Consider the following 42,987-nt stretch of genomic DNA (forward strand, 5'->3'; position numbering starts at 1 on the left):
ATATTGAAGACTCGTGCCGCATCAACCCCGAGTTCTTCCACCCCAAAGCCGACTACTTGCTGCGTGTGCGCGGAATGAGCATGAAGGATATTGGCATTCTTGACGGCGACCTGCTGGCAGTACACACCACCCGCGAGGCGCAGAATGGTCAGGTGGTAGTAGCTCGAATAGATGACGAAGTAACGGTCAAGCGCTTCAAGCGCGAAGGCAACAGAGTCTGGCTAACTGCCGAAAATTCCGAGTTTGCCCCCATAGAAGTGAACCTGGAAAAGCAAGAGTTGATCATCGAAGGCTTGAGTGTCGGCGTTATCCGCCGCTAGCAGACAAGGCCCAAGGCAGTAGCAACCTGCGGCGGATGAGCAGGACCACGCCTGATCGCCGCTGGGCACCGCAGCAGGTCGAGCGCAACTGCCAAGACAGCTAAGCCCATTCAGGTTGCGCTTGAGCATTTTGCTCCAGGAGCTAAAGCCCAGACACTCACACCAAGAGGGCAAACGCAGATCGTTTTAGACGGCCTGCCAGAGGAGGTTTTATGCAGTCCCCGCAGTCACTTAAACGTATACAGCTACCGCTGTTCGAGGGGCTGATAGCCTCCGCAGTGACGCCGCTGCTGAACCCAGCGGTGGAGTCGCCCTGGCTGGAGAACCCCGCAGCCTTCAGTGAAATCTCACTGCGCGGCGCTGCAGGTCACTGCCTGAACCTGCTTGCACCAATCCTCCGCGAACTAAGCCAGAACAACGATGCGCGCTGGTTGAGCCTGATCGCCCCACCGGGCAGCCTGACGCAAACCTGGCTACGCGAAGCTGGCCTCAATCGCGAACGTATTCTGTTACTCCACCCAAGGGGCAAGAAAAGCGCTTTGTTGCTGGCTCAGGAAGCACTAAAGCTGGGGCGCAGCCATACTGTTGTCAGTTGGCTTCAGCCTCTTCAGCAGCATGCCCGAGAGCAACTGGAACTGGCCGCACGACAAGGCAAGGCGCAAAGCCTGAACATCAGTCTTGGGTAAAATTCGCAAGCAACCGCACAAGGACTGTGCTCAATAAAACGCCATCGACCAAGCCGGTCACAATCCCTGAACCCAGCTACCTGACAGTGACCTCAGCGTCGAGACAATCTCTCGTCAATCAATGCAGTACGCGCGGGCCCTGCCCGTGATCGAAGTCACCTTCAGCCAATTTCCCGGCCATTTGCACGCCGACGCTGAGCATAGCCTTGGCTACCTCGATATGCTGACCCTGCAGGAACTCCTTGGCATCAGCGGAAAAGTCCAGCACCACCAGGGTTTCTTCGTCTTCCGCGCGACGCAATGCAATGCGCCCATCAGGTAACTCGACGATCTCAAGGTAGGATGTAGGCATAGGGGTGGTTCTCCAGGAAAGACGGGCAGTGTAACAGTCGACCAAGCCTCACCCCAGCCCGCTTATCCAGACTCAGAGGTTGCAAGGATGCCAAGCGCGCGCAGCCGGACAAGCGAAACAAGATCAGCCACCTGGAAAACCAGGGAGGATGGGTCAGATAACCGAAGTTTTTACGCGCTTTGCTCGCCCTGAGGGGTTACTGCGCAACACGCCGCCTACCAAGATCAGCACAACTGCAAGCATCCGGCGACCGCTACAGCAGGCAAGCGGTTTCTCTCAGCCTCTCAGCTCACCACTCGCTCAGGGTCTCGCGAAAGCGTTTGGCCAGCCCCTTCAACTCCTGCCGCCAAGACTCAAGGGTTTCGCGCGCCAATGGCGGTACTTCCTGATCCAGGCTGATCGCTTCGATCAATGGGGTGCGCGGGTCAACTTTGACTTTTTTCGCCGCTAGCGGCGGCTGAAACAGTTCGCTATAAGCCTTAAGCAGTTGCGCCAGCCAGGTTTCCGACTGCTGCGCCAGCTCGATCAGCTCGGCCAGCTCAGGACTCGGCGCAGTATCCAGCAGCGCCTTGTCCAGCAACTGCTCGGCTCGCGCCGCATTACTTTCCGGCAAACGGTAGTAGCCGGCGATCTCGTGACACAGCCCCAACAACGCACCATATAAATGGAATAACGCCGCCTCACGCTCAGCCTGTATCAAGGCTAAAGAATTGACCGCCTGGCCCTCTTGCGCGGCGCGCCAAGACTCTAGCGACAGACCGGCATAGAACAGCTTCTGGTTGGTACGGGTGTAAAGTTCATGGGCCATCAAGGCACCCTCCACTGCAGACCGATCAGAGGCTGCGGAAATATCGAAGGCCTTCGCAACGGCGCCGTTGAGCCACCGAAACAAGAGGCATCGTACCTAACAAGGAACGTTAGCGAACCAGGTCACTTAAGTTATGGCGCAGCGCAACAAAATTGCAGCGCACCTGTGACAGTCGCAGCAGGCAATCGATTTCCCTTCAGACTCTCAAGTCACTATACGCGCGCCTACTCAGTGCAGACGCGCACCTTGTCCGATCAACCCTTGTCTTCGACCTTCCACTTGCCGCCGTCGTAGAAAGCACGCCAGCCGGTCGGTTTGCCATCAACCTCGGTCTGCACGTATTGCTCTTTGGTCTTGCGGCTAAAGCGAATCACCGCCGCACGACCTTCCGGGTCTTTCTTTGGCGCATCACAGAGGAAGTGATACTTAGGATCGATCTCGTCCTTATGCGGAATCAGCTCAAGCACCAGCGGCGCGCGAGTTTCACGGTTCTTGGGAAACTGACTGGCAGCCAGGAACAGACCCGCGGCGCCATCACGCAGGATATAGGTGTCATTGACCTTCTCGCACTTGAGTTCGGGCATCTTCACCGGATCCATCTTCGGTGGAGCTGCTTCGCCACTTTTCAGCAACTTGCGGGTGTTCTTGCACTCGCTGTTGGTGCAACCGAAGAACTTGCCGAAACGGCCGGTCTTCAGCTGCATCTGGCTACCGCACTTGTCGCACTCAAGGCTCGGGCCTTCGTAACCCTTGATCCGGTATTGCCCCTGCTCGATCTCATAACCCGTGCAGTCCGGGTTATTGCCGCAAATATGCAGCTTGCGCGTCTCATCGAGCAGGTAGGCATCCATGGCGGTACCGCATTTCTGGCAGCGATGTTTACCCAGCAGCACCAGCGATTCCGACTCACCCTCATCATCCGCGGCGATTTCATCGCCAGGCACCAGGTTGATGGTCGATTTGCAGCGTTCTTTCGGCGGCAGCGCATAACCGGAACAACCGAGGAAAACGCCGGTGGACGCGGTGCGAATCATCATCGGCCGCCCACACTCCCGGCATGGGATATCGGTCAGCGTAGGCAGGTTGGCACGCATGCCGCTGTCGCTGGCTTCGGCTACTTCGAGCTTCTTCTTGAAGTCACCATAGAACTCGTCGAGCACATTCTTCCACTCGCGCTGGCCCTGGGCCACATCATCCAGATTCTCTTCCATGCCTGCGGTAAAGCCGTAGTCCATCAGGTTGGAGAAACTTTCGCTCAGGCGCCCGGTGACGATGTCGCCCATCTTCTCCGAATAGAAACGCCGGTTATGCAGGGCGACATAGCCGCGATCCTGGATGGTCGAAATGATCGCCGCATAGGTCGAAGGACGGCCGATACCGCGCTTCTCCATCTCCTTGACCAAGCTGGCTTCCGAGTAGCGTGCCGGCGGCTTAGTGAAGTGCTGGCTCGGATCAAGTTTGATCAGCTTGAGCACTTCGCCCTGGGCCATGTCCGGCAACACATCGTCATCGCCCGGCTTGCTCATTTGCGGCAACGCCCGGGTGTAACCGTCGAACTTGAGAATCCGGCCCTTGGCGCGCAACTCGAACTGCGCAGCGGTAACGGTCACGGTGGTCGACAGGTACTCGGCAGGCGGCATCTGGCACGCCACGAACTGGCGCCAGATCAACTCATACAGCCGCTCGGCATCACGCTCCATGCCGGTTATCTGGGTCGGCTTGAGGTTGACGTCAGACGGACGAATCGCTTCGTGCGCCTCCTGGGCCCCTTCCTTGCTGCTGTAAGCAATCGGGTTGGCCGGCAGGTACTTCTTGCCGAACTCACCCTCGATGAAATCGCGCACCATGCTCACGGCATCAGCCGACAGGTTGGTCGAGTCGGTACGCATATAGGTGATGTAACCGGCCTCGTACAGACGCTGGGCCATCATCATGGTTTTCTTCACGCCGAAGCCGAGGCGGTTACTGGCCGCCTGCTGCAACGTCGAGGTAATGAACGGCGCCGATGGCTTACTGCTGGTCGGTTTGTCTTCACGCTTGGCAATGCTGTAGCTGGACTTCTCAAGCGTTACCAAGGCAGCCATCGCCTGGGCTTCGTTCAGCGGCTTGAAGGCAACGCCGCTTTCGCGAGCTACCTCAAAACGCACATTGGCGCCCTTGACTGTGCCCAGATCAGCGTGCACTTCCCAATATTCTTCAGGAACAAAGGCACGAATTTCTGTTTCGCGCTCAACCACCAACTTCACCGCCACCGACTGCACCCGGCCAGCCGACAGACCGCGGGCGATCTTGGCCCACAGCAATGGCGAGACCATGTAACCCACTACACGATCGAGGAAGCGCCGGGCTTGCTGGGCATTGACCCGATTGATGTCCAGTTCGCCGGGCTTGGAGAACGCTTCTTGAATGGCCTTCTTGGTGATCTCGTTGAACACCACGCGCTTGTAGCGGCTGTCGTCGCCACCGATGGATTCGCGCAGGTGCCAGGCAATGGCTTCCCCCTCGCGATCCAAGTCGGTTGCGAGATAGATGGTGTCGGCATCCTTGGCCAACCGCCGCAGCTCCTCGACAACTTTTTCCTTGCCCGGAAGGATCTCGTACTTGGCCTTCCAGCCATGCTCGGGATCGACCCCCATGCGCGCCACCAGCTGGCGCTTGGCCTTTTCCTTGGGCGACAGCGCCGGGACTTCGCCAGCAGCCGCCTTGCCCCGCTTTACGGGTTCCTTGGCAGCACTTGCCGAGCCGCTGGTAGGCAGGTCACGGATGTGGCCGATGCTCGACTTCACCACGTACTGGTCGCCCAGGTACTTGTTGATGGTCTTGGCCTTGGCCGGGGATTCCACGATGACCAGCGATTTGCCCATGGATTGGAAAATTCCTGAAATTCGATAAATGAAAGGCGAGAAGCGCCATACAGACTGTTGAAAATACTGCGTAGCCATAACTGGCGAGGTGATTTCGACCGAAGAAGCGGCGTTTACATGCGGTAAATAAGCCTTCTACGCCCGCGTTCAACGCTGCACGATACAGCGCGTGGGTTCAATAGCCAGCCCGCGCGGCACCGCTATATATAGTGGCGCTCAGGTTGAGGTCAAGCGTAGCAGTAGCGCGACCTGCGCTCAGGGTCGCTCGAAAAGGCTTGTTTCGGCTTGAATCAGAGCAAAGCGTGGAACCCTCTCGCCGTCAACCTCGACGCTTGAGCAAAACATCTCCAGCGGACGCACCCACAAGCCGTAATCGCCGTATAGCGCCTGATAGACCACTACTTGCTGCTCTTCCTCGGAATGCCGGGCTACGCCAAATACGCGGTACTCGGGGCCCTTGTAGTGGCGATAAAGGCCGGGCTGTAATTGCATGGCTAAATTCCTCGAATTTTTTCTACCGCACAAAAAATTTCGCGGGAAATTTCTACGTTGCGCAGCGACGCGCCCAAAGAGTGCTTGCCATAAATGGCAGGCCAAAAACAAAAACCGGGGCACTAGGCCCCGGTTTTATGCCTGCGAGCGCTTAAAGGCGTTCGAAGACAGTGGTAATGCCCTGACCGAGGCCGATGCACATGGTCGACACACCAAAAGTGCCGCCATTTTGCTTCATCACGTTGAGCAGGGTACCGGAGATACGCGCACCGGAACACCCGAACGGGTGACCCAAAGCGATCGCGCCACCGTGCAGATTGACCTTTTCTTCCATCTTGTCGAGCACTTTCAGGTCCTTCAGCACCGGCAGAGCCTGGGCGGCGAAGGCTTCGTTGAGCTCGAAGAAGTCGATGTCATTAATAGTCAGGCCAGCACGCTTGAGAGCCTTTTGGGTAGCCGGCACAGGGCCGTAACCCATAATCGCCGGATCAACACCCGCAACCGCCATGGCACGTACCACGGCCATCGGCTGAATGCCGAGGTCCTTGGCGCGCTGGGCGGACATGACGATCATGCACGAAGCGCCATCGGTGATCTGCGAAGAAGTACCCGCGGTCACGGTGCCGCCTTTCGGGTTGAACGCAGGCTTCAGCGCAGCCAGGCTTGCCAGCGTAGTTTCCGGACGAATGGTTTCGTCGTAGTCGAAAACCTTCAGGAAGCCGTTCTCGTCATAGCCTTGCATCGGGATGATTTCATCCTTGAACTTGCCTTCGACGGTAGCTTTCTGGGCCAGACGGTGCGAACGCTCACCGAAGGCGTCCTGCTGCTCGCGGCTGATGCCGTGCATCTTGCCAAGCATTTCCGCAGTCAGACCCATCATGCCCGACGCCTTGGCGGCATAAAGCGACAGGTGCGGATTAGGATCGACACCGTGCATCATGCCGACGTGGCCCATGTGCTCCACACCACCGATGACGAACACGTCGCCATTACCGGTCTGGATCGCCTGCACAGCAGTGTGCAGGGCGCTCATGGAGGAACCGCACAGGCGGCTGACCGTCTGCGCAGCACTGGTGTGCGGGATCTGGGTCATCAACGACGCCATACGCGCGACGTTCCAGCCCTGCTCCAGGGTCTGGTTGACACAACCCCAGATCACATCTTCCACTTCGGCCGGATCGACCTTGGTGTTGCGCGTCAGCAGGCCGCTGATCAAATTGGCCGACAGGGTCTCGGCACGGGTATTACGATGCATGCCACCCTTGGAACGACCCATCGGGGTGCGACCGAAGTCGACGATCACTGCATCTCTAGGATTAAGACTCATAAATTCACTCTCGCTCTAGTCTGTGCGCATTAACCGAAGAACTTCTGACCGCCGGCGGCCATTTCGCGAAGTTTTGCGGTCGGCTGATACAGCGCACCCAGGTCGGCGTACTTGTCGGCCAAGGCCACGAATTCAGCAACACCGACGCTGTCGATATAACGCAGCGCACCACCACGGAACGGCGGGAAGCCGATGCCATAGATCAGGCCCATATCAGCCTCGGCTGCCGTCTCGACGATGCCGTCTTCCAGGCAACGCACGGTTTCCAGGCACAGCGGGATCATCATGAAGTTGACGATGTCTTCATCGGTCACTTCACGCTGCTCAGTGATAATGGACTTGAGCAACTCGTAAGCCTGCGGGTCGATGACCTTCTTCGGCTTGCCGCGCTTATCCATTTCGTAGGAGTAGAAGCCCTTGCCGTTCTTCTGGCCCAGGCGATCTGCCTCATACATCACGTCGACTGCAGTACGACCCTCAACCGCCATGCGATCCGGGAAGCCTTCAGCCATCACGTCACGGCCGTGGTGGCCGGTATCGATACCGACCACGTCGGACAGGTACGCCGGGCCCATGGGCCAGCCGAACTTCTCCATGACCTTGTCGATACGCACGAAGTCGACACCGAAACCGAGCAGCTTGGAGAAACCGCCGAAATACGGGAACAGCACGCGGTTGACCAGGAAGCCAGGGCAGTCATTGACCACAACCGGCGTCTTGCCCATCTTCTTGGCGTACGCCACGGTAGTAGCGATCGCCACCTCACCGGACTTCTCACCACGGATCACTTCAACCAACGGCATCATGTGCACCGGGTTGAAAAAGTGCATACCGCAGAAGTTTTCCGGACGCTTAAGCGCCTTGGCCAACAGGCTGATGGAGATGGTCGAGGTGTTAGACGTCAGGATCGCGTCGTCCCTGACCAGACCTTCGACTTCGGCCAGTACAGCTTGCTTGACCTTGGGGTTCTCGACCACGGCCTCGACCACGATGTCGACGTTGCCAAAATCACCATAGGACAAGGTCGGACGAATGGCGTTGAGCGCTTCAGCCATCTTCGCGGGTGTCAGGCGACCTTTGGCGACACGGTTACCGAGCAGCTTGGAGGCTTCGGCTAGACCCATCTGGATGCCGTCTTCACGGATATCTTTCATCAGGATCGGCGTGCCCTTGACGGCCGACTGATAAGCGATGCCGCCACCCATGATGCCGGCACCGAGAACGGCGGCCAGCTTCACGTCTTTAGCGATTTCGTCGTAGTGCTTGGCTTTCTTCTTCAGCTCCTGATCATTCAGGAACAGACCAATCAAGCTGGCAGCGACCGGAGTCTTGGCCAGCTTGACGAAGCCGGCGGCCTCCACTTCCAGCGCCTTGTCGCGACCGAAGTTAGCGGCTTTCTGAATAGTCTTGATCGCCTCGACCGGGGCCGGATAGTTCGGGCCGGCCTGGCCTGCAACGAAACCCTTGGCGGTTTCGAAGCACATCATTTGTTCGATGGCGTTGAGCTTGAGCTTTTCCAGCTTGGGCTGACGCTTGGCCTTATAGTCCAATTCGCCTGAAATAGCGCGTTTGATCAGATCCAGAGCAGCGGCCTGCAGCTTGTCGGCAGTTACTACCGCATCGACAGCACCCATTTTCAGGGCGTCGTCAGCACGATTTTCCTTGCCAGAGGCAATCCACTCGACCGCATTGTCAGTACCAATCAAGCGCGGCAGGCGCACGGTGCCACCGAAGCCTGGGTAGATACCCAGTTTGACTTCTGGCAGACCCACCTTGGCGCCATCAGCCATAACACGGTAATCCGCCGCCAGGCACATCTCAAAACCACCGCCTAGGGCGATGCCGTTGATTGCGGCTACGGTCGGCATATCAAGGTCTTCAAAATCACTGAAGATTTTGTTGGCTTCGAGGTTGCCGGCTACCAGTTCTGCATCTGGCAACTTGAAGCTTTCGACGAACTCAGTGATATCAGCACCGACGATAAATACGTCTTTGCCACTGCTGACAATCACACCCTTGATCGAAGCATCGGCCTTGATTGCATCAACCGACTGACGCAGTTCGTTGAGGGTTTGACGATTGAATTTGTTGACGGACTCACCCTTGAGGTCGAATTTCAATTCGACGATGCCACTCTCAAGGGCCTTAACCGTGATGGCTTTACCTTCGTAAATCATCAACTGATCTCCACGGTATGGAAGCTGAACAGTACACATCGGAGCCAACCAGCTGGCTACCCTGCGGCGCAGCCGCTTGAGAGTAGCTCTTGAGAGCCTGGCACACCCGCCGACGCGATAATCGGACTGGATCGACGCTGCTTTTTTAAGCAAACGCTCAATTCATACGCCCGTTTGATTCGGGTGTGCCCACCTTCAAGGAAAAGTCACAAATTGTCAATTGATCGCTTGCCGCTTGATACGTCGGCAACAGCACGGGCGAGGATTGCTACGTGAAGCCAGCACCACTGCGCAGCAATCAGGTAGCCATATTCGCCAAAAAAACCAGAAAATTAGATAAAACGGTCGTTAACTCACCTCAGCACAGACTTGATGAATCATTTTTTGGTGGCTTGATTTGTCTCGACACGGCCTCGTGCCGCGACACCATCGAGAGGCCAGCCAGGGACAGTCAGGGGCTGCGTCGCAGCAAAGACGCAGCAGTGGGATGTTGTAAAAACGCTTGTCTCACGCAACCGCCTTGGCACCTACTTAGGGGGTTGTGCAAACACCAGCCGGCCCTCTCGCCCGGGCTGCCGATACCTGAGCACAATGCATCAACAGACAATGGCGGCGTATTGAGCGTATGGTTGTGCAAGACCGTTAAGCGCCCTGAGAACATATCCACAGGGCTTAAATACACGCAGCCGCCCTGCTGAGGCGCTTGGCGCCGTCCCAGAAATATCCGACACATGACTTATTCGATTTTCCGGCCTGCCTGGCCACACTTATAGCCTGATGCTTGCATCGGGCTTTTTTCTTGGCTGTGTGCCCGTCAGATGTTGCAGCAATGGGTAGGTTGGCGCGGGCCGCGCAGCGAAGCCCAACAGGCAGTGGGATACCCCAGACCTACCGCTTATCGCTTCATAACGCACAATGGCCAGGTAACTGGCTCTTGATTGGTTCACGCCCTGACGGCTTGTCGATCAGGCGCGTATCTGCAAGAAGCTGGCAATTTTCCCCAGAGCATCCTCCCCACCACGCTCCCCCCAGCAGAGCGAGATCATCTGCGTCGTTGCCTCAGCCTTATAGACATCCACTGGCAAGCTGGACAACTGCTCGACCAGCAGCGCATCAGTGCATGGCTCACGCCATTTATTCAGCCACTGACCCGGCTCAATCTGCCAGTAGCACCAGCAATCCTGCCGCCCACGGCTGCGCGCCCGGTAATATTGCGGGCACTGACCCGGCGGTTCCTCGATCAACCAATACGGCCATTGCTCGCTCGACAACTGCATCGCCACCCCCGTGCGCCGGGCTTGCAAACGCACATCCATCCGCCCACGCTGTCGCCGCGAAGGCATCAGCATGCTCAGCGGGCTGAGCACAAAAGCCACAATTAACAATATGAGCCATACAGACATATATTCATCTCGCAGGTAAAAGCCTGTCACAAGCGCTCAATACAGCCATACTTCGAATCATCGGCAACCCTTAGAAGGATCCACCCATGCCCTACCAGCATATTCTGGTCGCTGTCGACCTAACCGAAGAATGCGACCCCGTAATGAAACGCGCACAGGAACTGGCTTCGAGCAATCACGCAACACTATCGGTGGTGCATATAGTTGAACCGATGGCCATGGCGTTTGGCGGGGACGTTCCGATGGATTTGTCGATGCTGCAACAGCAGCAATTCGAACAAGCCCGCGAGCGCCTGGACAGCTTTGCCGGCAAATACCCGGACCTGAGCGCAGACCAACGTCACCTGGCTTACGGCCAGCCACGTCAGGAAATACACCGCTTGGCCGAAGAGCAAGGCTGTGACCTGATCATCGTCGGCAGCCATGGCCGCCACGGCCTGGCTCTACTCCTGGGCTCCACCGCCAATGACGTGCTGCATGGCGCCCCCTGCGACGTACTGGCCGTACGCCTGAAGAAACCCGAATAGCCCGTGCGGCGAATGAGGCAGCAAGCCTCATTCGCCGCAGGATCACTCGAAATTGTCACCCGCGCTCATGACCATCGGACGTATCTTCTGCAGCTGGGTTTCCAGCGAATAGGTCATGCTCGAAGACATGGAAAAGAAGGTCAGAAAGGCCTTCAGGTTCGAGTCACCCTCGCAGGTATCGTGTATCCGCTGCCAAAACGCCTGATTGACCAGCTGCAATTGCTGGAACATACGCACCAGGCCCTTCAGCTCCCAATCCGCAAGCCGCCCCTCTCGAAAATTGAAGTACTGCCGCGCCAGATACAGCGAAACCGCACGCAGGATGAATTCCTGATTATTGGCGAACGGCAGGTGATTCTGTGCCATCGGCTTGAGTTTGCCCAATACCGGACAAGCGCTGGTCGCCATTATTACCCCAAGCAGCGCACGCAGCCCTTCTTCCAGACCCACCTGCTTGGTGTACTCACGCTCAGGGGTGCGCACCCAGACAACAGCCTTTTTGAAGGCCGGCAGCCCCTGAAAATCCTCAACAACGCGGTGCAGATCTACCGCTGCCGGGCAGTGGCTGAAATCGTTCCGGCTTAGCGGGCAATTGCTGCACTGCTGGTGATCCAGGCGCGTCCAGCTAGGCGCCGCCTGTGCCTGAACAGGGTCATATACACGGTCCAGTTCGATCCTATAACTGAACTCGTGATTATCGTCGAGACTAATCCGGTACTCGATGGCCATGCGTGTCTCCGCCAGACGATATGAGGGTGTGTTTGAGGGCAATCAGATGCGCTGGCGACGACTCAGCAATCGTGAGCATATCAAGCGCCTTAGCGGGACTCTCGGTGTTTGCTGCACAGCGTTACGCTCGCAGCAAGCAACCTAAGGGCCAGCACAATTGGCAGCGCTTGTGTTCAAACGCTCTCAGCCTTCGAGTTCGGCCCAACGCTCGAGCAGTTTATCCAGTTCATGCTGCAAGCTTTGCAAACGGGCCAGCACCTCGGCACTTTTTTCTGCGGATTGCTGATAAAAAGCCGGGCCACTGATCTCCGTTTCCTGTGCAGCTATCTGCACCTCGAGCGCATCGATCTGCGCAGGCAGTGCCTCCAACTCGCGCTGCACCTTGTAACTGAGCTTCTTCTTGGCGAGCGGAGCTGCCTCAGGTGCAGGTGCAGGCGCGGTTTCGACGATGGCGGACGCCAATTCGGCCTTGCCGGTCTTGGTTTCACCGACCCCGAGCAAGCGTGGCGAACCGCCCTGGCGCAACCAGTCCTGATAGCCACCCACGTATTCACGAACCTTGCCTTCGCCTTCGAAGACCAGGGTGCTGGTGACCACGTTATCGAGGAATGCCCGGTCGTGGCTGACCATCAGCACGGTGCCCTTGAACGTCAGCAGCACCTCTTCGAGCAACTCGAGGGTTTCCACATCAAGGTCGTTAGTCGGTTCGTCGAGCACCAGCAAGTTAGCCGGCTTGCTGAACAGCTTGGCCAGCAGCAGGCGCGCACGCTCACCACCCGACAACGCCTTGACCGGTGTACGGGCACGCTGCGGGCTGAACAGGAAGTCGCCCAGGTAACTCAGCACATGCCGGCTTTGCCCATCGATATCGATAAAGTCGCGGCCTTCGGCGACGTTGTCGATGACGGTTTTTTCCAGGTCAAGCTGATGGCGCAGCTGATCGAAATAAGCCACGTCGATGCGCGTGCCTTCCTTGACGCTGCCGCTGCTCGGCTGCAAGCCACCTAGCATCAGTTTCAGCAAGGTGGTTTTGCCAGTACCGTTGGCGCCAAGCAGACCGATACGGTCCTCGCGCTGCAGGACCATGGAGAAGTCCTTGATCAGGAACGGCCCACCCGGATGGGCGAAACTGACGTTATCCAGCACCATCACCTGCTTGCCCGATTTGTCGGCGGTATCCAGCAGGATATTGGCTTTGCCAGTGCGCTCACGACGCTCACTGCGCTCGACCCGCAAAGCCTTCAACGCCCGCACACGCCCTTCGTTGCGCGTACGACGGGCCTTGATGCCTTGGCGAATCCACACTTCTTCCTGGGCCAGACGCTTGTCGAACAGGGCGTTGGCCACCTCTTCGGCGGCCAGCGTGGCTTCTTTGTGCACCAGGAAGCTGGCGTAGTCACCATCCCAGTCGATCAGGCCGCCGCGATCCAGTTCAAGAATGCGCGTGGCCAGGTTTTGCAGGAAGGAGCGGTCGTGGGTAATGAACAGCACGGCGCCGTTAAAGCCCAGCAGCGCTTCTTCCAGCCAGGCAATGGCGCCGATGTCGAGGTGGTTGGTCGGTTCGTCGAGCAACAGCAGGTCCGGCTCAGAGACCAGCGCTTGGGCCAACAGCACCCGCCGACGCCAACCGCCGGACAGCTCGGCCAGGGTCTTGTCGGCCGGCAACTGCAAGCGACTCAAGGTGCTGTCGACCAGTTGTTGCAGGCGCCAGCCGTCACGGGCCTCAAGGTCCTGCTGAACATGCATGAGCTTGTCCAGATCAGCATCGGTGACGATGTTCTGGCTCAGGTGGTGATACTGCGCAAGCAGTTCGCCAACGCCGTCCAGGCCTTGGGAAACCACATCGAAAACTGTCCGCCCGTCGGCAACTGGCAGTTCTTGCGGCAACTCGCCGATCTTCAGCCCCGGTGCACGCCAGACTGAGCCTTCGTCGGGCTTCTGATCACCCTTGACCAGTTTCAACATGCTCGACTTGCCGGTGCCATTGCGGCCGATAATGCACGCCCGCTCGCCACGCGCAATCTGCCAAGACACCTTGTCCAGCAGCGGCATGGCGCCGTAGGCCAGGGAAACATCGGTGAACTTGAGCAGGGTCATGGCACGCCTCGAAAATACAGCGCCGGGTAAACAAGCAGGCAACGACTGCGAATGCGCAAGAAATGAAGCACAAAATGCACACTACAGCCCTGCCCTGCGAATGTTTAGCAGCGCAAAAAACTTGTTTGCCGAGGCCCGCAGGCTCCGACAAAAAACTGGGCGCGCATTCTAACCGAGATGAGCATCGAGTTTGCGGGCATTTTTCATTAAGGCGCCAGTCGGCAGTGGCGCTTTTACCTACCCCCGGCAAAAGGCTAAGCTAGATGCATAAAGCGCTGGCTATGCCCGCAGCTCCTCTCATTTGCTTACCCGGAAGTGCCATGCACGGTCGCCTGCTTCGCTTGTTCTCCTGCTTGATCCTCTCTGTCGTGACGACTACAGCGGCTCAGGCCGCCAGCTTGGCACAGCAGCGTCAGTACTACGACGAGGCAAAAGCTGCCCTGGCCAAAGGCGACAAAGGCCCTTATCAGCGTTACGCCAACGCCTTGCGTGATTACCCGCTGGAGCCGCACCTGGCCTATGAGGAACTCACCGCCCGGCTCAAATGGGCGAGCAATGACGAGATCGAAAAATTCCTGGCCGAGCATGGCGATCTGCCGCAAGCAAGCTGGATGAAGCTGCGCTGGCTACGCTGGCTGGCCGAACGTGGCGAGTGGCAAACCTTCATCAACTACTATGATCCTGCACTGAACTTCACCGAACTGGACTGCCTCTACGGTCAATACCAACTCAGCCATGGCATGCTTGCCGAGGGCTTTGTCACCGCCGAGAAGCTTTGGCTGGTTGGTAAGTCGCAGCCCAATGCCTGCGACCGCCTGTTCGAGCAATGGGCCGCCAAGGGCAAACTAACCGAAGACATGCGCTGGAAGCGCGCCAAGCTGGCCGCTGAAACCCGTAACTATGGCCTGGCCAGCTACCTGATCAAGGGACTACCAACCCTTGGCAACCACGGCAAGCTGCTGCTGGACGTCGCGCAGAACCCACAACTTCTTAGCCAGACCGGGCGTTTCGGCGCCAACGATCAGGCCATGGCCGATGTAGTAGGCCTCGGCTTGCGCCGTTTGGCCCGCCAGGACCCGGAGAAGGCCCTGACGCTGCTCGATAGTTATGCCCAGCGCATGAAGTTTTCCAGTGACGAGCAAGTCGCCATTGCCCGTGAGATCGGCCTGACCCTGGCAAAACGCTTCGACGCCCGCGCACTCAAGGTAATGGCGCAGTACGACCCGCAACTGCGCGACAACACCGTCAGCGAATGGCGAGCACGCTTGCTACTGCGCCTCGGGCGCTGGGACGACGCACACCAGTTGACCCGGCAAATGCCCGCAGAGCTAGGCCAGACCAACCGCTGGCGCTACTGGCAGGCGCGCAGCCTGCAGTTGGCCCAGCCCAACAGCCAGGTACCGCAAACCCTTTACCAAGGCCTGGCCAAGGAACGTGACTTCTACGGTTTCATGGCCGCCGACCAGGTCAAGGCGCCTTACCAGCTGAACAACAAACCGCTGCAGCTTTCTCCCAAGACCCTGCAGAAAGTACGCAACGCCGCCGGCATTCGCCGGGCCATGGAATTCCACGACCGCGGCCAGATCGTCGATGGCCGCCGCGAGTGGTATCACGTCAGCCGCCTGTTCAGTCGTGATGAGCTGGTTGCCCAGGCGCGCCTGGCGTACGACATGGAGTGGTACTTCCCGGCGATTCGCACCATCAGCCAGGCGCAGTACTGGGACGACCTGGACATACGCTTCCCCATGGCCCACCGCGAACCGCTGACCATTGAGTCGAAGAAGCGCGGCCTGCACTCCAGCTGGGTATTCGCCATCACCCGCCAGGAAAGCGCGTTCATGGCCGACGCCAAGTCGCCGGTCGGAGCCATGGGCCTGATGCAGGTGATGCCGGCGACCGCCAAGGAGACCGCACGCAGATTCGGCATCCCGCTGAGCAATCCGAACAATACCCTGCTACCGAGCGTGAACATCCAGCTCGGCACAGCCTACCTGAGCCAGGTTTACGGCCAGTTCAACGGTAACCGGGTGCTCGCCTCTGCTGCTTACAACGCCGGGCCCGGCCGGGTACGCCAGTGGTTGCGCGGTGCTGATCACCTGGCCTATGACGTGTGGATCGAGAACATTCCGTTCGACGAAACCCGCCAGTACGTGCAAAACGTGCTGTCTTATTCGGTGATCTACGGACAGAAACTCAATGCTCCGCAGCCACTGATTGCCTGGCACGAGCGCTACTTCGACCAGTAACCGCGAACACTGCACGCTCAACAGCTGATGTTGAGCGTGCATAACACGCCCTACTCAAGCACCTGCACAGGCATATCCAGACGCACGAAACCCTCGCTGCAGGCAATCAGGTTCTGCCCGAAATACACCTCGCCATTAGATTCACGATAGGTTTTCAACGTCGTCAGCGGCTCACGATCACTGCAGCGCTCGCCCGTCTGCGGGTCGAGGGTTGTCATGATGCAGCGCGAGCAGCCCTTGACCACACGGAACTCCATCTCACCGATGCGAATACGCTTCCAGCTGTCCTCGGCATAGGCTTTGCTGCCCGCGACCACCAGGTTGGGACGAAAACGCAACATCGATAGCGGCCGACCAACCCGCGCCGACAAATCGTCCAGCGACGCCTGACCGATCAACAGCAAAGGGAAGCCATCGGCAAACGCCACCTTATCGCCTGCGTCGGCATAGGCCGTATCGACCTGCCGTGCGCGCGGCTCCGACACCTGCACCAGCCGGCAGGCGCGGCCGAGAAACTGGCTTAGCCACTGCGCGGCCTGATCACCGGCATCCGGCACGTGCAGACTGTCACGCCAGATGGTCACGCTACGCAGTAGCGCATGCTCATGTGGTACCGCCACCTGCAGATCAGCCATACCCGGCGCACTCAGCTGCAGGTGCATGCTACCCAGCCAGCGCGCCTGCAATTGAGTCATCTGCGCCAACAAACGCTGGGTAAGGAAGCGTCCCGTTTCTGCATCGACTACCATCCAGCGACGATCACCCTGCACGCCCAAGGCGTCCAGCACCGTTTCACACAAAACCTCGCCTGCCGCTGACTTCAGTGGATAACGATACAACCCGGAGAGATGCAGCATGAACCCAACTTCCCTTTGGCAAAAGGCACTTATACGAGTAACGCGCGGCACTCACAAGCCTGCATTAGCCGTGCCTCTGGTGATAGTGCTTAGCGCCTGCAGCGGCAGCCCACCGGATAATCTGGGCATCCATGACGGCCGCCTGGCAGCTTGCCCGGAGTCACCGAACTGCGTTAACAGCCAGGCCAGCGATGCACAACACACGATTGAACCTCTCGCGCTCAAAGGCTCCCCAGAACAAACTCAGGCACGCCTAAAAGAGCTACTCAGCGATGAACCACGCGTGCGTCTACTGGACGAAAAACCGGGTTATCTGCGCGCGGAGTTCAGCAGCAAGCTGATGCGCTTTGTCGACGATGTGGAATTTATGATCGGCACAACCCAAGTGGATGTGCGTTCGGCGTCACGTCTTGGCTACGCGGACTTTGACGTCAACCGCGAACGCATTGAGCAGCTGCGACAACACCTGGCCGAGTAGTGCCTGGGCAACACGACTCGGCTTACACCCTTGCAGCAGTTAACGAGCACATGGACATGTTAAATCTGGCCGCTACTCGTGGGGGTGCAACAGGGTCAAACGTTCGTGCACCACGTCAACGAGCTTGTCCGGCTGGAACTTGGAGAGAAAGTTGTTGCACCCAACTTTCTTCACCATCGCCTCATTGAAGCTGCCGGACAGCGAGGTGTGCAATACCACGTACAAATCCTTGAGGCGCGGGTCGTTACGAATTTCGGTGGTCAGGCGATAGCCGTCCATCTCAGGCATTTCCGCATCGGTAATCACCATCAACAGTTTTTCATGCACATCGACACCGTCGTCGGCCCAGCTTTTTAGCAAATTCAAGGCACGCAGACCGTCGCTGGCTGCATGGCAGCGTATATCCAGCTGCGCCATGGTGCCCTTGAGCTGAGCCATGGCCACGTTGGAGTCATCCACCAGCAACACCTCACGCCCCCGGGCGTATTCCAACAGCGGGGCAGCGAGTTTCTCCGGAGAAACCTTGGTGCTCATCGGCGTGATTTCCGCCAACACTTTTTCGACGTCGATCACTTCGACGATTTTGTCTTCGACCTTGGTAATCGCGGTCAAATAATGCTGACGCCCGGCCCCGTTGGGCGGTGGCAGGATGGATTCCCAGTTGAGATTGAGAATGCGCTCGACCCCACCAACCAGGAACGCCTGTACCGAGCGGTTGTACTCGGTAACGATGATGGTGCTGCGCTCATCCGGCACGATAGGGCGCATGCCAATGGCCTGAGACAGATCAATCACCGGCAAGGTCTGCCCGCGCAGGTTGACCACCCCACAGACAAACCGATGGCGCTGTGGCATCAGCGTAAGCTTGGGCATCTGCAGGACTTCCTGCACCTTGAAGACATTGATCGCGAACAGCTGTTGGCCAGCCAGACGAAACATCAGGATTTCCAGGCGATTCTCGCCCACCAGTTGGGTGCGTTGATCTACCGAGTCGAGAATGCCAGCCATTGTGCGCTCCAAATTGTTTTATCAAGTGCAGTTATAGCAAGGGTATCGGCAAGGAGCGACAACGCTGAAGCCGACTTACGCCATCTTGCACCAGCCAGCTTAACCGTACCAGCCAAGTGCTTTCAGCATCACTGGAGCAGCAGCGGTGAATCCACCGGCAAACGCATCCGCAGCGCATTGTGCGGCGCGCCAATAACGCCCACTCATCATATAGCCCATCCCGAGCAGCATACCCACTCGCCCGACTCCATAGCGGGCAAGAAAGTGCGCAACGGCAAGCCATGCATCGGCGATATCGCGCACAGCAGGCCTACGCCGGGTAACCGGTAATCTTGCGAATGCTCAGGTACAGCGGTTTGAGCTGCTGGTACATACGCAGGTAGACCTGGCGATATAGCTGCTCGTAGATCCGTTGCGCCGCCGGGTCAGGCTGGAATACCTGACCAACCCGGGTCATGGCCGCAAGGGCGCTGGGAAAATCCGGGTGCAGGCCAAGGCCTACCGCACAGTCGATGGCCGCCCCCAGGCCGGAGGTTTCGTAGACATGCGGGCGCTCGGCCGGCAGGCCAAAGATATCGGCAGTCAACTGCATGGCCGCATCGCTCTGCGAGCCGCCACCGGAGACACGGAGTCGGGTGATTTTTGTCCCCGAGCGCTGCTCGATGCGCTCCTTGCCCTGGCGCAGCGCATAGGCCAGGCCTTCGAGAATGGCCCGGTAAATATGCGCACGGGTGTGCACATCGCCGAAGCCGATGATCGAGCCCTTGGCCTCCAGGCCCGGTTCACGGACGCCCGGCGACCAGTAGGGTTGCAGCATCAGGCCCATGGAGCCAGCCGGCACGGCATTCACCAACTCGTCGAACAGCACTTCGGGCTCGACGCCCAGCTCCCGGGCCCGCTGCATTTCGCGCTGGCCGAACTGCTGCTTAAACCAGCTGACCATCCAGAAGCCGCGGTAGATCATCACCTCGGTGTTGAAGTGAGCGGGAAGCGCCGCTGGGTATGGCGGGACCAGCCTGATGGTTTCCAGGTAGCTGCGCCGCGTGGTGTTGATGGTCGCGGTGGTGCCGTAGGACAGGCAGGCAACATGCGGTTCGAGCACACCCGCACCGAGCACTTCACAGGCCTTGTCGGCACCGGCGGCGATCAACGGTAAACCCTCCGGAATACCGGTGTGGCGACTGGCCGCGGCGCTGATGCTGCCGAGCTGCTCACCCGGCTTGTAGAGCTCCGGCAACTGCTCGCGGCGCACCGCGATGGCCTGCCACTTCCAGTCGCGCGGCGCGGCCCACTTTAGGCGTTTGAAATCGAACGGCAGGTAGCCGACGCAGCAGGCCAGTGAATCGACGAAGCGCCCGCACAGGCGATGACTGAGAAACCCGGAGAGCAGCAGGACTTTGTCGGTTTGCGCGTAGATCTCTGGCTGGTTCTGCGCGACCCAGTTGACCTCGGCCTGAGCGCGGAAATGATCGACTGCCGCCTGCGCGCCGAGCAACTTAAACAGCCAGCCCCAGGGCCCCTTGATCCTGCCGCGCACCTCAGCCTGGCGCTGATCGAGCCAGAGAATCGCAGGGCGCAGCGGCTGGCCCAACGCATCGACATGGATCAGCGTGCCGCGCTGGGTGGTCAAGGCCACGCCCTTGATCAGTCGGCGGTCGATATCTACCGACGCCCACAGCCGCTGGCAGGCCTCACCCAGGCTGGCCCAGAAATACTCCGGGTCCTGCTCGGCCCAGCCGGGCTGAGTGGAGTAATAGGCCTCAAGCTCCACCTTGCCCTTGCCGAGCAGATTGCCCTGCAGGTCGAACAACAACGCACGCACGCTCTGGGTGCCGTTATCGATGGCCAGCACGTAGCTTTTTTCGCTCAAGGCAGAGTCCTTCTTGTTATTCGCTGCAGCTTATTTGCTCGATGGGTATCGCTGCGCTCCACCCATCCTACGGTCTAAGGTCGAGCGCGTGCTTTGTAGGATGAGTTGAGCAACGCGATACCCATCAAGTCTCTACCTGCAGGCTGTAACAGCGCCGCCAGAGTTCAAGGTAATCCCGCTCTTCGCTTGCCCAGCGCTGATCGCTCCAACCCAGCCGCGCCTGGCACAGCGCACGAATCTGCGGCAGCTCGGCCTTTGCGCCTTCAGCCAGCAACAGCCCAAGGCGGGTGCGGCGCAGCAGCAGGTCATCCAGGTGCAGCACCAGCTCGTTCTGCGCAGCCCAGGCCAGTTCCACCCAGAGCGTGTCGCTGCCAGCCACCCGCTTACTGCCTACCTCGTCGAGCAATGCCAGCAACCTCGGCAGCTCGCGGCCATACCGGCCGGCCAGACGTCGTTGCTGGGCAGGACTCAGGCTCGGCATGGCCGCTGGTGGGCAAGCCGGGAAAGTCGCCGCAGCCTGGTCGTCCAGCGCCCGGTCAAGCATCCCGGCGCAGGCCCGCAGCACCTCCAGGGCCAGCAGGCGAAAGGTGGTCAACTTGCCACCGGCCAGGGTCACGCAACCGGGTTCGAGCCACAGCGCATGCTCGCGCGTCTCGTCCGAGGGTTTACGCCCTACGCTGCCGTCGCTGACCACCGGCCGTACCCCGGCCCAGGTCGACAGCACGTCGCGGGCGGTGATCGCGGCAGCGGGAAACTGCTGGGCGCAGGCCGCGAGCAGGTAATCCGCCTCAGCGCTGCTGATCCGCGCCTCCTGATCCAGCGGCTCACTGTGATCGAGGTCGGTGGTACCGACCACAGTCGCGCCTTCCCAGGGAAAGACGAACACCGGACGCCGATCCGCTCCATGCATAAAACTGAAGGCATGAGCCACCGGCAGCCGCCAGGCCGGCAGCAGCAGATGGCTGCCACGCAACGGCCGCACATGCTCGCTGGCAGTCGCACGCAACTTATCCGCCCAAGCACCGGTGGCCTGGACCACAACCCGGCTGCGAAAACTGAAACGCCGGCCACTTTCACTATCTTCGCCGAGCAGGCCAACCACCCGACCGTTGTCGCGCAGCAGTTCGATCACCTTGACCCCATTGAGCGCCTCGCCGCCATCGCCACGCGCCTCGCCCAGCACGCGCATGACCAGGCGGGCGTCATCGGTTACCGCATCGAAGAAGCGCGTACCGCCGAGCAGGCCATCTTGCTTGAGACCCGGCGCCAGATAGCGCAGCGCCTGCAGCGGGTAGTACAGATGGTTGCGCTTGCCGGCCAGGGCGTCGTACAGCGCCAACAGGCCGCCAAATACTTTCGGCCCAGGAAACTGCCCCTGGTAATGCGCCATCACGAAGCTCAGCGGGTCGACCAGACCAGGGGCCTCCTGCAGCAGGCGCTGGCGTTCGCGCACCGAGTCGCGGGTCAGTTTGAACTGACCCTTGGCGATGTAGCGCAGGCCGCCATGCACCATCTTCGACGAGCGGCTAGAGGTGCCCCAGGCGAAATCACGCTGCTCCAGTAGCAGGCATGTCCAGCCACGCCGCGCCGCCTCGCGCAGGATGCCGGCACCACTGATGCCGCCACCGATGACGATCAGGTCCCAGTCGCGCGCAGCCAGTTCGGCCAGCGCACCCTCGCGCCAGGCGGCATTCCAGACCGGCATGCTCATTGTTCGAGCAACACGCCGGGAGCCAGGCGCTGCTGCGGGTCGAAATGCGCGGACAAAGCCTTGAGCGCCGCCATCCCCAGCTCGCCCTTTTCCACGCCCAGATAAGGCGCGTGGTCGCGGCCGACGCCATGCTGGTGACTGATGGTGCCGCCGTTGGCGACGATGGTCTGGCTGGCCGCATGCTTGAGTTTTTGCCAGCGCGCCGTGGCCTGCTCGTAGCTGTTACCGGGGCGGAATACGTAGGTGGTGTAGATGCTCGACCCTTCGCCATAAACGTGGGACAGATGGGTGAACACATGCACCCGTTCGCCCTCCTCACGCAGGCCGTCGCGCAGGCTGGCCTCGACCTTGGTCAGCAGGCTGTCGACATTGCTCCAGTCGGTGGCGGTTTCCAGGGTGTCCACCGCGTAGCCGGCGCTCCACAAGCCATGGCGCAGATAGGGGAAGCGGAAACGGTTTTCCGCCCACTTCTTGCCCAGCAGGGTGCCGCTGAACACCCCACCAAAGCCTTTCAGCAGAGGCTTGGCCTGTTTCAGCGAAGCGGCGTTTTGCGTGCGGTTGCCGGTAACGCCAAAGGTCAGCATGCACTTGCCATCGCGGGCGCCGCGCAGGGCCAGGTATTTTTCCAGCCAGGCGATTTGCTGCGGGTGGCCGGCGAGGGCCAGCTGGGTTTTAGTCTCGATGGCGTTGGACAGGCGCAGCATCGACAGTGGCACGCGTGCCTGGGCCAGGTTACGAATGGCGCTCAGCGCCTGCTGCCAGTTGGGCAGAAACACCGCATAGAAATTTTCCTGCTCGGCCAGGCGGGTGATGCGCACCTTGACCTCGGAAATGATGCCGAAGCGCCCTTCCGAACCCATTAGGATTTCGCGCAGATCAGGCCCCGCGGCAGAAGCCGGAAAGCTCGGAATTTCCAGGGTGCCGGCAAAAGTCTCGACCTTGCCGCCGGCAAACAACTGCTCAATGCGCCCGTAACGCAGCGACTGCTGGCCACTGGAACGGCTGGCGACCCAACCGCCGAGGGTCGACAGCTCCCAGGACTGCGGAAAATGGCCGAGGGTGTAACCACGGGCGCGCAACTGGCTTTCCACCTGCGGCCCATTGGCACCGGGACCGAAGGTGGCGATCAGGCTGTCGTCGTCGACTTCGATCAACTTGCCCATGCGCTCCAGCGACAGGGTCAGCACCGGTTTATCACTGGCTTGCGGGTTGATATGCCCGGCCACCGAGGTGCCGCCGCCATAAGGAATCACGATCAGATCCTGCTGGCTGGCCCAGGCCAGCAACTGGCGAATCTGCGCAGGACTCTCCGGGAAGGCGACGCCATCGGGAAACACACCAAACTCGCCGGAGCGCATCGCCAGCCAGTCCGCCAGGCTCTGGCCGCGGGCATGCCGCAGTCGCGCCTCGGCGTCCAGGCTGATCAGCGGGTGGGGCGATAGACGCGAAGCCGGCACCTTGGCCAGTACTTGCTCCAGGCTGGCGTCGGCCAGCACCTGACCGGGACCGATCAGCTCGGCAAGAAAGGCCTCGCCATGGCGCGGCAATTCCACCACTGTTGCTTCATCACCCCAGCCATTCCAACGTCGCATCAGCCTCTCCCCTGGATATTTCGGTCACCATCATTGACTGCCTATACTAGCCAGCCGCCGCCCGGCGTCACTGTCGCATCGGGCCAGGCGCTGTTGCCAATCGAGCCATTGCGAATAAGAAGTCTATGCACAATCTCGGCTACTCCTCGGTTCCCGCCCTGCTCAAATACCTGCGCCACGCCGAACAGCTGGGTCTGGATATCCCACAGGCGTTGGCGGCGGCTGGCGTGCAGGCCGACGATCTGGCGGACAACAGCAAGCGCATTGCCGGTGCGACCCACCAACGTCTGCTCCAGCACCTGATCGACGTCTCCGGCGACCCGCTGTTCGGCCTGCATTGCGCGCGCTTTGTGCAGCCAGGCTCCTGGAGCGTGCTCGGTTATATCGCCATGAATTGCGCCACCCTCGGCGAGGCCATGAGTCGTATCGTGCCCTATGAAAAACTGGTGGGCGATATGGGGGTGAGCCGGATCGAGGCGTCCGCCGATCAGGTCAAGCTGATCTGGAGCTGCCGCCATGAGACCGCGCTGGTCCGCCGGCATATGGTCGAGGAGGTACTCGCGTCCTGGCTGCTCTATGCGCGCTGGATCGCCGACATGCAGCGCTCGCCGCAGGAAGTCTGGTTCGAGCACGGCCTGCCTGCAGGCGTGGACAGCGCCGAGTACAGCGCCGTATTTGGCTGCCCGGTTAGCTTCGGGCAAACCTGCAACGCCCTGATCGTGCCGCTGGCATACCTCGGCATGCCGCTGCGCCAGGCCGACGCCAACCTGCTGCGCACCCTGGAAGAACACGCCCTGACCCTGATGGCCGGCCTGGATGACGGCGAAGCGTTGCCGCAGCGGGTCAAGAACGCCCTGCGCCTGCTGCTCAAGGACGGCCTGCCACGCAAGGAACGGGTGGCGGAACAATTCAACATGACGCTGCGCACCCTGCAGCGTCACCTGCAGTTGGCGGGCACCAGTTACCAGCAAATTCTCGATCAACTGCGCCAGGAGCTGGCCGAACACTATCTGCTGCGCAGCGACCTGACGATCCAGGACATCGCCAGCTACCTGGGCTTTACCGAACCGCGCTCCTTCCACCGCAGCTTCAAGGGCTGGACCGGGCAGACGCCGGGGCAGTTTCGCGAAAGCAGGCGCCAAGTGCAAAACCCGTAGGATGGGTTGAGCTTGCGATACCCATCATCGTTCTCAGCAGGGGGCGCGATTCTCAATCCGACAACATGGGTATCGCTGCGCTCAACCTAAGCGGTCCGACCTACGCGGCCCGGCCTACGCGGCCCGGCCCATCCTACATAGCCACCTACCCAAGGATTTCGCTCAGCGGGATAAACCGTAGGCTGTCGCCCTCGGCCAGAGTCGTGTTCTCCAGCACCTCGGCCAGCCCCTCGGCCCAGGCGGCGCTGCGCAATACCCCGGAACTCTGGTTGGGGTGCAGTACCACCCGGCCATGTTCCAGGCGCGCGCGCAGGTACTCGCGGCGCTTGCCCGGTTTGCTCCAGGTGAAGCCGGCCGGCATCGCCAAACCCAGCGGCTCGACTCGCTGCACACCCATGCGCCTTAGCAGATAAGGCCGCGCCAGCAGCCCGAAGGTCACCAGAGTCGAAGCCGGATTGCCCGGCAGACCGATCACCGGCACGCCGCGGAACTGCCCGCAGGTCAGCGGTTTACCCGGCTTGATCGCCAGCTTCCAGAAGGCCAGCTCGCCCTCCTCGCGCAGCGCCACACCGAGAAAATCCGCCTCGCCCACCGACACGCCGCCGGTGGACAAAATCAGGTCGACATCACTCAACGCCGCCAATGCCGCACGGGTCAGCTGCAGGTCGTCGGCGAGGATGCCGCCATCCACCACCTCGCAGCCGAGGCGCTGCAACCAGGCCATCAGCAGACGACGATTGCTGTTGTAGATCTGCCCCGGCCCCAGCGGCAAGCCCGGCTCGACCAGTTCATCGCCGGTGGACAGCACCGCGACCCGCAGACGCCGACGCACGCTCAGTTCGGCGATCCCCAGCGAGGCCGCCAGGCCCAGCTCGATCGGCCCGAGGCGCGTCCCAACCGGCAACAAATGCTCACCAACCCGGGTTTCCTGGCCCTGGGGCCGGACGTTCTGGCCAAGCCGCAGCGGCTCGCTGAAACGCACCCGGCCATCGGCCTCAACCACCGCGTTTTCCTGCATTTCCACCGTATCGGCACCGGCTGGCAGCGGTGCGCCGGTGAAGATCCGCGCGCAGCTGCCGGGCTGCAGTGGCTGCGGCGCGTTGCCGGCCTGGATACGCTGGCTGACCAGCAGCGGCTCGCCCGCCCAGTCGGCCAGGCACAGGGCGTAACCGTCCATCGCACTGTTGGCCCAGGGCGGCAAGTCCAGCCCGGCGATCAGCGGTTCGGCCAGCACCCGACCGTCGGCCTCGGCCAAAGCGACCTGCTCGTTATCACTCACCGGCATCGTCTCGGCCAACGCCAGCAATCGCTGCAGCGCAACTTCTACCGGCAGCAGACCGGGCTGCTCGCAGCCACTCATCCGCGGCTCTCGCAAGCAGCCGCCTGTTTCAGGTGCGGCACAAAATTGCACGGGCGATGACGGGCATCCAGCTGCTCGGAGAGAATCCCATCCCAGGCGGTGCGGCAGGCATTGGTCGAACCCGGCAGGCAGCACACCAGGGTGCCGTTGGCCATGCCGGCCAGCGCGCGAGACTGGACGGTGGAGGTGCCGATATCGGCCACGGAAATCTGCCGGAACAGCTCGCCGAAACCGTCCACTTGCTTGTCCAGCAGGCAGGCCACGGCTTCCGGAGTGCTATCGCGGCCAGTGAAGCCAGTGCCACCGGTGATCAGCACCACCTGCATGCTGTCATCGGCGATCCAGGTCGCCACCTGGGCGCGGATCTTGTACAAATCATCCTTGAGCAACACCCGCGCCGCCAGGTTATGCCCGGCCGCCTGCAGTCGGTCGACAAACAGCTGGCCGGAGGTGTCGGTGTCCTGGGTACGGGTGTCGCTGACGGTCAGTACGGCAATATTCAACGGCACGAATTGCGCCTCGGCCTTGTGGTTCATGGCAGGCTTCCAGTTGTCTGAGAAAGTGCGCGATGTTATATCACAGGCCCACCTTTGGAGGCTCTGCCATGCCCACCACGCCCGTTCTGCCGAGTTGTTCCGTGCTGCTGCTGTGCGGTGGCCGCGGGCAACGCATGGGCGGCCGCGACAAGGGCCTGATCGAATGGCAGGGCCGCCCGCTGATCGCCTGGCTGCATGACCTGGTGCGACCGCTCAGCGACGACCTGATCATCTCCTGCAACCGCAATAGCGAACGCTACAAGGCCTTTGCCGACCGCCTGATCAGCGACGACGACCAACACTTCCCCGGCCCGCTGGCCGGTATCCGTGCCGGCTTGCAAGCGGCCCGCCACGAGTATCTGCTGGTACTGCCCTGCGACACGCCCCTGCTCGACCGCAGCCTGCTCGACGCGTTACTGGCCGAGGCCGGCAGCCGGCCGGTGATGGTGCGTCAAGGCGATTTTTGGGAACCCTTGTTCAGTCTGATCCCCAAAACCCTGGGCAGCGCACTCGAAGCAGCATGGCAGGCCGGCGAGCGCAGCCCGCAACGCTGGCTCTGCCAACACGAGCCCATCGCCGTTGTTTGCCCGCCCGACGACCCACGACTGGCCAACCTCAACACCCCGGAACTGCTCACGCAGAACAGCGAATGACTACCTGCTACTGAACTTGATCACCAATTAACCATCAGAGGCTGGGTACACAGCCCCTACAAAATCCAAGGAACTCATCATGACTCAGCGGACTCTTCCCGCATTTATGCTCGCCCTGAGCCTTGCCGCACTGGCAGGCTGCGCATCGCCATCGGTAATCACCCTCAACGATGGCCGCGAAATCCAGGCCATCGACACCCCGGCGTTCGATGACGACTCGGGCTTCTACGAATTCGAACAACTCGACGGCAACCGCGCCAAGGTCAACAAAGACCAAGTGCGCACCATCCGCGAGCTGTAAGCACACTCTGCACGTAGGCGGCCAAGTGGCCCCTGGTACAGAGCGCGCACAAAAACGATGCAGGTAACGCCCTGCCACGTGGAAAAATCAGCCTAACCCCTTGTGCCACAAAAGTTTTTGAGTAGAATGCGGCTCATTCGGAGTGTAGCGCAGCTCGGTAGCGCGTCTCGTTCGGGACGAGAAGGTCGCAGGTTCGAATCCTGCCTCTCCGACCAAATCCCGGTTTCAACCTGCTTTACGCAGGGGCTGAAACAATCAAAACCAAGCCCGCCTCGTGCGGGCTTTGTTTTGTCTGTGTACCCAAAGCCCAAGCCTACGGCATGTCGCGCTGGGCTACTTCGCTGGTAGCGAATCTGCACGGCGCCAGTCCTGCCCTATAGGTTAAGCGTCGCGGCCAAGGCCCTCCCGCAATGCCTGGCGATGGCCGTCGAGTCGCAGCGGCGCCCTTCAGATCTTATGGCTGTGCTTTAGGTCATCTGCCTGCAATTGCACAGCCGACGATAACCGCCCCATCGGGAGGGCGAGCGCCTCAACACCTAAAGGACGTCTCCTCGCCGCCATCCGTCCCCGTGCAAGTCACGGTGGCGGTGCGAAAAATCAGATCGACGAACAAGTGGCAGCAATGCTCACCGGCGCGCCAGCCCATCGACACGCTGTACATGTTCGACTGGTGCAGTTCGAACGTGCCGGCGAAAGCCGGGTGGGTCGAGCGCAGTTCCATCAGACTGAGCAGGCGCTGCACCACCGGGGCCTGCAATGCATGCTCGGCCTCGTCCAGCGAGTAGTGGTGGCGGTTGATTTCCCGCGCCTCGCCGGTTTCGTGCATCAGCTCGGCGTCATTGTGGCCGGCCAGCAGGCCGACGTAGTAGACCTGCGGAATGCCGGGGGTGAAGAACTGGATCGCCCGCGCGGTGATGTAGGCGTCCTCGTTGCCCTGCAGGGCATCGAAGAAGGTGCAGGTGAGCTGGTAGATCGCGCCGACGCTGTGCACGTTGGCGGCCGAACGGCGCAGGATGGGGTCGGCGCTGCGCTCCGAGACGTTCTGGATCAACGCTTCGATGTGCTCACGCGGGAGGATCTCCTCCACATCAGGAATGCAGATGCCGTCGTGGGTGTCGAGCACGGTGATCTGGTTGTGCGGGCACATGCGCAGCCAGGACTTGAGGTACTGGCTGTTGGCGTCAAGCAGGCTGTACAGCAGCAGTGGTGGCAGCGCGAAGGCATAGGACCACATGCCGCGCGCCGAAATGGCGTACTGCCAACTCGGGTGGTCGTGTACCTCGGGCAGCAGTTCTATGCCGCTGGCCGCCGCGGTGGTCTTGAACCAGTCGAGAATCTGCCACACCTGCGGCTCGACCAGAAAGCAGCTGGTGCCGACCTTCTTGGTGGTGTAGCCGAAGGCATCCAGGCGCAGCAACTTGACCCCGCGCTCGGCGAGATAGGCGATGGTGTCGGCCATCATCTGGTAGGTCAGCGGCGAGTCGAAATTGAGGTCGATCTGCCGTTCGCTGAAAGTGCACCAGACCCGCCCACGGCTGCCGTCGGCGAAGGTGATTTCGCGGAACGGTTCCTTTTCCTTGCGGATGTGGATCTTGGCCAGATCGTCAGGGCTGATCTCGCCCAGGCTGTCGACGTCGATGAACAGCTCGGCCCACTGCGAGGCCTTGCCCTTTTGCAGGTAGTCCTGGAACTCCGGCGATTCGTCGGCCAGGTGATTGAGTACCAAGTCCAGACAGACGTCGTGGTTGGCGCTCAGGCGCTCGATGTCTGCCCAGGTGCCGAATTTCGGGTCGATACGCTTGTGCGTCAGCGGCGAGAAACCACCGTCGGCATTGGACACAAAGGGCGGCAGCACATGCACCCCGCCCACCGCGCGCCCGAGTTTATGTTCGACGAAATCGGCCAGGTCAGCCAGGCCAGAGCCGATACGGTTCGGGTAGGCGATCAAGTGGACGGTATTTTTCAGCGGCATGCGCAGTCTCCCTGAATTCATGGAATTTCAGCTGCCTGCTACAACCAACAGCCCAGGACAGCCGGCGCAGAAATCAGGCCGGCAGCACACTGGATCAACGCGCAAAAGGGCCTGCCAGCCAGCAACTGTCAGCCACAACCCTAACAGCTCAAGTTCGCAAGATGGGCCGACAGCAACAGCCGGTATCGGTTCTATGGCACGCGAATACGCGAGCAAAAGGCCAAACCGCCGTTATATGTTGTGCCCTGGCACAGCGTTCGAGCGCGACGCGGCCTCTCCCGTAGGGTGCGCCGCGCGCACCAATAATCCATGTTCTGGGCGAGGGCGCACAGGATGTGCTTCTAGCCATTGCCGAGCGCGTAGGCAGACAAGCCGTGGCGTAATCCGGGAGACATTCGGCACGCTGATTCCCGAGCGGCATTGGCATGCTCCAGGGCTAAAGGCGAGAAGCCAGAAGCTTCGCGGCCAAGGCCCCTCCTACAAGGTCGGGTGGTGGCCGTAGATTCGCTGGATGGGTTGGGGGCATGGTTGAGCGCAGCGATGGTCATCAAGCGCCTAATGGCCGCTGCACGCGTATCGGTTTCACCCGCGGTACCTGAAAAGCTTCGCGGCCATAGGCCGCGCCTACGGAAGCAGGGTAAAACCAGGCCCGCATAAAAAAGCCAGACCCTGAGGTCTGGCTTTTATCAGCATCAACTGTCTGCTCAGTCCGGCTGATGCGCCTCTTCCTTGACCCGAAACCAGGCCGCATACAGCGCCGGCAGGAACAGCAGGGTCAACGCCGTAGCGACGATCAGGCCGCCCATGATCGCTACCGCCATCGGCCCGAAGAACACGCTGCGCGACAGCGGAATCATCGCCAGCACCGCCGCCAGGGCAGTCAGTACGATGGGGCGGAAACGCCGGACCGTGGCTTCGACAATAGCGTTCCAGCTGTCCAGGCCGGCGCTCCTGTCCTGTTCGATCTGGTCGACCAGGATTACCGAGTTGCGCATGATCATGCCGGACAGGGCGATGGTGCCGAGCATGGCGACGAAGCCGAACGGCTGGCGAAAGATCAGCAGGAACAGGGTCACGCCAATCAGCCCTAGGGGCGCGGTGAGGAACACCATGGCCGAACGCGAGAAACTTTTCAGCTGCAGCATCAGCAGGGTCAGCACCACCACGATAAACAGCGGCACCCCGGCGTTGACCGAGGCTTGCCCGCGCGACGAGTCTTCCACAGTGCCGCCGACATCCAGCAGATAGCCATCAGGCAACGCCGCGCGGATTGGCTCCAGGGTTGGCAGGATCTGCTTGACCAGGCTGACCGGTTGCTCCTTGCCATAGATGTCGGCGCGCACGGTGACAGTCGGCAGGCGGTTGCGGTGCCAGATCACCCCTTCTTCGAAGCCGTATTCGAGGATGGCAATCTGCGACAGCGGCACACTGCTGCCGCTGGCAGTCGGTATCGCCAGGCTCGGCAACAGGCCGAGTTGCTGGCGCTCGCTCACGGTGCCACGCAGGAGGATTTCAACCAGTTCGTTGCCTTCGCGGTACTGGCTGACCGGCGCACCGGTCAGCGAACTTTGCAGGAAACGCGACAGATCAGCGGTGGTGACGCCCATCACACGGGCGCGCTCCTGGTCGATGTTCAGGCGCACCACCTTGCTTGGCTCTTCCCAGTCGAGGTGGACGTTGGCCACATGCGGGTTGTCGCGTACCTTGCTGGCCACTTCGCGGGCCAGCGCGCGCACCTCGTCGATATGCTCGCCGGAGACGCGAAACTGCACCGGATAGCCTACCGGCGGGCCGTTCTCCAGGCGCGAGATACGCGTGCGCAACGTCGGAAACTCCTCGCGCAGGGTGTCGATCAGCCAACCGCGGATCTGCTCGCGCTCCTCGATACTTTTCGCCAACACCACAATCTGGGCGAAGCTGGCGGCGGGTAACTGTTGGTCGAGCGGCAGGTAGAAACGCGGCGAGCCAGTGCCGACATAGGCGACGTAGTTGTCGATGCCCGCGTGGCCATCGAGCAGTTTTTCGAGATGTTTGACCTGTTCTGCGGTGGCGTTCAGGGAGGCACCTTCGCCGAGCTTGAGGTCAACCATCAGCTCCAGTCGGCCGGAAGCCGGGAAGAACTGCTGGGGCACGAAACGGAACAGCATGATCGAGGCAACGAACAGCGCGAGGGTCAGCACGATCACTGTCTTACGCCGACGCACGCACCAGTGCACGGTGCGCCTTACGCGCTGGTAGAACGGCGTGGCGTAGGGGTCATGACCACCGGCGCTGCCGCCATGCTTGGCCGCGTGCAGCTTGGCCAGGTCCGGCAGCAGCTTGGCGCCGAGGTAGGGCACGAAGACCACCGCAGCGATCCACGACACCAGCAAGGCGATGGTCACTACCTGGAAAATCGAGCGGGTGTACTCGCCCGTGCCGGACTGCGCGGTGGCAATCGGCAGGAAGCCGGCAGCAGTGATCAGGGTACCGGTTAGCATCGGAAAGGCGGTACTGGTCCAGGCATAGCTGGCCGCCTTGATGCGGTCGTAGCCCTGCTCCATCTTGATCGCCATCATCTCCACGGCAATGATCGCGTCGTCGACCATCAGGCCCAGCGCCAGCACCAGCGCGCCGAGGGAAATCTTGTGCAGGCCGATCCCCAGGTAGTACATGGCGGCGAAGGTCATCGCCAGTACCAGCGGAATCGACAGCGCCACCACCAGCCCCGTGCGCAGGCCGAGGGAGAAAAAGCTCACCAGCAAGACGATGATCACCGCCTCGGTAAGCACGCGGACGAACTCACCGACGCCGGTCTTAACTGCAGCGGGTTGATCCGAGACTTTGCGTAATTGCATGCCGGCCGGCAAGGTTTCCTGCAGGCGGGCGAAGTCGACTTCCAGGGCATCCCCCAGCACCAGGATATCGCCACCGGCTTTCATCGAGACCGCCAGGCCAATGGCGTCTTCGCCCATGAAGCGCATGCGCGGTGCAGGTGGGTCGTTGAAGCCACGCTTGACCTCGGCCACGTCGCCGATGCGGAAGGTCCGTTCGGCCACCCGGATCGGGAAATTGCGGATCTCCTCGACCGACTCGAAACGCCCGGTAACCCGCAGTTGCACGCGCTCCGAAGGGGTTTCGAAGAAACCGGCGGCGGCCACCGCGTTCTGCTCTTCCAGCGCCTGCTGCACCACAGCCAGCGGCAAGCCGAGGGTGGCTAGCTTGGTGTTGGACAACTCGATCCAGATCTTCTCGTCCTGCAGACCGATCAGGTCGACCTTGCCCACGTCCTTGACCCGCTGCAATTGCAGCTGTACGCGGTCGGCGTAGTCCTTGAGCACCGCGTAGTCGAAGCCTGCGCCGGTCAATGCATAGATATTGCCAAAGGTAGTGCCGAATTCATCGTTGTAGAACGGCCCCTGGATACCCTGGGGCAAGGTGTGGCGAATATCGCCGACCTTCTTGCGCACCTGGTAAAACAGGTCGGGAATGTCCTCCGAGTGCATTGAGTCACGGGCAACGAAGGTCACCTGGGACTCGCCGGGGCGGGAGAAGGACACGATCTTGTCGTATTCGCCGGTCTCCATCAGCTTCTTTTCGATGCGTTCAGTGACCTGACGGGCGACTTCCTCGGCACTCGCACCCGGCCAGATAGTGCGCACCACCATGGCCTTGAAGGTGAACGGCGGGTCTTCGCTCTGACCCAGCTTGGAGTAGGAAATACCGCCGACCACGGCCAGTAGCAACATGATGTAGAGCACGATCTGACGATTGCGCAGCGCCCAGGCGGACAGGTTGAAATCCATCAGGGCTACTCCTTCGCTGCCAGCGTGACCGTGCGGTTAGCCCGGTCAACCGGGCGCACCTGCTGGCCTTCGCGCAGTACCTGCACCCCAGCCGCAACCACCCAATCTTGCGCCTGCAGGCCTTCGAGCACCGGCACGCTGCTCTCGGCATAAGCACCAACACGCACAAGCGTGCGCTTGAGCGTGGAGTCTTTGGGATCAACTACCCAGACGTAAGGCTGGCCTTGCTCCGCGGTCAGCGCCGACAACGGCACTGACAGCGGAACTTCACCATTGTGGGCAATGAACACCCGCGCGCTCTGGCCCAGCTCGGCCGGCACAGCGCCTTGGCTGAAGGCTACGCGTGCGGCAAAGGTGCGCGACTGCGAATCGGCCGCCGGGGAAATTTCACGAATCCGCCCAGGGAAACGCTGGTTTGGCTGCGACCAGAGTTCGACCGCCACGGGCTGGCCAACCTTGAAACGCTCGAAGGCTTGCTCCGGCAAGCTGATCGAGACTTCACGCTCGCCATCGGCGGCCAGGGTGAACACGGTCTGCCCCGCCGCCACCACCTGACCGACTTCAGCCATGCGCCGGGCGATCACGCCGTCCTGCGAGGCTCGCAGCACCGCGTAACCAGCCTGATTGCTGGCCACATCGAACTCGGCCCTGACCTGTTTGAGGCGCGCTTCACCCGAGCGGTAGAGATTCTCGGCGTTGTCGTATTGTGAACGGCTGACCAGTTGCCGTGCCAGCAGGGTCTGGTAGCGATCACGCTCGGCGCGCACCAACTGCAGATTGGCGTCGGCCGCAGCCACTTGCGCGCGGATAGCCTCGAGCTGCAAGCGCACATCCTGCGGGTCCAGCTCGGCCAGCGGCTGATCCTTCTTCACCTGGTCGCCTACCTCGACCAGGCGCTTGGCGACCTTGCCGCTGATGCGGAAAGCCAGCTCTGGCTCCAGGCGCGCACGTACCTCGCCGGCATAGGCGTCCATCATTTCGGTAGCAGGTTGCGGCTGCACCACCATGGCGGGGCGGATAGACTGTGCGGCCGGTTCACTATTGCCACAGGCTGCGAGCAGAACGATGAGACTGGCGGGCACAACAACGGACAAGGCGTGGCGAAACATGATGTATGACCTTTCGAGAAGGTTTGGAATATTTGTACTGCCGGGTATAGTAAAAATAGCAAACTCACCAGTCCAGTATTAAAAGCAGCCAATGCCAAACAAGTTGTTACCGCCCAGCGGCCCAGGCCGCCCAAAAGATCTCGTCAAGCGCCAGGCCATCCTGGAAGCAGCGAAAACCCTGTTCCTGCGCCACGGTTACGACGGCAGCAGCATGGACGCCATCGCCGCCGAAGCCGGGGTGTCGAAGCTGACGGTATACAGCCACTTCACCGACAAGGAGACACTGTTCTCCGCCGCGGTGAAGGCCAAGTGCCAGGAGCAACTGCCCGAGCTGTTCTTCGAACTGGCGCCAGGCGTACCGGTTGAAACCGTGCTGCTGACTATCGGGCGCAGCTTTCACACGCTGATCAACAGCCGCGAATCGGTAGAAATGCACCGGGTGATGGTGGCCCTGGCCAGCCAGAGCCCGAAGCTGTCGCAGATGTTCTACGAAGCCGGCCCGCAACGCCTGCTCAACGAGATGGAAGGCCTGCTGAGCAAGGCCAACCAGGCAGGGCAACTGCGTATCGCCGATGTGCACAATGCCGCCGACCAGTTCTTCAGCCTGCTCAAGGGTGGCGCCAATTTCCGCCTGCTGATCGGCTGCGGCGGCCCGCAACAAGGCACAGACGCCGAGCGGCATGTACAGAACGCTGTGGGTATGTTCGTGCGCGCCTATCGGCCTGACTGAGGGTGCCCGGCGGATTTTGCAGGATGAGCGTAGCGCGGTTGAGCGCAGCGATACCCATCGGCAATCAGCCAACCGCCACGCAGACCAGACCAGGCGATTGCCCCCTGCCCTGGAACCGGGGCCGGCTTTGGTTGCGATGGGTATCGCTACGCTCAAGCCTACGCGGCCCGACGGGTCGCCGCCCGCGCCATCCTACGGACAGTTGGCAGCCGGCAGCTTCTTCAACGGATAGATGTCGTAGCGGCTGGATTTGCCTTCCAGCGCATAGCCAGGTTTGCTGCCGTCGATGACCGGCGCCTTGCGCGGGCGCTTGACCACAACCCGGTGGCTGGCCAGGGCCAATGCAGCGGCCAGCAGCGCCGGCGCATCGAGGTCGTCACCGACAAAGGGCCGGAACAGGCGCATTTCCTTTTTCACCAACGCGCTCTTGTCACGATGGGGGAACATCGGGTCGAGGTAGATCACTTGTGGCGGCTCACCCTGCCAATTACTCATCAACTCGATGGCGTTGCCGGTCAGCAGGCGCATTCGCGAAACGATCGGCCCGACATCCCGGTCACAGGCGGCACGGGCCAGGCCATCCTCCAACAGGGCGGCAATCAGCGGTTGACGCTCGATCAGGGTCACATTGCAGCCCAGGCTGGCCAGAACGAAGCCGTCACGGCCGAGTCCGGCAGTGGCATCCAGCACCCGCGGGCGCACGCCTGGCTGCACGCCCACGGCCTTGGCGATCATCTGCCCGGTACCGCCGCCGAATAAGCGCCGATGCGCCACCGCGCCCTCGACAAAATCCACCCGCACCGGCCCCGGCGCCTGCGGACCCAGCTCGACCAGTTGCAGCCCCTGCTCGCCCAGCTGCATGGCAAATTGCGCGTCTCCCTCTTGCGCCAATGTCAGGCGCGCGGCCCATACAGCTGCGCTCTCGGCCAGATGCGGAGCCAGAGCGTCCATGCGAATTGTGGCGCCAGGCCGTTGGTCATTCATCGGGAAATGTGCTCAAAAAATAGGCAATTCGACCTGTAGGCGGTCGATCATCGTTGACGGCGCATTCTGCCAGAGCCAGCCCTTTGCAGTCGCACCAAGTTCGCCATGTTTACTGTGATTGGCCTACTAGCGGCACATGCGGAACAACCCCATATCGACATGAAAATGATCGCGGTGGGCGGCGTTGTACTCCGGCCCGAGGGTGACATTGAAGCTGGCGCAAGCGCCTTTATGCACCAGACGCAGAAAGCGCGCGGCCTCGCCCTCTCCCGGCCAGTCGCGCAGCACGCTGATGCGCCGGCCGTCTTGCAGGCGAAACCCGACGATATCCAGGGCATTGGCCGAGGCATGCTGGCTACGACGCTGACTGCCCGCGATGCTGCGGCAGGCGAAGCTGCCGACATGCTCGACCTGCACCACCGGCTGGCCGAACACCTCCTGCGCCGCAGTCTGCAAGGCATGTCGCTCGAACAGGGCAAAGGCCGCCGCCAGCGGGCAGGTGCTGATAAAGCTACTGCTGAAACGCACCCCCAAGGCCTGTATCCGCAGGGTATTTTCCAGCGGACAATCCGCCGCCGGGCTGCTATCGGCCAACGCCGTGTAACGCAGTGGCGACGTGGCCAAGGCCTGCTGACAAAGCCCTGGGTCATCCTCCAGGCGCCAGAGCTTGAAGGGGGTCAGCAGGCTCGGCGTGGCCCTGATGTCCAGTGGCGCCCAGGGATTCCAGCGCGGCGGCACATCGAGCCACTGCTGGTAGACAGCCAGCGGCACACCAAACACAACCAGCAATACCAGCAACAGCAGAACACGACGCAAACCCTACCTCTCTCGAGTCTTGAACAGATTTCAGGCCTTGAACAGATTGTTAATGCGCTCGAACGGCATGGCCTGGCCGGTCGCCACCAGGCTGCCGCGAGCGGTCAATTCCTGCGCCGCCTGGAAGAAGGCGCCATAGGCGACTCGCGCCAAACTGGAACCGAGACTCACGCGTTTCACCCCCAGTTCGGCCAGCTCATCCAGCGTCAAGCGCAGGCTGGGCGAACCCACCAATACATTGACCGGGCGCGGTGCCACGGCCGTGACCAGCGCGAGGATTTCCTCGCGACTCGTCAGGCCCGGCGCATAGAGCACATCGGCACCCGCCTCGGCGTAAGCCACCAAACGGCGGATGGTGTCGTCCAGATCGAGGCGGCCATGCAGGTAATTTTCTGCCCGCGCCGCCAGGGTGAAGGTGAAAGGCAAGCGGCGGGCTGCCGCGACCGCAGCCTGAACCCGCTCGAGCGCCCGCTCGAAGGGATAGATCGGCGACTGCGCATCACCCGTGGCATCCTCGATGGAACCGCCAACCAGGCCGATCTGCGCCGCCAGGGCGATTGTTTCGGCGCAGTGCTGCGGCTCATCGCCATAGCCATTCTCCAGATCGGCGGCCACCGGCAGCGGCGTCGCCTCGACGATGGCGCGGGCGTTAGCCAGGGTTTCCTCACGACTGACCGCGCCTTCTGCATCGCAGCGCCCAAGGGAAAAGGCCAATCCCGCACTGGTCGTCGCCAGCGCCTCGAACCCCAGGGCCGCGAGCATCTTCGCCGAGCCGGCATCCCAGGGATTGGGCAGCACGAACAACCCTTCGCGCTGGTGCAAGGCGCGAAACGCCTCGCCACGCTCGATCTGAGTAGACATCTGGTTGCTCCTTTTTCGATTTAGATCTGCGTGCACCTTAGCAGGCCGTTGAAAAATGTAGCGAGCAAGCTACTCAGCCGCAGCCTCGACAAAATCCCCGCAGCCATAGCCTGGGTCAGTTGCATGGCCGGGGTTTGCATACGATTGGTGACACCAGGCCGTGGGTTACGCTGCGGAAAATCTGCTGGAAAAATGCTCAACCCGGCCGCCAAGCGGCCGATAACCAAGTGCGCGGCATTCTGCCAGACTTGGCCCGTAGCAGCCGCACCGAGTGACTTATGGTTAATGGCGTTTCCGCTTCCAACACCGCACAGCCGGCCTATAACAACAACCCCAGCCGCAACAGCCCGGCAGATATTCGCGCCTACCTGGATTTCCAGATCCTCTTAAGCCGGGTGATCATGGGCCCGCAACCAGTGGATGGCGAAGACACTGCAGCCGAACCGCCGACAGAAATCCAGGACACGGAGCCCGCGCTGATCAGGTCCGACAGCGGGTTTAAACAATTCATCACCCAACACCAGCTCGACCTGGGCACCAGGCTTCATGCCAAGCCACATAACGTCGATCGACTGACCCTGATGCTGCTTGCCGATGCGTTCAGCGCGGGCAGCCAGATTGCTCCAGAAGAGGCCGCGCTGCCCTACCCACTGACCCTTGCGTGAGCCCGGCTAAGAGGGTGTGGAAAATCCGCCCGCCCCAAACACTCAACGTCGATTGTGTGAAGTCGTGCGAAAACGTCCTGGTGAAATCTCGAAAAATTCACGAAAGCAGCGCCGGAAATGCGAAATACTGACAAAACCGCTGGCGACCGCTATGTCGGCCAACGGCTTGTTGGTCTGTTGCAGCAGCTGCCGGGCGCGGGTCAGGCGTAACTCCAGGTTATAACGCGAGGGAGTCGCATTGACGTGACGGCAGAACAAACGTTCGAGCTGCCGCCTGGAAATGCCTACGCAATTAGCCAGTTCATCCACCGTCAGCGGCTCGTCGATATTGTTGTGCATCAACTCCAGCGCCGTTTTCAACGCTTGCGGCAGGGTTGGGTCGTAATCGACAGCAACCACCGATACATCAGGGACTTCCTGCATTTTGTCGCAGCTCAGCACTTCCTCGATGGCACTTACCAGGTTGATGCCACTGCCGCGCCGCACCACTTCCAGCATCATGCCCAACGAACTGTTGGCACCGGCACAACTGATCCGCTCGCGGTCCAGGACATAGGCGTGACTCGACACCTTCACCTTTGGAAACAGCTCGGCAATCATCGCCCGACCATCCGGATGGAAAGCACAATCGTAGCCATCCAGCAGCCCCGCCTCAGCGAGAAAGTAAGCGCCGTTCCACAGGCCACCGAGCATGGCGCCGGCGGCATCGGCCGACTTGAGCTTGGCCCGCAGCAGCGAATCTGCTTGCAGGCGCACCCGATAACCACCGCAGACAACAAGGATATCCTGCTGTTTCTCTGCCATATCAGCCAAGCAGCAACCCGCTGAAATAGCGATGCCCAGATCGCTGACCACCACCTCGCTGGCCCCACCAACCACCAGTACTTCATAGAGCGGCGTCGGACTCATCAGGTTGGCGGTGACCAGAGCATCTACCGCACCGGTGAAGGCCATCATCGAAAAATTATCCAGCAGCACGAAGGCGACCCGCCGCATTGGCAGTGCTGGTAAGCCGCCCAATCCCTTGGCGAGGTGGGCCATATTCTTGTTCTTCAGCAAGCTCTCGAAGGAGGATCGCATGTCGTGACTCTCGGGCAGTGACGCGTCTAAACAGTAGTTAACCATAGGCAACCGGCTCGGCATCAGCCCGCGCGGTGTGGTGCGCTCAGAGCAAACCCAGTTGTTCGATCGCCGGCTCGACGATTAGCTCAGGCAAGCCTGCAAGCCCCGGCAGACGCACCATCAATTGGCTGTGGAAGCGCCTGGCCAACTGCGGCGCCAGGCGATTGTCAGAGGTATGCAAAAAGACGTGCGGCGTAAGCCCGCCCTCAATCCAGCCAGCGACTTTGTCCAGCCAGGGCGCAATGAAGCGATCATTGGCTTGAAGTTCGGGGTGGCCGATAAAGCGCAGTTGCGGCGCCTGGCTGAACGCGGTCGGGCGGATTGGCAGGCGCGGTTTTTTCGCCTGGGCATGCAGCACTGCCGGCTCCTGCGACAGACAACTGAACAGGGCCCGTGCATCCAGGCAGATGCGCTCGATGCCCCGCTCCAGCAGCAGACGATTGAGTGCCCGCTCCTCTTGCCCCTTGGCGAAAAATAGCGGGTGACGCACCTCAACGGCCAGTCCGCCGCTGCCGGCCCAATGTTCGATAAAGGTGCTTAATTCAGCCAGGCGTGACGGGCCGAAGCTGGCAGGTAACTGCAACCAGAACGGCGTAATTCGCGTGCCCAAGGGCGCCAGCAAGCGGCGAAAATCGTCGCTGGCAGCCAGTTGCTCACGCAAATCATCGGCGTGGCTAATATCGCGCGGCAGCTTGGCGCAGAAGCGAAAGTACGCGGGCATCAGCGCAGCCCAGCGGGCAACCGTATCGACCGAGGGCCGCGCATAAAAGGTGGTGTTGCCCTCGACCGCATTGAAGACCTCGGCGTAGCGCGGCAAGAATTCGGCGGGACGAACGCTTTGCGCATACAACGAACCACGCCAAGCCGGTTCGCTCCAGGACGGGCAGCCGAGAAAGTAGGGCAGCATCAAGGTTGATTGTCAGGCGTAGAGATCAAGGCCAAGTATTTCCAGAGCGCCAGGCTCGTTGGCATAGGTGGCGGTAGCGCTGTAACTGGCAATCGCCTGGGCCGCACGATTACTCAGACCTGGCTGGTAGGCAAGGTCCTGGGCCCGAACAGGCAGGCTGTCGGAGCTGGCACTGGAGGCCTGAACTCGACGGGTTTGCGCTGTTTGCTCGAAACCCTGACTGCTCGCTGGGGCTGCCGGCTGCTCACGGCGTTGCTCTATCTCGCGTTGGGCTTCGCGAAACGGCGTAACCGCAGTGCCCGAACGAGGCCCGCGGTCTGGCGAGTAGGAGGGTATGGAGCCGTCGATACGCATCAGTTACAGCTCGGCAGTGGTAAATCAAATGGGCGGAACTGCATGCAATTTAGCCCCGCCCAGGCGGATTGGCAATCGATCGTGGAACAGGGCGACGTCCGGCTCTTGCGCCAAGCCTGACGCCCCGGCGATCCGGCGCAGCTCGGGGCAAATGGCCTGGTCGCAATACCTGGCCAAGCTGGGGGTTACAGGCAGCTGACGGCGTGTTTATAACGGCGCTTTGGGCGTAGCGACCTTGTCGCGCAGGTACACCGGCAACGCGTCGTCGGCGACCACCGCCTCGCCCCGCGCCCAGGCAAACCGCGCCAGACTGAGCACGTCCTCGGCATGCGGCAACATGGCACCGTCTTGCTCATAAGGGATCAACGGGATACGCGCAGCAAACGTGCCCCAGCCCGTGCCTGCGCCAAACCAGTCACCCGTCGCGTCAGGCGGTAAAACGACCTGTTCGGGCGGCGAAACCACTTCGCCACCGGCAAGGCGCATTTCGCCGTTTTCGCTGCGATAACAGCCCCAGTAGACCTCATCCATGCGTGCATCGATGGCTGCAGCCACCTGAACAGCGCCGTACTCGCGCAGCGCGCGCTGCGCCAGCACAGCAAGATTTGACACTGGCAATACCGGACGATCCAAAGCAAATGCCAAGCCTTGAACCACACCGACGGCAATCCGTACACCGGTGAAGGCCCCTGGGCCACGGCCGAAGGCAATCGCATCCAGCGCCGACAGCGGCACACCGGCCTGGGCCAGCAAATCCCTGATCATCGGTAGCAAGCGCTGGGCGTGCAGCCGCGGGATCACCTCATAGTGACTGATCACCTGGCCGTCATGCAGCAGCGCGACGGAGCAGGCTTCGGTAGCAGTATCCAGGGCCAGCAGAGTGGTCATCGTGATTCAGACAGGTGACGAAATGGACCGACATTAGAACGGCTTGAAGTTTATTTTTCCAGCGCAATCACTGCCGCTCGCGCCTGCCACGCGAACGGACTCGAAGGACTACAGGGCACGCAGCAGGCATGAATAGCCATGCTGCAGCCTGAGTAAAGCGTGCTTACCAGGGTTCGATAACGCTCTTGGCGTCCCAACCTTGCAAAGGCGCTTTGGACCAGGTGCCGTAACCGGCGTTAGGGAAGACGATCCACTCGGCGCCCCATTTGCCCGCCTCAGCAGCCACGGTAGCGCGTTGATCGGCCAGTGGCGTCTTGCGGAAACGCCCATCGAAGTCATGCAGCGTGTCACCCAGCAACAACACGATCTGATGGTCGGCACTGACGATCGCGCGGCGCTCGACCTTGGGTGGGCCCAACAGCAGCACGCTTTCTTCGGATATCTGCGGCAGCCCCAGCTTGCTCAGAGTGGCCAGGGTGTACTTCTTCTGCTCATCGGCGCGGTCAGAAATGTAGCGGATGGTCACCCCGAGTTTGTCGGCGTGCTCAAGGAATTGCTTCGCCCCTGGAATCAGCGCGGGGGTGCCGTCACGCTCCCAAGGCAGCCATGTGTCCCAGGCGTCATAGGTGTGACAGTTGGCCAGATCGCGCGCCAACAACGCACTGTTATCAATGACGGTTTCATCCAGGTCGGTGACGATGGCCAGCTTGGACGGATCTTTCGCCGCCGCCACGGCCGCATCCAGTTTCAGGGTGGCGATGTTGTAGGCCTGCAACTGCAGGGCCTGAACTTCCGCCGATTGCTGCTGAAAACGCAGGCCCATGCTGAACTCGGCAACAGTGCAGTCCGTTTTGGGCTGCACCGGGGTTTCGGCAAAAGCCGCGGGGACGGCCAGCAGCGATACTGCCAGGCCCAGCCAGGTAAGACGGTGTGTGGATTTCTCGGTCATTGAATGTCTTCTCTCTGTGATGGTGACACGCGCGCGTGTCGACATGCCAGGGCGCTATACACCAATGGCTATTGCCCTCCCATGGTACATAAACTGCCGCACGCCACCATGCTTGAGAGCGAACAGCGCGTATCCGTAACCACACAAACAAAAGGCTATGTACCAGTTGCATGTTGCACGACTTGCGCTGACAGCACCTCAGGAGAGATGACCAGTAAAAAGGCAGACGCGTCTGTAGGAGCCAGCTTGCTGGCGATCCGGGCCAGCAAGCCCATGCAACAGCATCGCCAGCAA

At 60.9% G+C, this 42,987-nt stretch carries 37 protein-coding genes, 1 tRNA gene and 1 pseudogene (1 of these 39 cut by a window edge); 11 read left to right on the plus strand and 28 right to left on the minus strand.

Annotated features, from left to right (window positions below; all coding sequences use genetic code 11):
- Positions 1-320 carry the 3' portion of a transcriptional repressor LexA gene (lexA, locus tag Q8K09_RS06660; RefSeq protein WP_305254178.1) on the plus strand. 289 nt of this gene lie to the left of the window's left edge, so the window shows 320 of its 609 coding nt (coding positions 290-609); its start codon lies beyond the left edge, outside the window; the stop codon is at positions 318-320.
- Positions 321-532: 212 nt separating this feature from the next.
- Positions 533-1,006: an SOS-induced cell division inhibitor SulA gene (gene sulA / locus Q8K09_RS06665; RefSeq protein ID WP_305254179.1), complete on the plus strand. Its 474-nt coding sequence runs from the start codon at positions 533-535 to the stop codon at positions 1,004-1,006.
- A gap of 118 nt (positions 1,007-1,124) precedes the next feature.
- Here the strand turns inward: sulA and Q8K09_RS06670 are convergent, their stop codons facing one another.
- From Q8K09_RS06670 to Q8K09_RS06700, 7 genes are all read right to left on the minus strand, one after another.
- Positions 1,125-1,358, minus strand: coding sequence for a hypothetical protein (locus Q8K09_RS06670; protein WP_305254180.1), 234 nt, complete (start codon positions 1,356-1,358; stop codon positions 1,125-1,127).
- Positions 1,359-1,647: 289 nt separating this feature from the next.
- Entirely contained in the window at positions 1,648-2,166 is a 519-nt protein-coding gene (locus Q8K09_RS06675; RefSeq protein WP_305254181.1) for a DUF6586 family protein, read from the minus strand.
- A 254-nt stretch (positions 2,167-2,420) separates the two neighbouring features.
- A complete protein-coding gene (gene topA, locus Q8K09_RS06680; RefSeq protein ID WP_305254182.1) occupies positions 2,421-5,030 on the minus strand; it encodes a type I DNA topoisomerase in 2,610 nt (869 codons plus the stop codon).
- Positions 5,031-5,285: 255 nt separating this feature from the next.
- Positions 5,286-5,522 (minus strand): DUF1653 domain-containing protein, encoded by a 237-nt coding sequence (locus Q8K09_RS06685; RefSeq protein WP_305254183.1) that lies wholly within the window; start codon positions 5,520-5,522, stop codon positions 5,286-5,288.
- Positions 5,523-5,673: 151 nt separating this feature from the next.
- Positions 5,674-6,849 carry an acetyl-CoA C-acyltransferase FadA gene (gene fadA / locus Q8K09_RS06690; protein ID WP_305254184.1) on the minus strand — a complete coding sequence of 392 codons (1,176 nt, stop codon included), beginning with the start codon at positions 6,847-6,849 and terminating at the stop codon, positions 5,674-5,676.
- 29 nt (positions 6,850-6,878) lie between these two features.
- Complete coding sequence (gene fadB / locus Q8K09_RS06695) at positions 6,879-9,026, minus strand: fatty acid oxidation complex subunit alpha FadB (RefSeq protein ID WP_305254185.1); 2,148 nt, start codon at positions 9,024-9,026, stop codon at positions 6,879-6,881.
- Between the two features lie 965 nt (positions 9,027-9,991).
- Positions 9,992-10,429, minus strand: coding sequence for a hypothetical protein (locus tag Q8K09_RS06700; protein WP_305254186.1), 438 nt, complete (start codon positions 10,427-10,429; stop codon positions 9,992-9,994).
- A gap of 86 nt (positions 10,430-10,515) precedes the next feature.
- Between Q8K09_RS06700 and Q8K09_RS06705 the strand changes: the two genes are divergently transcribed.
- The gene (locus Q8K09_RS06705) at positions 10,516-10,956 is read left to right on the plus strand and encodes a universal stress protein (protein WP_305254187.1); all 441 of its coding nucleotides are present in this window, start codon (positions 10,516-10,518) and stop codon (positions 10,954-10,956) included.
- A gap of 42 nt (positions 10,957-10,998) precedes the next feature.
- Here the strand turns inward: Q8K09_RS06705 and Q8K09_RS06710 are convergent, their stop codons facing one another.
- A complete protein-coding gene (locus Q8K09_RS06710; RefSeq protein WP_305254188.1) occupies positions 10,999-11,685 on the minus strand; it encodes a hypothetical protein in 687 nt (228 codons plus the stop codon).
- A gap of 183 nt (positions 11,686-11,868) precedes the next feature.
- Complete coding sequence (locus tag Q8K09_RS06715) at positions 11,869-13,782, minus strand: ATP-binding cassette domain-containing protein (protein ID WP_305254189.1); 1,914 nt, start codon at positions 13,780-13,782, stop codon at positions 11,869-11,871.
- Positions 13,783-14,102: 320 nt separating this feature from the next.
- Here Q8K09_RS06715 and Q8K09_RS06720 point away from each other — a divergent pair, with 320 nt between their 5' ends.
- Positions 14,103-16,028, plus strand: coding sequence for a transglycosylase SLT domain-containing protein (locus Q8K09_RS06720; protein WP_305254190.1), 1,926 nt, complete (start codon positions 14,103-14,105; stop codon positions 16,026-16,028).
- A 50-nt stretch (positions 16,029-16,078) separates the two neighbouring features.
- Here the strand turns inward: Q8K09_RS06720 and Q8K09_RS06725 are convergent, their stop codons facing one another.
- A complete protein-coding gene (locus Q8K09_RS06725; protein WP_305254191.1) occupies positions 16,079-16,885 on the minus strand; it encodes an MOSC domain-containing protein in 807 nt (268 codons plus the stop codon).
- On the opposite strand from Q8K09_RS06725, the gene Q8K09_RS06730 reads away from it, so the two are divergent.
- A complete protein-coding gene (locus tag Q8K09_RS06730; RefSeq protein WP_305254192.1) occupies positions 16,884-17,363 on the plus strand; it encodes a DUF1499 domain-containing protein in 480 nt (159 codons plus the stop codon). The two genes, Q8K09_RS06725 and Q8K09_RS06730, sit on opposite strands and share 2 nt — an antisense overlap.
- Before the next feature lie 72 nt (positions 17,364-17,435).
- Here Q8K09_RS06730 and Q8K09_RS06735 read toward each other — a convergent pair whose 3' ends face one another.
- The 5 genes from Q8K09_RS06735 to Q8K09_RS06755 form a co-directional block, all read right to left on the minus strand.
- Complete coding sequence (locus Q8K09_RS06735) at positions 17,436-18,371, minus strand: chemotaxis protein CheV (RefSeq protein ID WP_305254193.1); 936 nt, start codon at positions 18,369-18,371, stop codon at positions 17,436-17,438.
- 99 nt (positions 18,372-18,470) lie between these two features.
- Positions 18,471-18,674 carry a hypothetical protein gene (locus Q8K09_RS06740; RefSeq protein WP_305254194.1) on the minus strand — a complete coding sequence of 68 codons (204 nt, stop codon included), beginning with the start codon at positions 18,672-18,674 and terminating at the stop codon, positions 18,471-18,473.
- 7 nt (positions 18,675-18,681) lie between these two features.
- Positions 18,682-20,241 carry an FGGY-family carbohydrate kinase gene (locus Q8K09_RS06745; protein ID WP_305254195.1) on the minus strand — a complete coding sequence of 520 codons (1,560 nt, stop codon included), beginning with the start codon at positions 20,239-20,241 and terminating at the stop codon, positions 18,682-18,684.
- A gap of 124 nt (positions 20,242-20,365) precedes the next feature.
- Positions 20,366-21,946 (minus strand): glycerol-3-phosphate dehydrogenase/oxidase, encoded by a 1,581-nt coding sequence (locus tag Q8K09_RS06750; RefSeq protein ID WP_305254196.1) that lies wholly within the window; start codon positions 21,944-21,946, stop codon positions 20,366-20,368.
- Between the two features lie 2 nt (positions 21,947-21,948).
- Entirely contained in the window at positions 21,949-23,544 is a 1,596-nt protein-coding gene (locus tag Q8K09_RS06755) for an FAD-binding oxidoreductase (protein ID WP_305254197.1), read from the minus strand.
- Positions 23,545-23,669: 125 nt separating this feature from the next.
- On the opposite strand from Q8K09_RS06755, the gene Q8K09_RS06760 reads away from it, so the two are divergent.
- Positions 23,670-24,701 (plus strand): AraC family transcriptional regulator, encoded by a 1,032-nt coding sequence (locus Q8K09_RS06760; protein WP_305254198.1) that lies wholly within the window; start codon positions 23,670-23,672, stop codon positions 24,699-24,701.
- A gap of 145 nt (positions 24,702-24,846) precedes the next feature.
- On the opposite strand, the gene glp is transcribed toward Q8K09_RS06760, so the two are convergent.
- Positions 24,847-26,061, minus strand: coding sequence for a gephyrin-like molybdotransferase Glp (glp, locus tag Q8K09_RS06765; protein ID WP_305254199.1), 1,215 nt, complete (start codon positions 26,059-26,061; stop codon positions 24,847-24,849).
- Complete coding sequence (moaB, locus tag Q8K09_RS06770) at positions 26,058-26,597, minus strand: molybdenum cofactor biosynthesis protein B (RefSeq protein WP_305254200.1); 540 nt, start codon at positions 26,595-26,597, stop codon at positions 26,058-26,060. The genes glp and moaB overlap by 4 nt, the downstream gene beginning before the upstream one ends.
- Positions 26,598-26,665: 68 nt before the next feature.
- Between moaB and mobA the strand changes: the two genes are divergently transcribed.
- From mobA to Q8K09_RS06785, 3 genes are all read left to right on the plus strand, one after another.
- Complete coding sequence (gene mobA, locus Q8K09_RS06775; protein ID WP_305254201.1) at positions 26,666-27,250, plus strand: molybdenum cofactor guanylyltransferase MobA; 585 nt, start codon at positions 26,666-26,668, stop codon at positions 27,248-27,250.
- Positions 27,251-27,329: 79 nt separating this feature from the next.
- Entirely contained in the window at positions 27,330-27,551 is a 222-nt protein-coding gene (locus tag Q8K09_RS06780; protein WP_305254202.1) for a YgdI/YgdR family lipoprotein, read from the plus strand.
- A gap of 138 nt (positions 27,552-27,689) precedes the next feature.
- A tRNA-Pro gene (locus Q8K09_RS06785) sits at positions 27,690-27,766 on the plus strand.
- A gap of 314 nt (positions 27,767-28,080) precedes the next feature.
- On the opposite strand, the gene gtfA is transcribed toward Q8K09_RS06785, so the two are convergent.
- The 3 genes from gtfA to Q8K09_RS06800 all read right to left on the minus strand — a co-directional run bounded on the left by gtfA (position 28,081) and on the right by Q8K09_RS06800 (position 34,417).
- Positions 28,081-29,523 carry a sucrose phosphorylase gene (gtfA, locus tag Q8K09_RS06790; RefSeq protein WP_305254203.1) on the minus strand — a complete coding sequence of 481 codons (1,443 nt, stop codon included), beginning with the start codon at positions 29,521-29,523 and terminating at the stop codon, positions 28,081-28,083.
- A 704-nt stretch (positions 29,524-30,227) separates the two neighbouring features.
- Complete coding sequence (locus tag Q8K09_RS06795) at positions 30,228-33,308, minus strand: efflux RND transporter permease subunit (protein WP_305254204.1); 3,081 nt, start codon at positions 33,306-33,308, stop codon at positions 30,228-30,230.
- Between the two features lie 5 nt (positions 33,309-33,313).
- Complete coding sequence (locus tag Q8K09_RS06800; RefSeq protein ID WP_305254205.1) at positions 33,314-34,417, minus strand: efflux RND transporter periplasmic adaptor subunit; 1,104 nt, start codon at positions 34,415-34,417, stop codon at positions 33,314-33,316.
- Between the two features lie 91 nt (positions 34,418-34,508).
- On the opposite strand from Q8K09_RS06800, the gene Q8K09_RS06805 reads away from it, so the two are divergent.
- Entirely contained in the window at positions 34,509-35,147 is a 639-nt protein-coding gene (locus Q8K09_RS06805) for a TetR/AcrR family transcriptional regulator (protein WP_305254206.1), read from the plus strand.
- Between the two features lie 192 nt (positions 35,148-35,339).
- Here the strand turns inward: Q8K09_RS06805 and Q8K09_RS06810 are convergent.
- From Q8K09_RS06810 to Q8K09_RS06820, 3 genes and pseudogenes are all read right to left on the minus strand, one after another.
- Positions 35,340-36,127: pseudogene (locus tag Q8K09_RS06810) on the minus strand (class I SAM-dependent methyltransferase).
- A gap of 130 nt (positions 36,128-36,257) precedes the next feature.
- A complete protein-coding gene (locus Q8K09_RS06815; RefSeq protein WP_305254208.1) occupies positions 36,258-36,947 on the minus strand; it encodes an extensin family protein in 690 nt (229 codons plus the stop codon).
- 30 nt (positions 36,948-36,977) lie between these two features.
- Complete coding sequence (locus Q8K09_RS06820; protein ID WP_305254209.1) at positions 36,978-37,808, minus strand: isocitrate lyase/phosphoenolpyruvate mutase family protein; 831 nt, start codon at positions 37,806-37,808, stop codon at positions 36,978-36,980.
- Between the two features lie 278 nt (positions 37,809-38,086).
- On the opposite strand from Q8K09_RS06820, the gene Q8K09_RS06825 reads away from it, so the two are divergent.
- Positions 38,087-38,473, plus strand: a complete 387-nt coding sequence (locus Q8K09_RS06825) for a hypothetical protein (protein ID WP_305254210.1) — start codon at positions 38,087-38,089, stop codon at positions 38,471-38,473.
- A 42-nt stretch (positions 38,474-38,515) separates the two neighbouring features.
- On the opposite strand, the gene Q8K09_RS06830 is transcribed toward Q8K09_RS06825, so the two are convergent.
- The 5 genes from Q8K09_RS06830 to Q8K09_RS06850 form a co-directional block, all read right to left on the minus strand.
- Complete coding sequence (locus Q8K09_RS06830; protein WP_305254211.1) at positions 38,516-39,553, minus strand: GlxA family transcriptional regulator; 1,038 nt, start codon at positions 39,551-39,553, stop codon at positions 38,516-38,518.
- Positions 39,554-39,638: 85 nt separating this feature from the next.
- On the minus strand, positions 39,639-40,502 hold the full coding sequence (locus Q8K09_RS06835; RefSeq protein WP_305254212.1) for a DUF72 domain-containing protein: 864 nt from the start codon (positions 40,500-40,502) through the stop codon (positions 39,639-39,641).
- Between the two features lie 12 nt (positions 40,503-40,514).
- Positions 40,515-40,856 carry a hypothetical protein gene (locus Q8K09_RS06840; RefSeq protein ID WP_305254213.1) on the minus strand — a complete coding sequence of 114 codons (342 nt, stop codon included), beginning with the start codon at positions 40,854-40,856 and terminating at the stop codon, positions 40,515-40,517.
- A 207-nt stretch (positions 40,857-41,063) separates the two neighbouring features.
- Positions 41,064-41,744, minus strand: coding sequence for a tRNA (adenosine(37)-N6)-threonylcarbamoyltransferase complex dimerization subunit type 1 TsaB (tsaB, locus tag Q8K09_RS06845; RefSeq protein ID WP_305254214.1), 681 nt, complete (start codon positions 41,742-41,744; stop codon positions 41,064-41,066).
- Between the two features lie 163 nt (positions 41,745-41,907).
- Positions 41,908-42,693: a 5'-nucleotidase, lipoprotein e(P4) family gene (locus tag Q8K09_RS06850; RefSeq protein WP_305254215.1), complete on the minus strand. Its 786-nt coding sequence runs from the start codon at positions 42,691-42,693 to the stop codon at positions 41,908-41,910.
- Between the last annotated feature and the right edge of the window lie 294 nt (positions 42,694-42,987).

It is taken from the genome of Pseudomonas sp. (assembly GCF_030683065.1).
GTDB lineage: Bacteria > Pseudomonadota > Gammaproteobacteria > Pseudomonadales > Pseudomonadaceae > Aquipseudomonas.

Bases quoted from the DNA above. Each gene is read 5' to 3' on its own strand.
- Q8K09_RS06840 (WP_305254213.1), bottom strand. From the start codon at position 40,856: ATGCGTATCGACGGCTCCATACCCTCCTACTCGCCAGACCGCGGGCCT.
- Q8K09_RS06720 (WP_305254190.1), top strand. From the start codon at position 14,103: ATGCACGGTCGCCTGCTTCGCTTGTTCTCCTGCTTGATCCTCTCTGTC.
- Q8K09_RS06715 (WP_305254189.1), bottom strand. From the start codon at position 13,782: ATGACCCTGCTCAAGTTCACCGATGTTTCCCTGGCCTACGGCGCCATG.
- Q8K09_RS06725 (WP_305254191.1), bottom strand. From the start codon at position 16,885: ATGCTGCATCTCTCCGGGTTGTATCGTTATCCACTGAAGTCAGCGGCA.
- moaB (WP_305254200.1), bottom strand. From the start codon at position 26,597: ATGAACCACAAGGCCGAGGCGCAATTCGTGCCGTTGAATATTGCCGTA.
- Q8K09_RS06750 (WP_305254196.1), bottom strand. From the start codon at position 21,946: ATGCCGGTCTGGAATGCCGCCTGGCGCGAGGGTGCGCTGGCCGAACTG.
- Q8K09_RS06675 (WP_305254181.1), bottom strand. From the start codon at position 2,166: ATGGCCCATGAACTTTACACCCGTACCAACCAGAAGCTGTTCTATGCC.
- mobA (WP_305254201.1), top strand. From the start codon at position 26,666: ATGCCCACCACGCCCGTTCTGCCGAGTTGTTCCGTGCTGCTGCTGTGC.
- Q8K09_RS06805 (WP_305254206.1), top strand. From the start codon at position 34,509: ATGCCAAACAAGTTGTTACCGCCCAGCGGCCCAGGCCGCCCAAAAGAT.
- Q8K09_RS06710 (WP_305254188.1), bottom strand. From the start codon at position 11,685: ATGGCCATCGAGTACCGGATTAGTCTCGACGATAATCACGAGTTCAGT.
- Q8K09_RS06800 (WP_305254205.1), bottom strand. From the start codon at position 34,417: ATGTTTCGCCACGCCTTGTCCGTTGTTGTGCCCGCCAGTCTCATCGTT.
- Q8K09_RS06685 (WP_305254183.1), bottom strand. From the start codon at position 5,522: ATGCAATTACAGCCCGGCCTTTATCGCCACTACAAGGGCCCCGAGTAC.
- Q8K09_RS06670 (WP_305254180.1), bottom strand. From the start codon at position 1,358: ATGCCTACATCCTACCTTGAGATCGTCGAGTTACCTGATGGGCGCATT.
- Q8K09_RS06705 (WP_305254187.1), top strand. From the start codon at position 10,516: ATGCCCTACCAGCATATTCTGGTCGCTGTCGACCTAACCGAAGAATGC.
- Q8K09_RS06780 (WP_305254202.1), top strand. From the start codon at position 27,330: ATGACTCAGCGGACTCTTCCCGCATTTATGCTCGCCCTGAGCCTTGCC.
- Q8K09_RS06835 (WP_305254212.1), bottom strand. From the start codon at position 40,502: ATGCTGCCCTACTTTCTCGGCTGCCCGTCCTGGAGCGAACCGGCTTGG.
- sulA (WP_305254179.1), top strand. From the start codon at position 533: ATGCAGTCCCCGCAGTCACTTAAACGTATACAGCTACCGCTGTTCGAG.
- Q8K09_RS06850 (WP_305254215.1), bottom strand. From the start codon at position 42,693: ATGACCGAGAAATCCACACACCGTCTTACCTGGCTGGGCCTGGCAGTA.
- Q8K09_RS06735 (WP_305254193.1), bottom strand. From the start codon at position 18,371: ATGGCTGGCATTCTCGACTCGGTAGATCAACGCACCCAACTGGTGGGC.
- gtfA (WP_305254203.1), bottom strand. From the start codon at position 29,523: ATGCCGCTGAAAAATACCGTCCACTTGATCGCCTACCCGAACCGTATC.
- Q8K09_RS06830 (WP_305254211.1), bottom strand. From the start codon at position 39,553: ATGCGATCCTCCTTCGAGAGCTTGCTGAAGAACAAGAATATGGCCCAC.
- Q8K09_RS06730 (WP_305254192.1), top strand. From the start codon at position 16,884: ATGAACCCAACTTCCCTTTGGCAAAAGGCACTTATACGAGTAACGCGC.
- fadA (WP_305254184.1), bottom strand. From the start codon at position 6,849: ATGAGTCTTAATCCTAGAGATGCAGTGATCGTCGACTTCGGTCGCACC.
- Q8K09_RS06795 (WP_305254204.1), bottom strand. From the start codon at position 33,308: ATGGATTTCAACCTGTCCGCCTGGGCGCTGCGCAATCGTCAGATCGTG.
- tsaB (WP_305254214.1), bottom strand. From the start codon at position 41,744: ATGACCACTCTGCTGGCCCTGGATACTGCTACCGAAGCCTGCTCCGTC.
- Q8K09_RS06825 (WP_305254210.1), top strand. From the start codon at position 38,087: ATGGTTAATGGCGTTTCCGCTTCCAACACCGCACAGCCGGCCTATAAC.
- fadB (WP_305254185.1), bottom strand. From the start codon at position 9,026: ATGATTTACGAAGGTAAAGCCATCACGGTTAAGGCCCTTGAGAGTGGC.
- Q8K09_RS06820 (WP_305254209.1), bottom strand. From the start codon at position 37,808: ATGTCTACTCAGATCGAGCGTGGCGAGGCGTTTCGCGCCTTGCACCAG.
- Q8K09_RS06760 (WP_305254198.1), top strand. From the start codon at position 23,670: ATGCACAATCTCGGCTACTCCTCGGTTCCCGCCCTGCTCAAATACCTG.
- glp (WP_305254199.1), bottom strand. From the start codon at position 26,061: ATGAGTGGCTGCGAGCAGCCCGGTCTGCTGCCGGTAGAAGTTGCGCTG.
- Q8K09_RS06700 (WP_305254186.1), bottom strand. From the start codon at position 10,429: ATGTCTGTATGGCTCATATTGTTAATTGTGGCTTTTGTGCTCAGCCCG.
- Q8K09_RS06755 (WP_305254197.1), bottom strand. From the start codon at position 23,544: ATGCGACGTTGGAATGGCTGGGGTGATGAAGCAACAGTGGTGGAATTG.
- topA (WP_305254182.1), bottom strand. From the start codon at position 5,030: ATGGGCAAATCGCTGGTCATCGTGGAATCCCCGGCCAAGGCCAAGACC.